Source organism: Vibrio rumoiensis (assembly GCF_002218045.2).
In the GTDB taxonomy this organism is placed as follows: domain Bacteria; phylum Pseudomonadota; class Gammaproteobacteria; order Enterobacterales; family Vibrionaceae; genus Vibrio; species Vibrio rumoiensis.
Genome location: NZ_AP018685.1, coordinates 2186422 through 2244092 on the forward strand (window position 1 = coordinate 2186422; position 57671 = coordinate 2244092).

Annotated in this window: 46 protein-coding genes, 2 pseudogenes and 1 other annotated feature (2 of these 49 only partly in view); of the genes and pseudogenes, 15 read left to right on the plus strand and 33 right to left on the minus strand. The window is 41.8% G+C overall.

Annotation, left to right across the window (positions count from 1 at the left end; genetic code table 11):
• A pseudogene (locus VRUMOI_RS10030) lies at window positions 1-1131 on the plus strand (IS3 family transposase); it begins 403 nt to the left of the window's first position.
• A 798-nt stretch (window positions 1132-1929) separates the two neighbouring features.
• Here the strand turns inward: VRUMOI_RS10030 and ispH are convergent.
• The 6 genes from ispH to murJ form a co-directional block, all read right to left on the minus strand.
• Complete coding sequence (gene ispH / locus VRUMOI_RS10035; RefSeq protein WP_162598362.1) at window positions 1930-2886, minus strand: 4-hydroxy-3-methylbut-2-enyl diphosphate reductase; 957 nt, start codon at window positions 2884-2886, stop codon at window positions 1930-1932.
• A gap of 72 nt (window positions 2887-2958) precedes the next feature.
• Window positions 2959-3387, minus strand: coding sequence for an FKBP-type peptidyl-prolyl cis-trans isomerase (gene fkpB, locus VRUMOI_RS10040; protein ID WP_089138924.1), 429 nt, complete (start codon window positions 3385-3387; stop codon window positions 2959-2961).
• A gap of 133 nt (window positions 3388-3520) precedes the next feature.
• Entirely contained in the window at window positions 3521-4057 is a 537-nt protein-coding gene (gene lspA, locus VRUMOI_RS10045) for a signal peptidase II (RefSeq protein ID WP_394607251.1), read from the minus strand.
• Window positions 4026-6884: an isoleucine--tRNA ligase gene (ileS, locus tag VRUMOI_RS10050; protein WP_089138926.1), complete on the minus strand. Its 2859-nt coding sequence runs from the start codon at window positions 6882-6884 to the stop codon at window positions 4026-4028. Before ileS ends, lspA begins: the two co-directional genes overlap by 32 nt.
• Window positions 6885-6945: 61 nt before the next feature.
• Window positions 6946-7929 carry a bifunctional riboflavin kinase/FAD synthetase gene (gene ribF / locus VRUMOI_RS10055; protein WP_089138927.1) on the minus strand — a complete coding sequence of 328 codons (984 nt, stop codon included), beginning with the start codon at window positions 7927-7929 and terminating at the stop codon, window positions 6946-6948.
• 102 nt (window positions 7930-8031) lie between these two features.
• Window positions 8032-9588: a murein biosynthesis integral membrane protein MurJ gene (gene murJ / locus VRUMOI_RS10060; RefSeq protein WP_089138928.1), complete on the minus strand. Its 1557-nt coding sequence runs from the start codon at window positions 9586-9588 to the stop codon at window positions 8032-8034.
• A 295-nt stretch (window positions 9589-9883) separates the two neighbouring features.
• Between murJ and rpsT the strand changes: the two genes are divergently transcribed.
• Complete coding sequence (gene rpsT, locus VRUMOI_RS10065) at window positions 9884-10144, plus strand: 30S ribosomal protein S20 (protein ID WP_004739529.1); 261 nt, start codon at window positions 9884-9886, stop codon at window positions 10142-10144.
• A 74-nt stretch (window positions 10145-10218) separates the two neighbouring features.
• On the opposite strand, the gene VRUMOI_RS10070 is transcribed toward rpsT, so the two are convergent.
• The 6 genes from VRUMOI_RS10070 to rppH form a co-directional block, all read right to left on the minus strand.
• Window positions 10219-10515, minus strand: coding sequence for an ArsR/SmtB family transcription factor (locus tag VRUMOI_RS10070; protein WP_089138929.1), 297 nt, complete (start codon window positions 10513-10515; stop codon window positions 10219-10221).
• Between the two features lie 9 nt (window positions 10516-10524).
• Entirely contained in the window at window positions 10525-11445 is a 921-nt protein-coding gene (gene nhaR, locus VRUMOI_RS10075; RefSeq protein ID WP_089138930.1) for a transcriptional activator NhaR, read from the minus strand.
• 124 nt (window positions 11446-11569) lie between these two features.
• Complete coding sequence (locus VRUMOI_RS10080) at window positions 11570-12421, minus strand: thymidylate synthase (protein WP_089138931.1); 852 nt, start codon at window positions 12419-12421, stop codon at window positions 11570-11572.
• A gap of 3 nt (window positions 12422-12424) precedes the next feature.
• Window positions 12425-13264: a prolipoprotein diacylglyceryl transferase gene (gene lgt, locus VRUMOI_RS10085; protein ID WP_089138941.1), complete on the minus strand. Its 840-nt coding sequence runs from the start codon at window positions 13262-13264 to the stop codon at window positions 12425-12427.
• 140 nt (window positions 13265-13404) lie between these two features.
• Window positions 13405-15654, minus strand: a complete 2250-nt coding sequence (ptsP, locus tag VRUMOI_RS10090) for a phosphoenolpyruvate--protein phosphotransferase (RefSeq protein WP_089138932.1) — start codon at window positions 15652-15654, stop codon at window positions 13405-13407.
• Between the two features lie 48 nt (window positions 15655-15702).
• Entirely contained in the window at window positions 15703-16218 is a 516-nt protein-coding gene (gene rppH / locus VRUMOI_RS10095) for an RNA pyrophosphohydrolase (protein WP_089138933.1), read from the minus strand.
• Between the two features lie 608 nt (window positions 16219-16826).
• Here rppH and mutH point away from each other — a divergent pair.
• Window positions 16827-17510, plus strand: a complete 684-nt coding sequence (mutH, locus tag VRUMOI_RS10100) for a DNA mismatch repair endonuclease MutH (RefSeq protein ID WP_089138934.1) — start codon at window positions 16827-16829, stop codon at window positions 17508-17510.
• Window positions 17511-17512: 2 nt separating this feature from the next.
• Here the strand turns inward: mutH and VRUMOI_RS10105 are convergent, their stop codons facing one another.
• Window positions 17513-17821 (minus strand): DUF6482 family protein, encoded by a 309-nt coding sequence (locus tag VRUMOI_RS10105; RefSeq protein ID WP_089138935.1) that lies wholly within the window; start codon window positions 17819-17821, stop codon window positions 17513-17515.
• A 179-nt stretch (window positions 17822-18000) separates the two neighbouring features.
• Between VRUMOI_RS10105 and VRUMOI_RS10110 the strand changes: the two genes are divergently transcribed.
• Window positions 18001-19035 carry an NADP(H)-dependent aldo-keto reductase gene (locus tag VRUMOI_RS10110; RefSeq protein WP_089138936.1) on the plus strand — a complete coding sequence of 345 codons (1035 nt, stop codon included), beginning with the start codon at window positions 18001-18003 and terminating at the stop codon, window positions 19033-19035.
• An 88-nt stretch (window positions 19036-19123) separates the two neighbouring features.
• Here VRUMOI_RS10110 and VRUMOI_RS10115 read toward each other — a convergent pair whose 3' ends face one another.
• The 10 genes and pseudogenes from VRUMOI_RS10115 to xerD form a co-directional block, all read right to left on the minus strand.
• Window positions 19124-19375 carry a DUF1127 domain-containing protein gene (locus VRUMOI_RS10115; RefSeq protein ID WP_089138937.1) on the minus strand — a complete coding sequence of 84 codons (252 nt, stop codon included), beginning with the start codon at window positions 19373-19375 and terminating at the stop codon, window positions 19124-19126.
• A gap of 467 nt (window positions 19376-19842) precedes the next feature.
• Window positions 19843-20091, minus strand: a pseudogene (locus tag VRUMOI_RS10120) (helix-turn-helix domain-containing protein); the annotation flags it as partial.
• Between the two features lie 36 nt (window positions 20092-20127).
• Window positions 20128-21075 carry an IS30 family transposase gene (locus VRUMOI_RS10125; protein WP_110410612.1) on the minus strand — a complete coding sequence of 316 codons (948 nt, stop codon included), beginning with the start codon at window positions 21073-21075 and terminating at the stop codon, window positions 20128-20130.
• 62 nt (window positions 21076-21137) lie between these two features.
• The gene (locus VRUMOI_RS10130) at window positions 21138-22265 is read right to left on the minus strand and encodes a sigma-54-dependent transcriptional regulator (protein ID WP_089139151.1); all 1128 of its coding nucleotides are present in this window, start codon (window positions 22263-22265) and stop codon (window positions 21138-21140) included.
• A 205-nt stretch (window positions 22266-22470) separates the two neighbouring features.
• On the minus strand, window positions 22471-23994 hold the full coding sequence (gene lysS / locus VRUMOI_RS10135) for a lysine--tRNA ligase (RefSeq protein ID WP_089139152.1): 1524 nt from the start codon (window positions 23992-23994) through the stop codon (window positions 22471-22473).
• A 73-nt stretch (window positions 23995-24067) separates the two neighbouring features.
• A protein-coding gene (gene prfB, locus VRUMOI_RS10140; protein ID WP_107922915.1) for a peptide chain release factor 2 occupies window positions 24068-25166 on the minus strand; the annotation gives its coding sequence in 2 pieces (ribosomal slippage) (window positions 24068-25090 and window positions 25092-25166; 1098 coding nt in all).
• 136 nt (window positions 25167-25302) lie between these two features.
• On the minus strand, window positions 25303-27072 hold the full coding sequence (gene recJ / locus VRUMOI_RS10145) for a single-stranded-DNA-specific exonuclease RecJ (RefSeq protein WP_089139153.1): 1770 nt from the start codon (window positions 27070-27072) through the stop codon (window positions 25303-25305).
• A 7-nt stretch (window positions 27073-27079) separates the two neighbouring features.
• Window positions 27080-27418, minus strand: a complete 339-nt coding sequence (gene yqfB, locus VRUMOI_RS10150) for a N(4)-acetylcytidine aminohydrolase (protein WP_089139182.1) — start codon at window positions 27416-27418, stop codon at window positions 27080-27082.
• Window positions 27419-27429: 11 nt separating this feature from the next.
• Window positions 27430-28140, minus strand: a complete 711-nt coding sequence (gene dsbC / locus VRUMOI_RS10155; RefSeq protein WP_089139183.1) for a bifunctional protein-disulfide isomerase/oxidoreductase DsbC — start codon at window positions 28138-28140, stop codon at window positions 27430-27432.
• A 124-nt stretch (window positions 28141-28264) separates the two neighbouring features.
• The gene (gene xerD / locus VRUMOI_RS10160) at window positions 28265-29161 is read right to left on the minus strand and encodes a site-specific tyrosine recombinase XerD (RefSeq protein WP_089139154.1); all 897 of its coding nucleotides are present in this window, start codon (window positions 29159-29161) and stop codon (window positions 28265-28267) included.
• Window positions 29162-29312: 151 nt separating this feature from the next.
• Between xerD and fldB the strand changes: the two genes are divergently transcribed.
• On the plus strand, window positions 29313-29831 hold the full coding sequence (gene fldB / locus VRUMOI_RS10165) for a flavodoxin FldB (RefSeq protein WP_089139155.1): 519 nt from the start codon (window positions 29313-29315) through the stop codon (window positions 29829-29831).
• An 85-nt stretch (window positions 29832-29916) separates the two neighbouring features.
• Here fldB and brnQ read toward each other — a convergent pair whose 3' ends face one another.
• Complete coding sequence (gene brnQ, locus VRUMOI_RS10170) at window positions 29917-31245, minus strand: branched-chain amino acid transport system II carrier protein (RefSeq protein ID WP_089139156.1); 1329 nt, start codon at window positions 31243-31245, stop codon at window positions 29917-29919.
• A gap of 291 nt (window positions 31246-31536) precedes the next feature.
• Between brnQ and VRUMOI_RS10175 the strand changes: the two genes are divergently transcribed.
• Together VRUMOI_RS10175 and srmB are read left to right on the plus strand one after the other, a co-directional pair.
• A complete protein-coding gene (locus VRUMOI_RS10175) occupies window positions 31537-32244 on the plus strand; it encodes a tRNA1(Val) (adenine(37)-N6)-methyltransferase (RefSeq protein ID WP_089139157.1) in 708 nt (235 codons plus the stop codon).
• A gap of 123 nt (window positions 32245-32367) precedes the next feature.
• Window positions 32368-33591: an ATP-dependent RNA helicase SrmB gene (gene srmB, locus VRUMOI_RS10180; protein ID WP_089139158.1), complete on the plus strand. Its 1224-nt coding sequence runs from the start codon at window positions 32368-32370 to the stop codon at window positions 33589-33591.
• A gap of 92 nt (window positions 33592-33683) precedes the next feature.
• Here the strand turns inward: srmB and yaaA are convergent, their stop codons facing one another.
• On the minus strand, window positions 33684-34457 hold the full coding sequence (gene yaaA / locus VRUMOI_RS10185) for a peroxide stress protein YaaA (RefSeq protein WP_089139159.1): 774 nt from the start codon (window positions 34455-34457) through the stop codon (window positions 33684-33686).
• Between the two features lie 97 nt (window positions 34458-34554).
• On the minus strand, window positions 34555-35982 hold the full coding sequence (locus VRUMOI_RS10190; RefSeq protein ID WP_089139184.1) for an alanine/glycine:cation symporter family protein: 1428 nt from the start codon (window positions 35980-35982) through the stop codon (window positions 34555-34557).
• Window positions 35983-36696: 714 nt separating this feature from the next.
• On the opposite strand from VRUMOI_RS10190, the gene VRUMOI_RS10195 reads away from it, so the two are divergent.
• Window positions 36697-36882 carry a DUF3545 family protein gene (locus tag VRUMOI_RS10195; RefSeq protein WP_089139160.1) on the plus strand — a complete coding sequence of 62 codons (186 nt, stop codon included), beginning with the start codon at window positions 36697-36699 and terminating at the stop codon, window positions 36880-36882.
• A gap of 106 nt (window positions 36883-36988) precedes the next feature.
• On the opposite strand, the gene VRUMOI_RS10200 is transcribed toward VRUMOI_RS10195, so the two are convergent.
• Both VRUMOI_RS10200 and ung read right to left on the minus strand, forming a co-directional pair.
• Entirely contained in the window at window positions 36989-37525 is a 537-nt protein-coding gene (locus VRUMOI_RS10200; protein ID WP_089139161.1) for a hemerythrin domain-containing protein, read from the minus strand.
• Between the two features lie 118 nt (window positions 37526-37643).
• Window positions 37644-38339: a uracil-DNA glycosylase gene (gene ung, locus VRUMOI_RS10205; protein WP_089139162.1), complete on the minus strand. Its 696-nt coding sequence runs from the start codon at window positions 38337-38339 to the stop codon at window positions 37644-37646.
• A gap of 335 nt (window positions 38340-38674) precedes the next feature.
• Here ung and grcA point away from each other — a divergent pair, with 335 nt between their 5' ends.
• On the plus strand, window positions 38675-39052 hold the full coding sequence (gene grcA / locus VRUMOI_RS10210; protein WP_089139163.1) for an autonomous glycyl radical cofactor GrcA: 378 nt from the start codon (window positions 38675-38677) through the stop codon (window positions 39050-39052).
• Between the two features lie 117 nt (window positions 39053-39169).
• Here grcA and thrC read toward each other — a convergent pair whose 3' ends face one another.
• The 3 genes from thrC to thrA are packed head-to-tail and all read right to left on the minus strand — an operon-like array spanning window position 39170 to window position 43892.
• A complete protein-coding gene (gene thrC / locus VRUMOI_RS10215; RefSeq protein ID WP_089139164.1) occupies window positions 39170-40459 on the minus strand; it encodes a threonine synthase in 1290 nt (429 codons plus the stop codon).
• Window positions 40456-41430, minus strand: coding sequence for a homoserine kinase (gene thrB / locus VRUMOI_RS10220; protein ID WP_089139165.1), 975 nt, complete (start codon window positions 41428-41430; stop codon window positions 40456-40458). Before thrB ends, thrC begins: the two co-directional genes overlap by 4 nt.
• Window positions 41431-41432: 2 nt before the next feature.
• Complete coding sequence (thrA, locus tag VRUMOI_RS10225; protein ID WP_089139166.1) at window positions 41433-43892, minus strand: bifunctional aspartate kinase/homoserine dehydrogenase I; 2460 nt, start codon at window positions 43890-43892, stop codon at window positions 41433-41435.
• A 32-nt stretch (window positions 43893-43924) separates the two neighbouring features.
• Window positions 43925-44048: a sequence feature (Thr leader region), on the minus strand.
• Window positions 44049-44613: 565 nt separating this feature from the next.
• Here thrA and arcA point away from each other — a divergent pair.
• A complete protein-coding gene (gene arcA / locus VRUMOI_RS10230; RefSeq protein WP_089139167.1) occupies window positions 44614-45330 on the plus strand; it encodes a two-component system response regulator ArcA in 717 nt (238 codons plus the stop codon).
• A gap of 58 nt (window positions 45331-45388) precedes the next feature.
• Here the strand turns inward: arcA and arcB are convergent, their stop codons facing one another.
• Both arcB and VRUMOI_RS10240 read right to left on the minus strand, forming a co-directional pair.
• Window positions 45389-47749, minus strand: a complete 2361-nt coding sequence (arcB, locus tag VRUMOI_RS10235) for an aerobic respiration two-component sensor histidine kinase ArcB (RefSeq protein WP_089139168.1) — start codon at window positions 47747-47749, stop codon at window positions 45389-45391.
• Window positions 47746-49446, minus strand: coding sequence for a diguanylate cyclase domain-containing protein (locus VRUMOI_RS10240; protein WP_162598363.1), 1701 nt, complete (start codon window positions 49444-49446; stop codon window positions 47746-47748). The genes arcB and VRUMOI_RS10240 overlap by 4 nt, the downstream gene beginning before the upstream one ends.
• Before the next feature lie 672 nt (window positions 49447-50118).
• Here VRUMOI_RS10240 and gltB point away from each other — a divergent pair.
• The 5 genes from gltB to VRUMOI_RS10265 all read left to right on the plus strand — a co-directional run.
• Window positions 50119-54663, plus strand: a complete 4545-nt coding sequence (gltB, locus tag VRUMOI_RS10245) for a glutamate synthase large subunit (RefSeq protein WP_089139170.1) — start codon at window positions 50119-50121, stop codon at window positions 54661-54663.
• Window positions 54656-56125 (plus strand): glutamate synthase subunit beta, encoded by a 1470-nt coding sequence (locus VRUMOI_RS10250; RefSeq protein WP_089139171.1) that lies wholly within the window; start codon window positions 54656-54658, stop codon window positions 56123-56125. Before gltB ends, VRUMOI_RS10250 begins: the two co-directional genes overlap by 8 nt.
• Before the next feature lie 98 nt (window positions 56126-56223).
• Complete coding sequence (locus tag VRUMOI_RS10255; protein ID WP_089139172.1) at window positions 56224-56661, plus strand: DUF1499 domain-containing protein; 438 nt, start codon at window positions 56224-56226, stop codon at window positions 56659-56661.
• 156 nt (window positions 56662-56817) lie between these two features.
• Window positions 56818-57513, plus strand: coding sequence for a 5'-methylthioadenosine/S-adenosylhomocysteine nucleosidase (gene mtnN / locus VRUMOI_RS10260; protein WP_089139173.1), 696 nt, complete (start codon window positions 56818-56820; stop codon window positions 57511-57513).
• A 72-nt stretch (window positions 57514-57585) separates the two neighbouring features.
• Window positions 57586-57671, plus strand: the 5' end (the start) of a protein-coding gene (locus VRUMOI_RS10265; protein ID WP_089139174.1) for a helical backbone metal receptor. The gene runs 766 nt beyond the window's last position; 86 of the gene's 852 nt are visible here — the first part of the coding sequence; its start codon is at window positions 57586-57588; the stop codon falls past the right edge of the window.

Consider the following 57671-nt stretch of genomic DNA (forward strand, 5'->3'; position numbering starts at 1 on the left):
TCCGTTACAAAGAAAAAGCGCTGGCAGAAACCACTGCTCTTCTGGTGCTGAGAAAAAAGCTCAGAGCCTTTTACGGGGAAGAACCCGAGGACGATTAACCTCAACCGATGAAAGGCAAAGTTTGGTTGCACTCATCCATGAGGCTCGTCAAAACGGCTGTCGCTTAGAGAATGCCTGTCATGAAGCTGAGATCGATTTACGGACTTACCGTCGCTGGTATCAGAGCGGTGAAATACAGGAAGATCAAAGGCCGATAGCGACACGACCAGAGCCAGTAAACAAGCTCTCGAAGCAAGAAAGGCAGTTGATCGTTGAAGTCAGTAACGCACCTGAATACGCGAGTTTACCACCGAGTCAAATCGTCCCAACCTTGCTGGATAAAGGTGAATATATCGCATCAGAATCGAGTTTTTATCGGGTTTTGAAAGCAGAAGGTCAACTCAACCATCGAGGTCGCCAACGTAGTCGGAAAAAATCATCGAGACCAACAAGTTACACCGCTACAGGGCCGAATCAGGTTTTCACTTGGGATATTACGTACATGCCGTCAGGGGTTCGTGGTCAGCATTATTATCTGTACATGATCGAAGATATTTATAGCCGAAAAATCGTTGGGTATGACGTCTATGACCGAGAGTGCGGAGAGTTGGCAGCTCAGTTACTGCAACGAACCTTGATGCGAGAGCAATGCTTCAATCAGTCTCTGGTTCTGCATTCCGATAATGGCGCTCCAATGAAATCATTGAGTTCAAAGCTAAGATGGAAGAACTGGGCATTATCTCGTCCTACAGTCGCCCACGAGTCAGCGATGACAATCCGTATGTGGAATCCTTATTCCGCACATTGAAATATGTGCCGAATTGGCCATCAAAAGGTTTTATTGATCTAGACGTATGTCGAGCTTGGGTAGCTGAATTCGTTGTCTGGTATAACACCGAACACAAACATAGTCGCTTAAACTTTGTCACACCATCAGAGCGCCATAGTGGAAAAGACAAGCAAATCTTGGAACGTCGAGCAAAGGTGTTGATGGAACATCGCCAGAAAAGACCAGAACGCTGGTCAGGGAAAATCAGGAACAGTGAGCCGATCGGAGAAGTTCATCTGAACCCAGAAAAAGAAGCTGCTTGATAATTAAGCAAGTAGTGACAACTACCTTGAAAAACACCGATAATGTCTTGTTTTTAATAAAAATTCAATACGGTTTTGACATCGTGGGCAAACCCATTAAACAGAGTTAATGGAATACACCAGCCCCGTCCAACACAACCGAAGACGTTGCAGAAAATTGCGTAGCAAGGCATAGCTTGGTAACTAAAACCGCCACCCCACCACATAGCCTTGCGGATTAGGTTTTATAAGGCAAAACCCCACTAAATAATAACAATGGAGCATTTGCGCTAAACGATATTGGGGCAAAAGTGAGTTAAACTTACCTACTAGGGGATGAAGATAAACTCTCATTTTACGTTAATTTCATTAGTGCAAGAGAACATTGAGCAGTGCGGTGGATTCGCTACTCAATCAATGTTCAAATAAAATCATTGCAAAAATTTAGCTCTCAACAAGCTGTAGGAGATCCTGAACTACGCTCGTTCCTCACTATTCAGGATGACGATATATCTATGTAGTTTAAGCTTTGAAGTACAACGTGAATTCAGGGATAGAGCAATTCCCAACCTCGCCATCCCGCACATGATCCTAAGCGAAGAAGATGCGGGATCTCGCTTTCACGTAAGTTTCATTGGTGTGAAAGATTCCGGATAATTTGTCCCTCATTTCCGGAATGACAGGTTTTAGCATAGTCAAAGCCTAGAGTATGACTTGGGTAAAAAACAAAAAGGTCGCTAGACTTTCATCTAACGACCTTATTAGATTTTTCTCGAACCATCTCTTCCGAGCAGCGAGAAACGTCTTTTCCGAGTCCCGTTATTCTACATTTTTGATTTGCAGCTCTTTTGGCACTTCAAAAAACATGTTTTCTTCACGCCCTAATACTTCCTCGACATCACGCCCGCCAAGCTCTTTGATGCGATCAATAATTTGATTGACCAACTCTTCAGGAGCCGATGCGCCAGCCGTCACGCCAACTTTGGTTTTACCATCAAACCAAGCAGGATTGATATCTTCAGGACAATCGGTGAGATAACCCGGCGTACCCAGCTTTTCTGATAATTCTTTTAAGCGAGTTGAGTTTGACGAGTTTTTCGAGCCAACCACAACCATCACATCAACACTACCAGCTAAAATACGAACTGCGTCTTGGCGGTTTTGTGTCGCGTAACAAATATCATCTTTGCGCGGCCCTTGAATTTCTGGGAAGGTTTTACGTAACGCGTCAATCACATCAGAGGTTTCATCTACCGATAACGTTGTCTGGCTAACATAATGTAAGTGAGTAGGATCTTTTACCACTAGCTTAGCGACATCTTCAGGACGCTCAACCAAGTACATTCCACCGGTTTCACTGGCGTATTGCCCCATAGTACCTTCGACTTCTGGGTGGCCAGCGTGACCGATTAACACCACTTCCATATTACGGCGACTCGCACGAGCCACTTCCATATGAACTTTAGTTACCAGAGGGCAAGTGGCATCAAATACGGTTAATTGACGTTCTTTCGCTTCTTGACGAACCGCTTGTGATACACCGTGAGCAGAAAAAATCACAATATTATCGTCAGGCACTTCCGATAATTCTTCAACAAATACCGCGCCACGTTGCTTTAAGCCTTCAACCACAAAACGATTGTGTACCACTTCATGACGAACATAAATCGGTGGCTGATACATTTCTAACGCACGTTCAACAATGCTAATCGCTCGATCAACACCAGCACAAAAACCACGCGGGTTGGCTAACAAAATTTTCATGTCTTGGCTCATCTTTTTCGGTCACTTAAGTGGCAATGAATGGCGCTATTCTACCTATTCGTTAGTCACTGGCAACCACTAGTATTAAGCAACCTCTAAAATTTCCACCTCAAAAATGACATCTTGGCCGACAAGTGGATGATTAAAATCAACCTTAACTGATTCGCCTGTCACATCTGAAATGATCCCCGGGATTTCCATTCCATCCGCACCATTGAAAGCCATGATGGTGCCAACTTCTAGCTCTTGACCATTAAACCGGCTTTTATCCATATATTGAATAAAATCTGGATTAGGCTCACCAAACGCATCTTTGGCTTCAAGCTCTATCGCTTTGCTTTCTCCAGTGGTTAAACCGATAAGACATGTTTCAAAGTTTGGACTCAAGCTCCCGTCGCCCATCGTAAATTTAGCCGCTTTACCCATGTTGTGGGTACTATCCGCCACCGAGCCATCTTTTAGCTTAATAGTGAAATGCAAAGTTACCGTACTATTTTCTGTAATTATCGACACGAAAAATCCTTATTCTTTAAAATCATCTTTACCCGAGAAACGAGATTCGAGCCACGAGAAACGTTAACGAATTATATAAAAAAACGCCACTGGAAAACCAATGGCGCTTTTAAACTGAGGCTTGAGTAACGAATTAGCTTTCTGGTTGCTCTTTTTTAGAACGAAAACCATCAATCACAATCATAACCGCACCAATACAAATGGCAGAATCTGCCAAGTTAAAGGCTGGCCAGTGATAATCACCCCAGAAGAAATCCAGATAATCGACCACAAAACCATGAACAATTCGGTCAAATACGTTGCCAAGTGCGCCGCCGATGACCAAAGCATAAGCAATATTATTCCAACGCTCAGTAGCAGGTAGCTTACGCATCCAAAACAACAACATCGCAGTCACAGCAAAGGCAATGCCAGAAAACAACCAACGTTGCCAACCTTCTTGATCGCTTAAGAAGCTAAATGCTGCACCTAGGTTATGCACATAAAGTAGATTAAAGAACGGCAACACTTCAATACGGTTGGCCCAACCGTATCCCATGTTATCCATCACCACTAACTTAATGCCAATGTCTAAGCAAAACACCAGAGCCGCTAGCCATAGCCAGCGAAGCCCTGTTTGTTTAATAAGCTTACTCATATTATGCGAACTTACGGACTTCGCCGTCGCCATCTACGTTTGAAACACAACGGCCACAGATCGTTTCATGACCTGCAATCGTGCCCACATCCGCCACATGGTGCCAACAACGGTCACACTTCTCAGCTTCTGAAGCGGCAACTTCAACAAACAAACCTTCAAGTTCAGTTTCTTTGGCTGAGTCGTTTTTCTCGCTAAGCGGCTTAACTTGTGCTTTTGAGGTTAGTAGTACGAAACGTAACTCATCTTCAAGCTTGTTAATCATTGCCGCTAGTGCATCATCTGCATACAAAGTCACTTCGGCTTGCAGTGAACCACCAATGGTTTTGTCGTTACGTGCCGCTTCTAAGAACTTGTTCACTGAAGCACGCACCGTTTGGATTTGAGACCAGAACTCATTGTTAAGTTCTTCTCCTTCCGCTAGACCGAATAAACCGTCGAACCACTCACCAGTAAATACGAACTTATCGCGCGCTTCACCATTTGGTAGTTTGGCTGGCATTTCATTCCAGATTTCATCGGCGGTGAATGACATGATAGGCGCCATCCAACGAACTAATGCTTCTACGATGTAGTAAAGCGCCGTCTGACAGCTACGTTGTGCGTGGCCACCTTGTTTCGCGGTGTATTGACGGTCTTTAATCACGTCTAAGTAGAATGAGCCCATTTCAATTGAACAGAACTGCATTAAACGCTGCGTTACACCGTGAGTATTGTACTCTTCGTAGGCTTTAACAATTTCCGTTTGCGCCGCTTGAGCACGAGCAACCGCCCAACGATCCAGTGCCACCATATCTTCAGGGGCGACCATATCGGTTGCTGGGTTGAAACCATTTAAGTTCGCTAAGAAGAAGCGCGCTGTGTTACGAATACGACGATACGCATCGGCGCTACGCTTTAGGATTTCATCCGAAACCGCCACTTCACCAGTGTAATCGGTAGAAGCCACCCATAGACGTAAAATGTCAGCACCAAGCTTGTTAGTCACATCTTTTGGCGCAACCACGTTACCGATAGATTTTGACATCTTACGGCCATTGCCATCAACCACGAAACCGTGAGTTAGCACTTGTTTGTACGGCGCTTCATCCTTCATTGCGATCGATGTGATCAATGATGATTGGAACCAACCACGGTGTTGATCCGAACCTTCAAGGTACAGATCAGCGCTGTTGCCGTTGAACTCATCACGATTATCTACAACAGCGTAGTGAGTCACACCAGAGTCAAACCATACATCTAAGGTATCAAGTACTTTCTCGTAATTAGCAGCGTCCGCTTCGCCCATCAATTCAGCGGCATCGACATCCCACCAAGCTTGAATACCTTTTTCTTCTACTAGCTTAGCGACTTTCTCGATAAGCTCAGGAGAGTTAGGGTGCAATTCAGCGGTTTCTTTGTGTACGAATAAAGCAATTGGCACGCCCCAAGTACGCTGACGAGAGATACACCACTCAGGGCGACCTTCGATCATACCTTCAATACGGCTTTGACCCCACTCAGGCATCCACTCAACATTTTTGATAGCACCTAATGCTTTAGAACGTAAACCCGCTTGATCCATCGATACGAACCATTGTGGCGTCGCACGGAAAATGATCGGAGTCTTGTGACGCCAGCAATGTGGGTAGCTGTGTTCATAAGCGTGATGATGTAAAAGCGCGCCTTTTTCTTTCAATACTTCAAGTACAGAATCGTTAGCTTTAAAGACGTGTTGACCCGCAAATAACTCAGTATCTGGCAAGTAAACGCCGTTAGAACCAACAGGGTTAGCCACTTCTAGATCGTATTGTTTACCTACCACAAAGTCTTCTTGACCATGGCCAGGAGCGGTATGCACCACACCAGTACCAGAATCGGTCGTAACGTGATCGCCCAATACCGCAGGAACACTGAAATCGTAGAATGGGTGAGCAAATTGCGTTAACTCAAGATCTTTACCAGTGGCAAAACCTAGGTTGTGGAAATGCTCGATACCAGCGCGATCCATCACAGATTTAGCAAGTTCTGATGCCACGATAATACGTTCTGCTTTATGCTCGCCGTGCGCTTCAACTTGGATTAATACGTATTCCAAATCGTCACGTAAACATACTGCGCGGTTTGCGGGTAGTGTCCAAGGGGTAGTTGTCCAGATAACAATCGATACATCACCTTCACCTTGATGACCTTCTTTGCAATCAAACTTAGCGATGGTTGCAGCTTGATCAGCGGCTTTAAAACGCACATCGATCGAAGGTGATACTTTATCTTTATATTCTACTTCCGCTTCTGCGAGTGCTGAACCACAATCTGTACACCAGTGAACAGGTTTGAAACCTTTCAATAAATGGCCTTGGTCAGCAATTTTTCCTAGCGCGCGGATGATGTTGGCTTCAGTGCCAAAATCCATAGTGCGGTATGGTTTATCCCACTCGCCCATGATACCCAAACGCTTAAAGCTTTCTTTTTGCCCCTCAACTTGGCCAGCCGCGTATTTACGACATTCTTCACGGAATTCTGCTGCCGAGATTTTTTGGCCTGGTTTGCCTTTTTTCTTCTCAACCATTAACTCAATTGGAAGACCGTGGCAGTCCCAACCTGGAACATACGGCGCATCAAAGCCTGAAAGGGTCTTTGATTTAATAATAATATCTTTAAGAATCTTGTTTAGCGCATGACCAATATGAATATCACCGTTGGCGTATGGAGGGCCATCGTGTAATACGAAGGATTTTTTACCTTTCTTTGCAGCACGGATTGCGCCGTAAAGATCTTCTTTGTACCAACGCTTAAGCATTTCTGGCTCACGATTGGCCAGATTTCCACGCATTGGAAACCCTGTTTCAGGTAGATTCAGAGTATCTTTATAGTCAGTCATCGATTCTTAATTCCGTTACATTGGGCGATATTAAATAAGGATTTTCTTAGAGATTTAACGCTTACTTAGCTATCTCTGAAAATATGTTATGTTCAAGTAACCACACCCTTGCTACTTGAGCATCTAATTCTATTTGTTGCTTCAGCAAATCGAATGAATCAAATTTTTGTTCATCACGAATTTTATGGAGCAGTATAACTTCAAGTTGCTTGCCGTATAAATTCTGCTTGAAGTCAAACAAGTGCACTTCAAGTTGTTGGCGAATACCATTGACCGTTGGCCTATTACCAACATTCGCCACACCACCAATAACCGCGTTGTCATCGGCTCCAACCACCTTCACTACATAGACACCTGAAACCGGTGACACGTTACGCTTCAGTGGAATGTTTGCCGTTGGAAAACCAATCGTTCGGCCTAATTTTCGACCATGCGATACACGACCATTGATACTGTAGTCACGGCCTAGCATTGTCGCGGCAGCCGCCAAGTCATCACAAGCGAGAGCCTGACGAATCGCGGTACTACTCACTCGTACAGGTGAATCGACTTGCTCGGCAATATTGGCTGGCATACAAAAGCTTTGGGTATTCACGACATTAAATCCGTACTTATCCGCCGCCTTTTGCAAGTCAGAAAAACCACCTTGGCGATTTTTACCAAAACAAAAATCATCACCAACGACTAGAAACTTAACCCCAAGCTTGTTAACGAGCAATTCACTAATAAAGTCTTCAGGGCTTAGGTTGGCAAACTTTTGATTAAAATTAACACACAATAAACGGTCAATTTTACATTTGGATAATTGAGCAAATTTATCACGTAGTCGAGTTAGTCTTGCTGGCGCAGCTTGCTTCGCAAAAAACTCCATTGGCTGAGGCTCAAATGTCATCACAACCGAAGGTAATCCTAAAGTCTCAGCTTGTTCACAAAGTTGCTTTAATACTTGTTGATGCCCTAAATGGACCCCATCAAAATTACCAATGCTGAGAACACATCCTGAGTGATGTGTCTTAATATTGTGAATGCCTCGAATCAATTCCATACGGTTTTTATTTACCAAATTTTTGCTTCGCGTTAAACCGGCGAATTATATACGTAATGCCCTTAAGATGCGAGCATCACGCGCCTTTGATCTTGTTCTCAATTAATCCGCTTTTAAATGCTTCATACGGATACCTAATAACAATGCTGAAATTAGATATACAACGGCACCAAGGCCAATCAATCCCACTAGCCACATAGCTCGATAAGCTGTCGACCATTCAAGCCAAACCGAAAAATCGGCCATTTGCCAGTCAATAATGGCAACCATCAACCCACCAGAAAGAGCTACTTTGCAAGCAAAAACGATGGTTTCTTTTGATAGTCGATAAACATTCGCAATATGTAAACCGCGATACAGCAATCCCATATTGACCAACGCAGACAAAGACGTTGCCATGGCAAGGCCAATATAACCAAAGAAATACGCAAAAATTGCGTTAAATACCATATTAGTCACCATGGCTATAATGCCGTAGCGCACAGGGGTTTTAGTATCTTGTCGTGAGTAATACCCCGGTGCAAGTACTTTGATTAACATGAAATTTAATAAACCAGACGCGTATGCCCATAAAGACAAAGAAGCATTATGCACATCAGTAGGTGCAAACTCACCTCTCATAAACAAGACCATTAACATGGGTTTTGCAAGCACGATTAAGCCACACATAGCCGGCACGCCAAGCAGTAATACCATGCGAACCCCCCAGTCCATTGTTTTAGAAAAACCTTCACTTTCCGCATCAACATGCTTACGAGATAAGGCCGGCAATATCACTGTCGCAATCGCAATACCAAACAAACCAAGTGGAAACTCTAATAACCGGTCAGAATAATACAACCAACTTATAGAGCCTGTAGCAAGAAAACTCGCTACTGCGGTATCAAATAATAAATTGATTTGACTAACGGATACGCCAAACAACGCTGGAATCATTAATGTGCGAATCTTAACGACACCGGGATCATTCCAGCCCCATTGCGGGCGAACCAACATGCCACTTTTTAATAAAAAAGGAATTTGGAATAAAAACTGCACTAAGCCACCAAGTAAAACACCAATGGCTAAACCAACCTCGGGTTGTTCCATATTTGGAGCAATGTAAAGCGCAGCCAAAATCATCATCACATTTAAAAAGACAGGGGTGAATGACGAAACGGCAAATTTACCAATAGTATTTAAAATCGCGCCAGATAACGCAACAAAAGTAATAAACCACAGGTAGGGAAAAGTGATCTTTAAAAGAAAACTCGCCAAGATAAACTTATGAGCATCCGGACCATCATGTACCCAAGACATGAACCACCCAGCGCCAAAGATAGCAGTAACAACGCCGGATCCTAATATTCCGAATAAAGTGACTATCGTAACAAGAACGCCAAGCGTTCCCGATGCCTTAGCAATTAGTTGTCGTGTTTTATCGATATCTCCTGAAGCGTGGTATTCGGTTAACACAGGTACAAAAGCTTGAGAAAAAGCGCCTTCAGCGAATAATCGTCGTAAAAAGTTTGGAATGCGGTTGGCAAAAAAGAAGACATCTGCAGCCGCCCCTGCCCCCATCAAATTCGCCACAACAACATCACGTACTAGGCCTAATACCCTAGAAACAAATGTCATCGCGCTAACAATTAACCCTGATCGTAATAGTTTTCGACTCACGAGTGCCTCAATAAAAAAATAGCCATAAACGACAAAAAGCCCTCAGCAACCAATTCATCACGATTTTCGAATAAATGGTGTACCAGGGAATGGTTTTGTAATGCGATAATTAATAGCATTGGAATTCAAATGCTGATAGAATCCACGCCATCTTAACCGCGATAGCCATACTTCACCAAAATTTTGTTTGGTAAAGATTGGTTTTCGCACAAATCTGTTGACATTTTTTTTGGAAAAAGGCATAGTCCTCGCCCTTAAATTGTCACCGAACTAAAGTTTTTTGGGAGTTAGACCCTTGGCAAACAGTAAATCTGCTAAGAAGCGCGCTATCCAAGCTGAGAAACGTCGCCAGCACAATGCTAGCCGTCGTTCTATGATGCGCACTTACATGAAAAAAACTATCGCTGCTATTGCTGCTGGCGATAAAGAAGCTGCAACTGCTGCACTAGTTGAAGTTACACCATTACTAGACCGCATGGCGACTAAAGGCCTTATTCATAAGAATAAAGCTGCACGTCATAAGTCTCGTTTTGCTGCAGCAATCAAAGCACTTTAATTTTAAAGTTGTTTAATTGCTAAAAACCGGCCTAGGCCGGTTTTTTTATATCTGATATTTGTATCTCGAAAAAATTATTTATCACAATACAGATGATGCAACTGCTCAATCAGTGCTTTTACCTCATCACTTTGCAATGAGTAATACACGGTTTGTGACTCTTTACGTGTACTGACTAATCCATCTCGGCGTAACCATGCCAAATGTTGAGACAATGCCGATTGGCTTAGCGGTAACTTTTCACACAACTGCCCTACCGATAATTCATCTTGATGTAAAATACATAAGATTTGTAATCGTTTTTCATTCGCCATCGCTTTCAACAGAACCACGGCTTGAGAAAGATTATTTTCCATCTCATTAAAATCCATCTTGTCGCCTCATTGTTTAATCTGGATATCGTGATTTAGCGGTTGAAATAACCGGCTAAAATCAGCATCGCATACATTTTTCACTGAAGGGTGTTGAATCATCCGTTCAGCAAAAATAACATAATATTCTTCTTTTAAATCTTCGACTTCTGCAATCAAGTGCAAAGGCAGCTCATCTTCCACTTCTGATAAGTATAAATTAGGAGCAAGAAAAATGGCATCACTATGGTAACGAGCAAATGCTTTCATCAATGCCGAATCATCAAACTCACCAAGAATGTTCGGTGTAATTCCTAATCTTTCAAACCAATGCATAACATTACGTCCCATTGATGTTCTTCTGCCTGGAATTAAAAGTTTTCTTTGCTTAAGAATAGCGGGGAAGTCATCTTGAGCAATAGGTTGGGAAGAGTAAAAACTCATTTTACACTCACCTAATTTTTTACTATATAAACCGGGACTTTGGCTTGAGTCTACAGGGCAGTCAGATAAAATCATATCCAGCTTATGCTGGGAAAGTTGTTCTAATAGTAATTCGTGAGTCGACTCAAAACAGCGTAAATGAATGCTGTTATCTTCTGGTACTGTGTTTAATAAAATCTTACTGACCAATCTCTTTGATAATGCATCCGCCACCCCAACATCAAATAACACATTTTCTTGTTGTGAGTAATTAACGATATCTAGCATTTCATAGCTAAGGCCAAACATTTTATCTGCATACTTAAATACCAATTGACCAAGCTCCGTAGGCTCAACACTGCGCCCACTTCTCTTCATCAACTTACCATTCATCCGCTCTTCAAACGCTTTAATTTGGCCTGTCACTGTTTGAGGTGTTAAAAACAAAGCTTCCGCAGCTTTTGCCACTGAGCCTTGCTTGCAGACCATCCAAAAATAATACAGATGGTTATAATTCAAATGTGACATTGTTTCCTCGAAAAAACGATAACTTATAGATGTATAATATGTTTTTTCCGAGTTATTAAAAAGCCCCTAATTGACTAAGTAATGTCAAATAGGGGCTTAAATTTCACTGCAGGCTATTTAAATTTTAAACCGAAAATGGATACTTAATCGGATCATGACATTGGTAATCGGTCACGTCAAAATCATCTAATGTTACCCATGTTTCTAAATCTTCCAGGGTTTTAATCTTAGGGTTAATATGAAACTTAGGCGCATCAAATGGTGTGCGTTTTAATTGGATATCGCGCATGGGGGCGAGTTGATCTTCGTAGATATGGCCATTAACGATTTTATGATAAGCAACGCCAGCTTTTTTGCCGGTAATTTGCGCCATAATCGCTAAGAACGCATACACTTGAACCATATTAAAATTAAGCCCAAGAGGCACATCACAAGAGCGCTGAGTACTATTTAAGTACAAAGTATCGCCCAATAATGAGAAGTGATGGCTATACATGCATGGTCGCAGGCAGCCCATATGAAACTCACCAGGATTATAAAAATTTAAAATTTCACCACGGTCATCCACACCACGTGTTAAATCATCAACAATTTTACGCAATTGATCGATATGCCCGCCATCGGGTTTGGCCCAACGACGACCTTGAACCCCATAAACACGCCCCATATCATCTTCACCTTTACGATAAGGATTATCGAGCCAAGCTTGGTTTAAATTAGCATTCGCATCCCAAGTTTTGGTGCCTAGTTGACGAAAATCTTCCGCATTATCATAACCACGAATATAGCCTAGTAACTCAGCAACTGCCGATTTCCAAAAGCTCTTACGTGTCGTGACTAAAGGGAATTGATTGTTGCCAACATCATAGGTTAGATCGGCATTAATAATCGTCAGGCAACGCTTACCAGTTCGTTCATTTTCAACCCATTGGCCTTCATCAATAATACGCTGGCAAAGATCTAAATACTGTTTCACAACTTACTTCCCTTTGGCTGCTTTAGTCACTTTTTCATTCGGGTATGATGTTGGCTTTTGGGTTTTATATGACCAAACCATAATCAAGGCACCAATGATGATCATCGGTGTCGATAAAATTTGTCCCATTGAAATGAAATTATCAAATAATCCTAATTGAGCATCAGGTTGACGAACAAATTCCACTGAGAATCGGAACACGCCATAACCAATCAAGAATAAACCTGATACCGCACCAGCAGGTCTTGGCTTACGGATAAACCAATTTAAAATCAAAAACAGCACGACACCTTCTAAAAAGAACTCATACAATTGAGATGGATGACGAGGGTAAGGCCCACCCGTTGGGAAAATCATCGCCCATGGCACATCGGTCACCCGTCCCCACAACTCACCATTAATAAAGTTACCGATGCGGCCTGCACCTAATCCAAATGGTACTAACGGAGCAATAAAGTCAGCCACACCAAAGAAAGTGCGTTGATTTTTACGAGCGTACCATATCATCGCTGTGATGACGCCCAATAAGCCACCATGGAACGACATTCCCCCCGTCCAGACTTTGAAAATATATAATGGGTCAGCCATCCAATAATCAAAGCCATAAAATAAGACATAACCAATGCGGCCACCTAGTACAACCCCAAGAAAACCGGCAAACAGCAAATCAGAGACCTGCTCACGAGTCCAACCACTTCCAGGTTTATCTGCTCGTTTATTCGCAACATACATTGCAAAAGCAAATCCAAGTAAATACATCAATCCATACCAACGAACCCCTATCGGGCCGATAGAGAAAATGACTGGATCAATCTGTGGGAAGACAAAAAATCCCTGACTCATAAAAGTCTCTCTGCTTAAAATTAAAAGAATAGATAGTATCTGACCAAGATTGGTGGCTTTAGTGCCATCAAACATAAAAAAGTCAATTCATTGGGGGGTATAATAAAGTAAAGCCTACACAGATGCAGTATCGAAAACCGTTATTTCTTACCTGCACGGATAAATCCAGCTAAATCTTTTTGTTCTAAATAATCAAAGACCAAATTATATATATCGCTTCCGTAGCATTGCTTTATTGCTTTATTCAGTAAATCCTGCAGTTCTGACGAATCGGATTTACGTAAGATGTATTTAATACGCGCAACATTCGAGGTGTTCATACTTAATGAACGATATCCCATGCCAATAAGTAGCAATGCCCCGATAGGATCCCCCGCTAGCTCACCACAAATACATACCGGCAATTTATATTGTTGGCACATGTCATAGATATGCTTTAATGCCATCACTACCGAAGGATGAACATGTTCATAAACTTCAGACACTCGGGAGTTATTACGATCCACCGCCAATAAGTATTGGGTTAAATCATTAGTACCAACCGACACAAAATCGACTTTATCTGCCACCATTGGTAACAAATACAACATGGAGGGCACTTCTAACATAATGCCAATTTGAGGGCGCTGAATATTAGGGTCGATAAAAGAAACTTCTTGATATGCTCTCTCTATCAACATCAGGGATTCATCTATTTCTTGGCATCCAGATATCATTGGCAACATGATATTGAGATTGCCCAACCCTGTACTTGCTTTTAGCATTGATCGTAATTGGATCAGAAATATATCAGGGTGATCGAGTGTAAAACGAATACCTCGCCAGCCAAGAAAAGGGTTATCTTCCTCGATAGGAAAATAAGGGAGTGCCTTATCCCCACCAATATCCAAGGTTCGCATCACCACCCGCTTATCGGGATAAGTCGCCAATATGGTTCTATATTGTTGAGTTTGTTCTTCTTCAGAAGGAAAGCGATTGTGCAGCAGAAAAGAAATTTCCGTACGATATAAGCCAACGCCATCAACCCCTTGGTTAACCGCAATATTCGTGTCCGCACTAAGGCCAGCATTGAGCATCAATTCAACACGTTGACCATCTTTGGTCGCTGCCGGTTGCGATAATTCCTGAGCAACCAAATCGGAAAGCTCTTCTTCTTCATTGGCTAACGATTGATACTCAGCCAATAGTTGCGCAGCAGGCTCAACAAAAATGTCTCCACTGTAGCCATCCACAATACCAAGCTTATTCGATACCGACTCTGGTTTAAGTTGTGCTCCCATAATCGCGGGGATACCAAGCGCACGAGATAAAATCGCCGCATGAGAGTTAGCCGCCCCTTCTAAAGAAATGACAGCAAGCAACTTATCTTTAGGAATCGCCGCGAGTATTGAAGCGGTCAGCTCCCTAACGACTAAAATGACCGGATTTTTAAAACTAGGGGCACGGACTTCACTATTGTGTAAAAAATACAATAATCTTTGCCCAAGCTCTTTAATGTCGTTGGCTCGTTCCCGCAAATAAGAATCACTCATACTGGCAAAACGCTCAGCATAAAGCTCTACAACTTGTCTCAAGGCCCAATCTGCTCGATCGCCTTTCTCAATCTGTTTATTAAGATCGGCACGCAGCATAGGATCATGTAGCAAGTGAATAAATAACTCGAAGATCGCCAAGGTATCTTTATTTAATTCACTATCAAAGCGTTTACGCATCCGGCGGAAGTCAGCAATCGCACTCTCTACGGCTAATGCAAGCCACTCTTGTTCTTTACTCGTATCTAAACATGAAGCAGGGGCGATTTGAGAAAGATCGGGGTGAGTGTCATCCCACCAAATTTGACCAATCGCAATACCAGACGAAGCCGCAATTCCTTTATAAGAATGGACTTGGTTTTCATTCAGTTGCCATTGGCCTTGGGCTTGAGAATGAGCAAGAATTACCGCCAACTGAGCAGCAAGTGTCACAAGAAAGGATTCTTCGACTTCACTAAATGATCTTGGCGATCGTTGCTGAATCACCAATACACCCAATATCTGGCGACGATGAATGATCGGGGTTCCGAGGAAAGATTGATAAACATTTTCCCCAAGTTCAGGAAAATATTTAAAGTTAGGGTGTTTTTGTGCATAAGCTAAGTTAAGCGGCTCAGCACTACGGCGTACCAAACCAACTAAACCTTCTGAAAAAGGAATATGAATCGTCTGACCGGAAAACTTTAGCCCTTGAGTCGCCATTAGCTCTAAACGACTTTGCTCGTTATTGGCTAAATAAACCGTGCAACATTCCGTTTGCATCGCTTTACAAGTATCCTTCACCAAAATATCCAAAGCTTGATGAATATCATCGGCTTTAGATACTTGTTCAACGATATCCCTAAGTTGAATCAGCATTCACATCCACCTTTCATGATGCCTTACCAGCTGTTAACTGGATAAGGCTTATCGACGCACTTTTCTTTTACCTTTGATTTTGGGCTCTCTAAAAGGCATGGCGATCGAAGCAAACTCTTTCATTGCTCGTCGGTATACATCTCTTTTAAAAGAAACCACTTGTCTGACTGGGTACCAAAAGCTAACCCAACGCCAACCATCAAATTCAGGGGTTCGACCACGGTTCATATTGATGTTTGATTCATCACATTCTAAACGCAGTAAAAACCATTTCTGTTTTTGGCCAATACACACAGGCTTGGAATCCCATCGAACCAGACGTTTGGGTAATTTATATTTTAACCAATGACGACTGACTCCGATAATTTTCACATCTTGTTTCGTTAGCCCAACCTCTTCGTATAATTCACGAAATAGCGCTTGCTCCGGAGTTTCTCCGTCATCAATACCGCCTTGTGGAAATTGCCAAGAGTGCTGTCCGTATCGCTTTGCCCAGAATACCTGACCATGGTTGTTACATATTACAATTCCCACATTTAAGCGGTAACCATCGCCATCAATCACGGCTAACCTCTAATATAAATCTCTGTTACTAGTGATTTTTTCACATATCCACAAAAGGGGCAAATTTCAAGTGCACTATATCGCGTTTTTTATTACCTAACGCCCACTTTTATAATAAAAATAGCTCAAAGAATAAGTTATCAACACAAATCTTTGCTTAAAGGGGGATTTATTCACTATTTCTGTGAATAAATGTGTGAAGAAAATGAGAAAAGGAATAAATGGGTGAGTAAGTACACAGAGACAACTGTCGATCTTTTATACCAAAAACAAATAAAAACAATCTAAAACAATTAGATAACGATAAAAGTTCAAATTTCAAACACCCAAAGGATCCTTAGGATCTTTTGTAAACACAGATCGGTTAAAGATCCACCACGCTTGATATTATCCACACCAGATCAGCTAAAAGCGCTCAAAAACCCCTCAGACATGTTCTTTTATTACGGTTGATGTGAATAAAATGATCGCAAGTACTTTTATTTTACTCTGTCGTAACAAAACCTGTGGATAACTCACTTCTGGGCTAAAATTAAATAGATGTGACTAAGATCCAAATTAAAAATAATGTACTATAGGACACTTATTTTTTAATCAGATCATTCGTTATGCCACAACCTCCAAAGACAGAACAAGAATTGATGCAACGAGCAGAATGGATCGTTGGTCGCTCTTTTGCGTCTTTAGCCTCTGAAGCCGGTGTTTCAGTTCCAGAAAATCTCAAACGAGAAAAAGGCTGGACTGGACAGTTGATTGAATGGCATTTAGGCGCAGAATCGGGCAGCAAAGCACAACCCGACTTTGAGCATTTAGGCATTGAACTCAAAACGATCCCGATTGGGTTTAGTGGTAAACCTTTAGAGACCACATTTGTTAGCGTTGCCCCACTCACGGGTGTTGATGGACTGACTTGGCAAAATAGCCATGTAAAGCATAAACTCGCCAAAGTACTGTGGATCCCAGTTGAAGGTGAACGTGAGATCCCTCTAGCGCAACGCCGAGTTGGTCGACCTATCTTGTGGTCTCCAAATGAAAAAGAAGAACAGCAACTAAAACAAGACTGGGAGGAGTTGATGGAGTTTATTGTGCTAGGCAAAGTAGAACAAATCACAGCTAAGCATGGTGAAGTAATGCAACTCAGACCGAAAGCCGCCAATAGTAAAGTCTTGACCGAAGCGTATAGTGCAAATGGGCAACCAATTAAAACCCTACCACGAGGCTTTTATTTACGCACTCAGTTCACTGCAAATATTCTATTGCATCATTTACAAAAAGACTCTCAGCAAAAATAACCTCAAGAAGCGAGATGCAACTCTATATCTTGAAATAAGTCTAGCCCTTCAACGCCAAACTCATCATAAGCGTTATGTAAACGCAAATAAGCGCTCGATAAGCCTAACTTTTTCAGCTCCTCTTTTACCGATTCTAAAGAATTAAAATAAGCCAGCTGATCTTTAATCATTATAGGCTCAAGTCGATGTTTATATTCCACTGCCAGTGAATAGTGTGAAAGATCCGCACAACTGACCACAAACACTTTAGGGAGCTCACACTCTTCCTTCTTATTCGCTTGCAGCCAATGAGTTAATTGCTGTTTTTTCATCGTCTCCTCCCACCACCACACATTCAACACGACAAATGGTGATCATCTCTATGATCCAGTCTAGAACAAAAAATCATCCCTAGCTAACAGGCTTACCACTAAAGCTTTTTTGCGATATATTGAACAATCACGCTATACATTCAAATATTGCTCTCTCAACGATCAGCCAAGGATGTGCAATGAAATATCATAAGATCCCGCATTCAACTTTAGAAATTAGCAAAATAGCTTTAGGAACAATGACCTATGGTGAACAGAACTCCCAGATAGAGGCTTTTAATCAACTCGACTACTCACTCGAACGCGGTGTCAATTTCATTGATACCGCTGAAATGTATCCAGTCCCACCGAAGCCTGAAACTCAAGGATCCACCGAAGAATATATTGGTAATTGGCTAGAAAAATCAGGAAAACGAGAAAAAATCATCTTAGCGACTAAAGTGGCAGGCCCAGGTCGTATGTCTCATATTCGTGAAAATATGAGTTTAGATCGCCGTAATATCCATATGGCAATGAACAGTAGTTTGCAGCGTTTAAAAACGGATTATGTCGACCTATATCAAATACATTGGCCACAACGTACTACCAACTGTTTCGGCCAACTCAACTACCCTCACTTAGATGAGCAACAAGAAGTCAGCTTAATTGAAACATTAGAAGCTTTAGCGGAATTGGTTAAAGCAGGAAAAACTCGTTACATCGGTGTATCAAATGAAACGCCGTGGGGTGTAATGACGTTACTGCGTTTGGCTGAAAAGCATGATTTACCAAGAATTGTTTCTATCCAGAATCCATACAATTTACTCAACCGAAGTTTTGAAGTTGGGTTATCCGAAATTAGCCATCATGAAGGGGTTGAGTTACTTGCCTATTCACCTTTGGCATTTGGGACCTTAAGCGGTAAATACCTCAATGGAGCTCGCCCAGCAGATGCTCGCTGCACCTTATTCGAACGATTTGTTCGCTACTTTACACCACAAGGTGAAGCCGCAACCCAGGCTTACATTGATATTGCCAATAAACATGATATTGACCCAGTACAAATGGCATTAGCTTTTGTAAACCAACGGCCATTTGTCGCGTCTAACATTATCGGTGCGACAACAATGGAGCAGCTAAAAGCAAATATTGATAGCATCGACACTCAGCTATCTGATGAGTTATTACAGGATCTTTATCAAGTTGGCGTTCAATTTCCAAATCCTTGCCCATAAGATATCGACGCTGAATTCAAAAAATGAAAAAGGGAAATGATCACTCATTTCCCTTTTTAGCTGGTACTCAAAAAGTACCAGCGGTCGATTATGGACTCAGTCGAGCCTGAAATATTCGACGCATAAGAGTAATACGGCGTTGAACTTTATAAGTTGCCGCTTGTGGCTCACCAAGAGGACGGCCTGTTTTATCTAAGCCTATATCTCGTAGTAAGTGCTCGCTATGAAACGGAATCTCATATTGAGCGCGACGTACTTTACGCAGCCAAGCGTTTTCTTCTCGTTTTAAATCCGCTTTAATTAATAATGTAGCAAGTTGAATATAGATAGAATGACGCATAATTTTCTCCAAACAATGAATGGGGAAAATAGCAGCTCAGCAGGGAATAAAGACAATGATCCTAATGGCTGCTTACTTTCCGCAGCCAAAAGGTTACGGAATAATTAGTTAATTCGTTTATCAGATCGCATGCTAAGAGCCATCGATATAACTCGATGAGCGTTACAAAAACACGCGAAATGGGTAACATTCGGTTTAGCACATGCAAAAATGTCAGAGTATAAATGCTTCATCATGTGCCTCCTAAGTAACTAATTAATCCAGTTGAAATATAAAGTGAAATTCAATTCACGATTAAATTTTAACCACCTCAGCCAATTGTTCAAGCTTTTATTGCGCAACAAAATAAAAACAATTTATTAACCTATTTATATATCAAAAACCAGTCAAACATCGCTCAAAAAACCACCAGCAAGACTATCATTCGATATTATTGATTACAGTGACATTTTTGAATCTAACGTATTCTATTCTGAAATTATTTTATGCTTACCAAGCAATCGATACATCGTCGCCCTTGAAATTTTCAATTCTTTGGCTGCAAGAGATACTTGGCCATCATGTAATTCTAATATTTTTATTAATGCTTCTTTTTCTGAGTCTTCTCTAATCATTTTTAACGAGCGTGTGTTTTGAATTTGAGTCGGTAAATCAAAATGTTCTAATTCGATGACTAACCCATCGCACACTAATACGGCTCTTTTAACTTGGTTAAGCCCGAATTCAACTGCGAAGTGCGACACTCTCCAATATCAAGCAGCCAATGCCATTTCTTTAAAGACAATCGCTGGTTGCTTGAAGTCTAAACACTTTTTCGGGCGATAATTTATCCGTGATACAGCGAATTCAATATCGCTGTCTGTTACCGTTGTTAAGTCGGTTCCTTTCTTCACATATTGCCTTAAAAGCCCGTTAGCATTCTCATTGGCTCCACGCTCCCAAGAGCTATAAGGATGGGCAAAGTACACATCAGCCTCCAACGCCTTTGCGATGGTTTCGTGGCCTGCAAACTCTCTCCCATTATCTGCCGTGATGGTATGGACATGTTCCTTATAAGGCATGAGTAGCTCTATGGTGGCTTGGGTGACATCATCTGCTGACTTCGATGGCACTTTCTTGACCACGTAAAATCGAGTTTTACGCTCTAAAATGGTCACCATAGCACCAGTGCCATGTTTACCTAATACGGTGTCGATTTCCCAATCACCCAATCGCTCCTTACTGTCAACGATGCTTGGCCTATCATCGATAGAAACAGCATTCTTGATCGCTGGCGCTTTCTCTTTTCTACCGCGACGATACCGCTTGTGACCTTGCCTCAAGTGGCGATATAACTTGCCTCCCAAGCGTTTATCCTGCGCAACAAATCGGTAGATCCACTCATGACTGACAGCGGCACCGACTCTATTTAATACACTGGAAATCTGCTCTGGACTCCAATCTGCTTCTAGAAGGAGGCGGATAAAATCAACACGCTCCTTTGGTATTCTGTATTTACGCGCTGATGTGCGTTTTTTGATTGAGAATGCCTGAGCTTCGCTTGGGCAATAATGACTGCCTTTGCGGCCGCGTTTAAGCTCCCGATATACCGTAGAGCGATGGCACTGAACGGTTTTGGCTATTTCAGAAACCGAAATTCCCCGTTCCAAAAGAGCAGAAATCTGGTATCTTCTGCCCTCGGTCAACTGCTGATAATTCATGGTAGTACTGCTTGTTTCTTTGGAGAGAAGAGCGTACCACTTTCAGCAGTTGGCTTCCTCTTCTACACCTTTCCATGAATGTCGCACTTATTATCTGAAATCGGGAGTAACTCTCTCACATTTCCAGGCCAATGATAGTGCGTCAGAGCTTTAATCGCTTGGGAGGAAATGCTACGAGCTTGAGTATTGTATTCACGACTAAATTGTTGGACATAATAATGAGCAATACTCGCCACATCTCCACATCGCTCTTTCAGAGGCGTAACGTGTACTTTTAATATTTTCAATAAGTAAAACAGCTCAGAAGAAAACTCCTTTTCTTGTACTGTCTGCTCAAGATCGTTGTATGTCGAAACGATGATTCTGGTATCAATCGTTCTCTCACCTAACTCGGTTAATACAACGGGATGATTGATAAAATTAAGAAGATGATTTTGCTGACTTTTTGGTAACGCCGTGATGTCTTTTATCAATAAAGTGCCGCCATGGGCTTCTTCAAGTTTACTTTGAAAACCGGGGGGTTGTGTCTCTCTTTCAAATCCAAACACTTCCCGTTCAAAGCGTTTTTCAGACAGAGCACTACAACTCACCACAACAAATGGTTCCTTACTTCTAGAGGAGGAATCATGAATTGATTTCGCCACCAACCTTTTACCAACGCCTCTTTCTCCTGAAATAATAATATTGGCATCGGTATTAGCAATACGCTTAATTTGTTCTCGTAAGCGTTTAGTTGGTAAAGAATTACCGATCAAACAATCTTGGTTGTCACTAAGATTATCAGGCCATACTTTCTTTTCGAGTTTGAGCATCCCCAATTGATGACCGATGCTACTCAATAATAATTTTTCTGGCATCGGAGAGGTAAAGAAGTCGATGCAAAAGTTCACGATGAACTGGCAAATCGAGTCTTGATTCAGCTGACGGTCTTTAATATAAGCCATCCAGCGGACATGTTTATTATTGGTAACGAGGTAAGCAATCGCACTTAAACTGAAGTCATCGTTGGTAAGATCAATCAAACCAATACAGGGGCCAATTCGCTCTATCATTGCTTGACCAAGTCTTAAATCACCACACCGTTCCACTTTCCAACCGGATAGTGCGACTTTTTCATACCAACTATCGCCCCTACCACCAATAACTAAAAGTGAACCTGGTATTGAATCCATTCGGAAATAATTTTCCATATCATATCCTTTCGATTACTTTTCCATCATTACTTAGGGCCATAATACACAGAACGCCATAATTAAGGCTATGAAAGCTATTCCTATATTTGAGACATGCGATTTATTTAATAAAAATAGATGCTTATATCTAGTTTTGCGAATTTTAAACAAAAAAAACCCACCAATGAGATGGTGGGCTCTATTGTTATAACGAGAATTTATATTATTGTTGAGGACGCATTGCTGGGAACAAAATCACATCACGAATAGTATGAGTATTGGTAAATAACATCGCCAGACGATCGATACCAATACCTTGGCCTGCTGTTGGTGGTAAGCCGTGCTCAAGCGCGGTAATGTAATCGGCATCGTAGAACATGGCTTCGTCATCACCGGCATCTTTCGCTTCTACTTGCGCTTTAAAACGCGCATCTTGATCTTCGGCATCATTCAGCTCAGAGAAACCATTCGCCACTTCACGACCGCCGATGAAAAATTCAAAACGGTCAGTAAAGAACGGGTTTGAATCACTACGACGAGCCAGTGGCGAAATATCGGCTGGGTAGCCAGTAATGAACGTTGGTTGAATCAATTGAGGTTCAGCGGTTTCGCCAAAGATCTCTTCGAGCAGCTGACCACAAGTCCAGAAACTTTCTACTTCAACATGAACCGATTTCGCGATCTTAACCATAAAGTCACGATCTTTAACCGTCTCTTCATTTAAATTAGCAATATCAGCATGGTCTGGATTGTATTGTTTGATCGCATCGATCATGCTCATGCGGGCATATTTTCCGCCAAACTCAACACGCTCTTCGCCATACGGCATTGATGTTTCGCCCAGAACTTCAACCGCAACGGAGCTTAGCATCTCTTCGGTAAGATCCATGAGATCATTGTAATCTGCATACGCCATGTAGAATTCCATCATGGTGAATTCTGGGTTATGGCGAGGTGATAAACCTTCGTTACGGAAGTTACGGTTCACTTCAAATACGCGATCAAAACCACCGACAACCAAACGCTTCAAATAAAGCTCAGGTGCAACACGTAGGTACATGTCGATGTCTAATGCGTTGTGGTGTGTGATAAATGGACGTGCCGTTGCACCACCAGGGATCACATGCATCATTGGCGTTTCCACTTCTAAGAAGCCTTTTTTCGCCATGAAATTACGAATCGCCATAACAAGCTTAGAGCGAATAATGAAAGCAGTACGTGAATCTTCGTTGACAATCAGATCAACGTAACGCTGACGGTAACGCATTTCTTGGTCTGTTAGACCGTGGAATTTTTCTGGAAGTGGACGCAGTGCTTTAGTGAGCAACTCGTAAGATTCCATGTTCACGTAAAGATCGCCTTTACCAGACTTATGCAATGCCCCTTTCACACCGATGATGTCACCGATATCCAGACCTTGGTATTTCTCTTTTAATTCTTTTTGTACATCTTTAGCGGCATACGCTTGAATACGGCCAGATGTTTCTTGAATCACTAAGAATGGACCACGTTTCGCCATCACACGACCCGCGATAGCAACAACATGATTAAGCTCTTCTAATTCTTCTTTCGATTTTTCACCAAATTCCGCTTGTAGATCTGCCGCTAAATGCTCACGACGAAAATCGTTTGGGTGGCCGTTCGCTTTACAACTTTGACGGATATGATCCAGTTTTGAACGACGCTCAGCGATCAGTTTATTTTCTTCTGCTACATCGATTTGGTTTTGGCTGTTTGATTCAGTCATCATGTGCCCTTATAAATAAATTAGTTATCTTCTTTAAGAAGAGGAATTCTGTGTGCTTTCCTGATGAACGAGCTTATAGCCCAGACTTCAAGCTAGCTTCAATAAACTTATCGAGATCGCCATCTAATACTGCTTGAGTATTGCGGTTTTCCACACCGGTGCGGAGATCTTTAATACGCGAATCATCTAATACGTAAGAGCGAATTTGACTGCCCCAACCGATATCTGATTTAGAATCTTCATTCGCTTGTTTCTCGGCATTTTGCTTTTGCAATTCAAACTCAAACAATTTTGCACGTAACTGCTTCATCGCTTGATCTTTATTTTTATGCTGAGAACGATCGTTTTGACATTGCACCACAATATTGGTTGGTACGTGGGTAATACGTACCGCAGATTCCGTGGTGTTTACGTGCTGACCACCTGCACCGGATGCGCGGTATACATCAATACGTAAATCCGATGGATTAATATCAATTTCGATATTGTCATCAATCTCAGGGTAGATAAATGCCGATGCAAATGAGGTATGACGACGGCCGCCTGAATCAAATGGCGATTTACGAACCAAGCGGTGTACACCTGTTTCGGTACGCAGCCATCCATAAGCGTATTCACCAGAAATACGGACTGTCGCGCCTTTAAGGCCAGCAACATCGCCTTCTGATACTTCAATCACTTCCGTCTTGAACCCTTTTGCTTCCGCCCAACGTAAATACATGCGCAGCATCATCGAAGTCCAATCTTGCGCTTCTGTACCACCAGAGCCAGATTGCAAATCGATATAACAATCAGAAGCATCGTGATCACCGGAGAACATACGACGGAATTCAAGCTTTTCTAATTTCGCTTCAAGCTCCGCAAGTTCTGGTTCAATCTCATCAAAGGTTTCTTGATCTTGCTCTTCAACTGCAAGCTCTAATAGACCCTCAACATCATCACAACCTTGATCTAATTGATCAATGGTTTCGACCACGGCTTCTAATGCAGAACGTTCTTTACCTAACGCTTGAGCGCGTTCAGGTTCGTTCCATACATCAGGTTGTTCAAGTTCGGCATTAACTTCTTCTAGACGCTCTTTCTTAGCATCGTAGTCAAAGATACCCCCTCAGAACATTCGTGCGCTCGGCAACGTCCTGAAGGCGGTTTTTAATAGGATTGATTTCAAACATGTTGGCTTATCACTTACTTTAAGAAATTGGCTATTTCTGTGCGTATATATCTATAGGCATATTGGCGCGAAATTCTACATAAATTAAGCCCGAATATACAGGAATTTTATGATAATAAGGCTATCTTACTTTAACTTTATTTGGCTTCTAAATGCTCGACCATCAATTGCAATGATTGATTACCACGAAATTCATTAATATCGAGCTTATACGCTAAATGCACGGTTTTTACAGAGGCATCCGGCCAGCGACGTAAATCGACGTTAAACGCGATTGCATCGATCATAATTCCAGTTGGGTGTCCTTTAAATAGAGGCTCTAACATCATTTTGAGATGCTTTTCACCCACCAGCTTTTGATGCAGTAATTTGAATTCACCATCAAACATAGGCTCAGGAAACGCTTGTCCCCAAGGACCACCTGCGCGAAGTTCTTCCGCAGTATGCATCGAGAACTCTTCTGGCTTTAATTCCCCATCCGATAAAATCACGCCCTCTAGCGCCGACTCATCGAGCTCTTCACGCACCGCTAAATCAAACAAGCGAGAAAATTGTTCAAACTTATCTTGATAGATAGTCAAACCGGCCGCCATCGCATGGCCACCAAATTTAACAATGATCCCAGGGTTTTGGGTATCGATCTTATCTAAAACATCGCGCATGTGGAGTCCTGGAATCGAACGACATGAACCTTTTAACGAAGGTGCTCCATTCGACAACTCACCACCATCGGCAAATGCGATCACTGGACGATGAAATTCATCTTTAATCCGTGAAGCTAAAATCCCTATCACCCCTTGATGCCAATCGGCTTGGAACAAGGTTAACCCATACGGTAAATTGGATTTATCTTCGAGGCCACCTTTCGCGTTCAATAAGCGTTCACAAAATGCCATCGCTTCTTGCTTCATGCCTTGCTCAATTTCGCGGCGCATGTGGTTTAAACCATCCAGTTCACTGGCCATGCGACGCGCGGCATGGATATTGTTGCTTAAGAGCAGCTCTACCCCAAAGGACATATCTTCAAGACGTCCAGCCGCGTTAATTCTTGGGCCTAGCGCAAAACCAAAATCCGCGGCCACTAATCGTTTTGCATCACGCTTAGCCACTTCAATCAAAGCTTGAATGCCCGGCCTTGCTTTCCCAGCTCGGATTCGTTGTAGTCCTTGATGAACTAAAATTCGGTTATTTTCATCCAAGGGTACGACATCAGCAACCGTTCCTAATGCCACTAAGTCGAGCAGTTCAGCTAAATTGGGCTCTGGGATATTGTTGTGAGCAAACCAGTGTTGGCTTCGCATTTCGGCGCGTAGTGCCAGCATTAAGTAGAATGCCACTCCGACACCGGCTAATGCTTTAGAAGGGAAAGCACACTGCTGTAGATTAGGATTGACCATGGCATCGGCATTCGGCAGTTGGTGGCCGGGTAAATGGTGGTCAGTCACGATAACCGTTAACCCCTGTTCTTTGGCGAAACGCACACCATCTATCGACGATACGCCATTATCGACCGTCATGATGACTTGCGCGCCACGTTCTATCGCCTGCTCAACCACTTCTGGACTGAGGCCGTAACCATCTTCAAAGCGGTTAGGTACCAAGTAATCCACATTATTACTGCCCAGCATGCGAATCGCGAGCACTGAAAGCGCGGAACTGGTTGCCCCATCCGCATCAAAGTCACCAACCACGATAATACGTTGTTGCTGTTTAATGGCGTCAAATAACAGTGACACCGCTAATTCAATACCATGTAATGCTTGATATGAATGTAATCCTTTGGCGCCCTTTTCTAATTGCGTAACATCTTGAATTTGTCTATTAATATAAATACGACGTAGTAACGGTGAAATTGATTCAGGCAAGATAGAAAGATCAACATCAGGGCGGCGAGTAATGGTAGTCATAATTCTCTTAATCTGTCGTGTTTGGTTTCTCTGAATAAAGCTGATAATCAATCACAAACAACTGCTCTAAACCGGGATAAATGTCTTGGATAACGCCTTTCAATTGCGGCAATGTCATATTCTCTTGTTCAGCATGAAATTCCGTTAATTGTGATAGCAATACCGGTGTTACGGACAAGATTTTAAGTTGGCAAAATTGTCGCCCTTGTTCTAAGGTCGAAACGGTCACGATACTACCGGGAACATAGTAACTTTCCGCTTCATCACGAATAGTAATGGTCTTCTTACCCGAAAGAATATCGGCTTCAAAGCGGGCAAAAAATGTCATTTCAGTTGGTTTAAAAATAGACTTCGTCATTATAGATTTTCCGCCTCAAGCGATTCGAGTAAGTCGCCTGCAGGTAAGTAACCGCCAACAATACGACCATTAGATAATAAGATCGCTGGTGTACCACTAATCCCGAGTTGAGCGCCGAAGGCATATTGCTCTGAAATCATCTTCTGGCATTTAGGCAAATTTTGACTATCAAAGTCAAAACGACGATTGAGCTTCACATCATCTAACGCTTTTTTGCGATCATCGGCGCACCATACCTTGGCCATCGCCTGTGCTACTTCGCCCGTCGGACCTTGACGAGGATAAGCCATATAACGAACTGTGATACCTAGGTCGTTATATTTTTGTATTTCTTTATGCAGTTTCACACAATAACCACAGGTAATATCAGTAAATACCGTCACGACATATTTTTGATCTTTCGCTTTATAAACGATCATGTCATTGGCAAACTTTTCGACTTGCTTAGCATACTTTTTCGCGAGTAAATCGCTAAAGTTACCTTGTTTATCTAGGCTGTACATTTTTCCTTGAATAAAAAAATCACCGGTTGCACTAGAAAAAAAGATACCTTGGTTAGTGGTCACTTCATATAGTCCGTTAATCGGGGAAGTCGCAACATCGGTCACCTTAATACCAAGATTCACAAAACGAGCACTAATTTCAACTTGATTAGCCCCACTTGCTGTCACTTCCGTTGCCGCGTGGCCCGGTAAACTCAATAACATCATAAAGAAACTGGATAATGACAAGGCAAGCGTCCATCGAGAACGTACTGGCTTAAATAACCTTGACTCAAATAAAGAAACGAAACGCATAAAACACCTTAAATTCACAGATAAAATAATGCCTTTATTAGGCTCTCGGATGATGCTCTTGATGGATTTGTTTTAATCTTTCTGTTGCCACATGAGTATAAATTTGTGTGGTCGATAAGTCACTATGCCCAAGCAGCATTTGCACGACCCGAAGATCCGCACCATGATTCAATAGATGTGTAGCAAATGCATGGCGTAACACATGAGGTGATAACGCTTCAGAATCAATGCCAGCATGTTGAGCATAGAATTTAATGCGGTGCCAAAACGTTTGACGCGTCATTTGTCGAGCACGTTTACTGGGAAAAACCACATCCGAGCTCTTCTCCCCCAATAATGCTGGGCGACCTTGCTCTAGATAGATTTCAATCCACTCAATCGCATTTTCACCCATCGGCACCAGGCGCTCTTTGCCACCTTTGCCCATCACGCGTACGACCCCTTGTCGTAAACTCATATTTTCCATTGTCAAGCTCACCAATTCAGTGACACGCAACCCCGTTGCATAGAGCAACTCTAACATCGCTTTATCACGTAATTCTAATGGGTCTTCCACTATCGGCGCTTCCAGCAAAGCTTCAATTTGCTCTTCCGATAAATCTTTAGGTAATCGCTTAGGCAGTTTAGGCGCAATCAATAATGCACTAGGATCATCACTACGTAATTTTTCACGCGTTAAATATTGAAATAAACGACGAATAGCAGAAAGCATACGAGCACGTGACGTCTGTTTAAAGTCTTTTTCTAATAACCACGCTTGATACGCTTGAAGATCAAAACTGGTCACATTAATTAACGACAGGGATCTTCCCTGTAGCCAAGTGACCAATTTTTCTAAATCGTGACGATAAGATTGCAAAGTATTTTCAGATAAACCACGCTCCATCCATGCTGCATCTAAGAAACGTTCAACCAGAGCTAATTCAGATTGCATAGCCTTCACACCTTCACCTTTTCAGCATTAAAACCTTGCTGAGAGTACGGTAGCTCATAAACAATTACCACTAATTTCCCTGAAAGCATGTAAAGCTTCGTCTATTACCGTTAGAATTAATCACAAATTAATCAAACGATCAAAACAGCATATGAAGATTGGTTTATTCTACGGTTCAAGCACCTGTTACACCGAAATGGCTTCGGAAAAAATCCGTGCAATTATTGGCGAAGATCTGGTCGATATCTACAATATCAAAGATACCCCAGTCTCAACACTTCAAGAGTACGACTTCCTTATTTTAGGAATTTCCACTTGGGATTTTGGTGAGATACAAGAAGATTGGAGCGCGGTATGGCAGCAACTCGATGGGCTATCTCTAAACGGCAAGTACGTAGCATTATTCGGTCTAGGCGATCAAGAAGGCTATGGCGAATGGTTTCTCGATGCGATGGGAATGCTACACGACGAGTTAATACCAACGGGAGTTAACTTTCTAGGGTATTGGCCAAATAAGGGCTATCAATTCGAACAATCGAAAGCCCTTACCGACGATAAAAGCCACTTTGTCGGTTTGGCATTAGATGAAGATTCCCAATATGAACTCAGTGATGAACGTATTGAACAATGGTGTGAGCAAATTTTAGTCGAATACCATGACAGCTTATAGCCCTGTGACCTCCTCAAAATAAAAAAGGCTTAGTGAGCAATTCACTAAGCCTTTTTATCGAATGATCTCTTAAATCAAACTGACATTACGCCATGTCTTCGCTTAACTCACCAACTTCATTATCTTGTTGCTGGCACTTTGGGATAAACATCATCACAACAATCGTTGCCAATGTGGGTAGCATCCAAGCCATACCATAATCAAATAATGGTAAGAAATTGAGTGCTGACATATCAATATTCATCGCTTTTGCAGCATCAATCAAAGCAAAGATTAGTGATAAGCACACAACAATGCGGTAGGCCAAAGCACGGTTTGGTAAACGTGAACGAACCAATGTTAATAATACTATCGCAATCGCCACTGGATACAGCGCAAATAGCACCGGTACAGACAATGCAATCAGTTGAGTCAAACCAACATTTGCTACTAATGCACACACACTGCCAACGACGACAACCCATGCTTTATAGCTAACAGGAGTTAATGAGCTAAAGTAATCAGCACAGGCAGAAATCAAGCCAATTGACGTCGTTAAACAAGCCAGCAATACAATAGTGGTAAGAACAAGCTGGCCTTCAGTACCAAATAATGCTTGCACGTACACACTTAAAATCGCGCCACCGTTATCCAAACCGGCCGCAATACTGTTACTGGTCGCGCCAAGGTAGAATAATGAGATATATACTAGCGCCAAACCACCCGCAGCAATAAAGGCTGCGTAGGTAACATAACGAGTCACCGCACGTTTCTCTGTAATCTTCTTGCTACGTAACGCTTCAATAATCAAGGTGCCGAACATCAAAGAAGCAAACGTATCCATAGTGTTATAACCATCTAGAAAACCAGTACTAAACGGTTGAGAGGCATAATTCGCTTGAGCCGCAATAATATCACCTTGAGGATCAATGAAGACCATGACGGATAGCACTACTAGTCCAAGAAAAAGTACCGGGGTTAACACCTTACCTATTACATCTAATAATTTGCCTTGAGACCAAGCAAACATCATTGCTACCGCAAAAAATAGAATAGAAAAGACAGTCAAATGCAGTTGCGAAGGATCAGTGATAAATGGTTTTAATCCCATTTCATACGCCACAAGGCCTGTACGAGGCGCAGCAAATGCGGGTCCGATAATGATAAAGAATAAAACAGCAACGATTGTCGCCGCTTTTTTAGGCAAATCTTGGGTCAATTTATCCCAGCCGCCACCAACGATGGCAATCGCAATAATACCGAGTAAAGGTAAGCCAACAGCAGTACTAAGAAAGCCCAACATTGTAGGAAGAACTGCTTCACCAGCCAATTGACCAGCTAAAGGTGGAAAAATAATATTCCCTGCGCCTAAAAAGAACGCAAACAGCATAAAGCCTAATGCCCAAATATCGGTTATTTTTAACTTTTGGTCCAAAATAAACCCTTAATATATTAATAATGAATTGCATTTCAGAGGAAAACAAACAAAGCTCCCCCCAAATAATAAGACGCAGATAATGAACAAATTAGACGCAACACGCAAGCGAACAACAATAAAACACTACAAAATTGTAGGACTAAAACACAAAAGCAGTCATTACCACCAATAAAAAAATAAAAACAAGAATTTATAACTTAACAAATTAAAAACAAAAACATTACAAATTAGTATAAAAAACTAAAAGTAGAACAATAACCAGACACTTAAACTAAAAACATATAAACGATGAATAAAACTAAAGACTTTCATTTAAAACAATTTTCAATCCATGGCGGCCATTCAGGTATGGCGGTCAGTACAGACGGAATTTTATTGGGTGCTTGGGCAAAAGTTTCTGATCATAGTTCGATCTTAGATATCGGTACCGGTACAGGATTACTGTCACTCATGTGCGCACAACGGACTCAAGCGAGCTTAATCACCGCGATTGATATTGATGAAGAGGCGATAAAAGCCGCGCAATATAATGTCGATAGTAGCCCTTGGAGCCAAAGAATTCGGGTTATCAAGACGGCGGCCCAGCAGTTAGACCCAAAGCAGCGATTTGAGCATATTATTTGCAACCCGCCCTATTTCAATTCGGGTGTAACTTCTCGCTGGCAATCCAGAGCAACGGCACGACATACACACACTTTGCCGCACGATGAATTACTGATCGCTTGTGCCCGCTTACTGTCGCCAAGCGGTAGTGCTAGCTTTATCTTGCCAAAAGAGGAAGGAGAGCAGTTTATTCATATTGCCTTAATCCAAGGTTGGTATCTTGAGCATCTATGTCAGGTCAATACCACAAAACACAAAGCAAGCTATCGACTCTTATTCACTTTAATCCGCGATAAAATAACATGTCAGCACAGCCAACTGACGATCCATCAAGAAACGGGTTACAGTGATGAATTTATTCAGCTCACTCGGGATTTTTATCTCAAAATGTAATGCGGGTAATAAAAGCAGAGATCTCTCGCTGAAATTAGGATCTTGCAGTTACTTGGGTGTATAATGCGCGACCGTTTTAATAACCCCTGAACCTAAAGCCGTATAGCTTGTTGGAGATATAACGTGATCAGAACGTTTGCTGAACTCGATTTAGACCAAAACCTTATTGAAGCCATTGAAGAAATGGGCTTTGAGCGCCCGACTCAAATTCAGGCGGATGCCATTCCACAAGCGCTTGATGGCAAGGATGTCTTAGCGTCAGCTCCTACTGGTACAGGGAAAACCGCTGCATTTGCTCTTCCAGCGCTACAGTATTTACAAGATTTCCCACGTAAAAAAGCCGGCCCGGCTCGTGTGTTAATCCTGACGCCAACTCGTGAATTAGCAATGCAAGTGGCCGATCAAACTCGTGCACTGGCTAAAAATACTAACTTAAATATCTTCACCATTACCGGTGGTGTGATGTATCAAGAACACGCAGATATCCTAAGTACTACTCAAGATATCGTGGTTGCCACACCTGGTCGCTTAATGGAATACATTGAAGCGGAACGTTTTGATTGCCGCGCTATTGAATGGTTAATCTTAGATGAAGCCGATCGTATGCTCGATATGGGTTTTGGGCCTGTTGTTGACCGCCTATCGGCAGAATGTCGCTGGCGTAAACAAACACTGCTTTTCTCTGCAACATTAGAAGGCCGTGGTGTTGAGGGTTTCACAGAAGATCTTTTAAAGAACCCAGTAAAACTAGAAGCGGATCCTTCGCGTCGTGAACGTAAAAAAATCACACAATGGTATCACCGCGCTGATCACGCAGAGCACAAACTGGCTTTACTGAAAAGTATCCTTACAGAGCAAGCGGAACGCAGCATTATCTTCGTCAAAACTCGTGAGCGTCTTGCGGAGCTGCGTGGTCAATTAGAAAGCGCTCAAATCGTGTGTTCATGGATTCAAGGTGAAATGCCACAAGATCGTCGTAATAACGCGATTCAACGCTTCCGTGATGGTGAAGTGAATGTGCTAATTGCTACCGATGTCGCAGCGCGTGGTATCGACTTACCGGATGTGAGCCATGTGATTAACTACGACATGCCGAGAACGGCAGACGTTTATTTACACCGTATCGGCCGAACGGCGCGTGCTGGTAAAAAAGGCAATGCGATTTCTTTAATTGAAGCTCATGACCAACCGATGATTGATCGCGTAATGCGCTATACTCAAGATGAAATTAAAGAGCGCTACATTAAAGACTTACGTCCTCAAAGCAAAAAAGCGACCTTCAAAAAGAAGAAAAAGAAATCGCCTATTGCGAAAAAGAAAACAGCAGTCAAAAAGAAGAAAAAGTAATACTGATTACTTAATTACACTTATATTCAATTAAAAAGGAGCGAATTATCGCTCCTTTTTTACATTTTAGATAACCGTAAAATGATTAAGATTTACTGCTCTTCGCGCTTAAACACCAACTCAGTTCCCGTCGATTCAGCAGCCACAAAGTAGTATCCAGCAGTATCAAAAGCTTTCAATGCATCCAAATCTTCCACTTTATTTTCGATGATATAACGCGCCATCATACCTCGTGCTTTCTTGGCGTAAAAACTGATCACCTTATACGTGCCATTTTTGCAGTCTTTAAATACTGGAGTAATGATTTTACCTTTCACACCTTTAGGCTTCACCGCTTTAAAATACTCATTAGAAGCCAAGTTAATTAACCAGTCATCGCCTTGTGCTTGTAAGGCCTCATTGACCTTATCAGTGATGATATCCCCCCAGAACTGATACAAATTATTACCACGAGGATTGGTTAGCCTTGTCCCCATTTCTAAGCGGTATGGCTGCATCAGATCAAGCGGTTTTAATAAACCATATAAACCAGACAGCATTCTTAAATGAGACTGCGCATAGTCAATATCGGCCTCAGAAAGACTCGTCGCATCAAGCCCGGTATACACATCGCCTTTAAACGCAAACAGTGCCTGACGTGCATTATCAAAACTAAATTCAGGACTCCATTGAGCAAAGCGAGCCACATTAAGCCCAGCAATTTTATCACTGACTTTCATCAAACTCGCAACATCCGCTGGCGTAAGCTGACGGCATACTTCAATTAATTCAGCAGAGTGGTCAGTTAAATCTGGTTGAGTGTGCTTTTGGGTCGGAAGTGAAGATTCATAATCGAGTGTTTTTGCAGGAGAAACCAATATCAGCATATTCAATCCATTCATCTGAGTAAGTGTTTGCTCATTATAACAAAAAAGCCACGCATCGCTGTATGGCTTTTCCTATTAGTGGGATAAGTCAAAGTTATTATTTCGACTCTTTGCCCCATACGCCTTCTTCAATTTGAGAATGCAGTTCAGGGAAATCTTTAGCATCAAATGTCGGTAATTTACCTTCATCCAATTGCTTGTTGTAGTCTTTGGCTAGCTTAATCACAATACCAGACAACAAGATGATAGCCACTAAGTTAACAATCGCCATCAAGCCCATTGAAGCATCCGCTAACGACCAAACCGTTGGCAGTGTCGCAAGTGAGCCAAACATCACCATGCCAAGTACAATCACACGGAAGATGTTTTTAGCATAACGAGACTTCTTAAAGATAAACAAGATATTGCCTTCTGCATAAGAGTAGTTAGCAATGATCGATGTAAATGCAAAGAAGAAAATCGCAATTGCCACGAAGGTTTTACCCCATTCGCCAACTTGAGAGCTCAATGCATTTTGCGTCAAGATGATACCAGTCACTTCACCGTGCGGAACATACTCACCAGATAAAAGAATAATTGATACTGTTGCAGTACAAATCACAATCGTATCAACAAACACACCTAACATTTGCACGTAACCTTGCGATGCAGGGTGTGGTGGATACGGAGTTGCCGCAGCAGCTGCATTGGGTGCAGAGCCCATACCGGCTTCGTTCGAGAACAAGCCACGAGCTACACCTGTCTTAATCGCATTCATAATGGCGTAACCTACACCACCAGCCGCTGCTTCTTGCAAACCGAACGCACTCTTGAAAATAAGCGCAAGTGCACCCGGTACTTTATCAAGATTCATGGCAATCACAATCACAGCTAAGATTAAGTAGAAGATAGCCATAATTGGCACAAGGATTTCTGCAGTACGAGCGATCTTACGAATACCACCGAAAATAACAAAGCCTGAAAGCACAACCAGAATCCCACCGACCATTGCTTTATTCCAAGCAAAAGCAGTGTGCATTGCATCAGCAATCGAGTTTGATTGAACCGCGTTAAATACCAAGCCAAAAGCAATGATAAGGAAGATTGAGAATAGGATCCCCATCCAGCGCATACCTAAGCCTTTTTCCATATAGTAAGCCGGACCACCAATGTAGTTACCATCAGAACCTTTGGTTTTGTATAACTGAGCAAGAGTACTTTCTGCAAATGCCGTTGCCATGCCAACCATGGCAATCAACCACATCCAGAAAATAGCACCAGGACCACCAACGGTTAACGCTACCGCTACACCCGCCATATTACCCGTACCAACACGAGCTGCGAGACTAGTACAAAAAGCTTGGAAAGAAGAAATACCAGATGCATCCGCTTTACGGCTATTTTTTAGCACTGAAAACATATGCGTAAAGTGGCGAAACTGAATAAGGCCTAGACGTACCGTAAAGTAAATACCTACGCCAACCAGTAAGTAGACCAGAATCGATCCCCAAAGAAGATCGTTTAATAAAGCTATTAGATCCGTCACGCAAACCTCACCTAAATTAATGATTAATTTACCCTCACCATGAGAGTGAGCTCCCTCAACACTCAAGTCATTTGAGTGCCTACCTTATCTCGTTATCGATTGTTTCTTTTATTATGTTTTAAGAGAAAAAGGCGTATCAAAATGCAATTTTAATACTTAAAATCAGTACTAGATTGATCATGACCGGCAGGATAATGCAGCCCTACGCCTCAAAAATCAATATGAAATTTAATTCATAGTTATGCATTATTACACTAGAAGATAGTAAGTTTTCGGTATATTTAAGCTATTTATTAACATTTAAAGCAAACTTTTGACTATTGGATTTAAGAAATAAAATCTCAAACTTGAGCAATTGTTAAAAACTCGTAAACAATAAACAAGCAAGTACCTACAAGGTCTGCACTCTAACCACTGATCCCATATTATTTGATCCGAAAATCTTGAAGCTAACCCAAAAGTCAGAAAAAACACCAGCGCAACATTTGCTACATAAAAGCAACATTTGTCTTTCAAAATCTTGGATTTCCACTCCATAAAATATTTATCAAACGGTTATTTTTTACTCAAAAAAACCATAAAGCAAGCAGAAGAATGACACAAAAGATTCACCTTTTAGAAACAAATGAGAAATACATCAAAGTTAACCTCTTTAAATCTGTGGTATCAATAAAGTCCTGAATAGGATTCAGTATTAATAGAGAGGGATAACATATGCAAAGCTTCCAATTAGAAGACATCATGGCAATGGAACCTAACCCTTATCGCGCGCACAAAACCAAGCCAACCAAAAGGAAATGGCGAGAGATTGAAGCGATTCAAGATAGACGCCAACTACAGAAGGAATTGAAAGAACTGGATTACTTTGGCGAATACAAATTAGAAGATATTGATATTTAACCTTAACACTCAAACTTTCAGTATATCGGAACCATTTACATATAAAGCAGACACATTTACAAAGTGTCTGCTTTATTATTGCTCATAAATGAGAATGAGAGACTCATCACTCCGCTTTCATATATTCAGAAAGGCGTTGGTATTCTTTATCAATACTTTGGCCAAATAGAGGGTCATTATCTTCATCCCCCCACAAAGCCTCAACTTGCTCCCAATCCTGCTGAGTAAAATGTCGCTTTAGAAGAGGTAGAATTTCTCGTTCTTCAAAATCAAGATGTTTTTTCTGTTGATGTATAAACTCGCCTAGGTGTTCACGAAAAACATCATGGGGCACAACAGCATCTTGTAATACCATTTCCAACAGGCTAGCGAACTCTTGGGTAACCTCAGATAAACATTGATGTTCATATGCTAAATTAGCAATACTCTGATTTTCGCCATAGTGTTCAAGAAAATAGTGATATATAAGATCTTCTTTTGGGTGGTGAGCCTGCTCTGAATGTCTATGTAAGTAAGTAACAATATCATTAATAATCAAATAATTAATTGATTTATCTTGCTTTAACAAATTGAGCTTCTGATCCAAAATGACCAACAATCGCACCATGTAACTGTGCTCACGGCTTATAATATCTCCTAGCATGGCTCCCTCCTATACAAGTTTAGATATTCCAATATAGGTAACATCCTTCCCTGCACTATTGTCCATGGTCAAATATTACTCTATTAGTATAGTTCATCGTCTATTTCTGTGAACAAACTCAAATCAATTCAAACTGTTCACTTTGATTAGAGCAAACTGAAGACCAATTGATCTTATCTTTACCTTGTTGAACTAAAAGGGAATTTGCTTGAGAAAAGTGCTGGCAACCAAAGAAGCCGCGGTGAGCGGAAAGCGGTGAAGGATGAGGGGATGTGAGAATGTGATGTTTAGCGGAATCAATAGAAGCGCCTTTCTTTTGTGCATGCGCACCCCACAGTAAAAACACTAATCCAGTATGCTTTCGATTGAGTTCTTCGATCACATGAGCGGTGAACGTTTCCCAACCTGATGTTGCATGAGAGTGAGCCTTTCCTTGCTCGACCGTCAATACGGTATTCAATAGCAATACTCCTTGCTCAGCCCAAGACACCAGGTTGCCATGACTAGGAATAGAGAAACCATCAATATCTTGTGCCAATTCTTTATACATATTCGCTAACGATGGCGGTGTTTTAATCCCCGGTTGAACAGAAAAAGCCAAACCATGTGCTTGATTCGGTCCATGATAAGGGTCTTGTCCCAGTATCACGACTTTCACGTTATCAAATGGAGTGTGCTCAAATGCCGAAAAGATTAAATTATCATCTGGATATATGTTTTTATTTTGCGCTCGTTCATTCGCAACAAAGCTTTCAAGTTGCTTAAAGTAGCTTTGCTGTTTTTCACTTTTGATCAAATCAGTCCATGTTGACATCTTTTAGCCTCTTTCCATTGATTCGGTTTATTGACTTATTGTATCGCGAGGGGGGATAGATTCGAACCAAAAGCACACAGTTATTTTCGTAGTAAATTAACGACAAATAAAGCCATAAAATTTTGTTGATGGATTAAAATAACTTTATAAAGCCTTATTTCTTTTACTTTTGTTGATTTATAACAAGAAATCACACCAATAATGAAAACTAATTTTAATGTTTCATTGATTTAAATCAATATTAATTATGTGGTTATTGAGTATATAATGGCGCCATCGACTCGTTCGAAAACAACACCATATTAAATTCCACTCAGGTGGCAAAGGAGATAGACATGATCCAAGGTATCCAAATTACTAAAGCAGCAAACGATGACTTACTTAACTCTATCTGGTTACTAGACAGCGAAAAAAATGAAGCACGTTGTGTTGCTGCAGAAGCCGGTTTTGAAGCGGATCAAGTTGTTGCTGCTGATTCTCTAGGTGACATCGAGTACCGTGAAGTAAAAATCGAAACTGCACCTCGCATTGAAGGTGGTCAACACCTAAACGTAAACGTTCTTTCTCGTGAAACACTAGAAGATGCTGTTGCGCACCCAGAAAACTACCCACAGCTAACTATCCGTGTTTCTGGCTACGCAGTACGTTTTAACTCACTAACGGCAGAGCAACAACGCGACGTTATCGCTCGTACATTTACAGAGTCTATGTAATAACGATTTTCGGGTTTACGTTTCTCGTAACTCGAAATTCATATAAATAAAAAAGCTCAAAAGAATTTAACCTCTTTTGAGCTTTTCTTTTTCGAGTAACGAGCTTTCGAGCTACGGTTAACCCTGAACTCTTCTCAACACGTCTTTCAGCAAATCAAAATCTGCGGCAAGATCTTCAGAAAGCAGCTCCATCGCACCGTGTTTTGCTAGTGGTCCCGGAACGTCAATATCAGTATCCAGTATCTCATCGACCACTTCTTTAAACTTAGCCGGATGTGCGGTACATAAGAATAAACCCGTTTCACCCTCTTGAAGCTGCTGAGTCAGCACTCGATAAGCAATGGCTCCATGAGGTTCGCACAAATAGCCAAGGCCATTCAGCTCAACCACGGATTCCGCGCTTTGCTCATCCGTCACCATACCTTTACCCAACGTATCTAAGCCCCAGCCTTTAATACGGCATAGTTCTTCAATGCGCGGCCAGTTATTCGGTTGACTTACGTCCATGGCATTTGACGTGGTCGCAATCGTTGGTTTCGGATCCCATTTACCCGTTTCTAAATAACGAGGCACAGTATCATTGGCATTGGTTGCGGCAATAAAGCGTTTTATCGGAAGACCCAATGCTTTCGCTAATAAACCAGCGGTTAAGTTGCCGAAGTTACCACTTGGTACTGAAATAACTAAATTATCGCGTTCCGATTTGCTCATTTGAGCCGCAGCTTCGAAGTAATAGCAAATTTGTGCCATTAAGCGGCTGATATTGATTGAATTAGCCGAGTTTAAACCAATCTCTTCACGTAACGCTTGATCATCAAAAGCTTGTTTCACTAATGATTGGCAGGCATCAAAATCACCATCAATCGCTACGGTATGAATGTTGCCACCTAGGGTACAAAATAGTTTTTCTTGTAATGGGCTGATCTTTCCTTTTGGATACAAGATCACCACATTGATATTTTCCATGCCATAGAATGCATGAGCAACGGCTGCGCCAGTGTCACCAGATGTTGCGGTTAATATAGTAATCTTTTGGCCTTTATCAGCAGTGACCGCAGCCAAAGATTGCGCCATAAAACGGCCACCGAAATCTTTAAAAGCCAGTGTTGGACCATGGAAAAGCTCTAATGCGTAAACACCGTCCTTGACTGGTTTAATCGGTGCTGGAAATTGAAACGCCTCCGACACTAATTGATTTACCTGATCAGAACTTAATTCATCGCCAATTAGCGCAGATAAAATTTTGCTACTACGGCTGATAAAATCTTCCGCTAATAGTGACTCAATATCATCAAACTTAGGTAACTCCGATGGGAAAAACAACCCTTGATTACGGCCTAAACCTTGACGTACAGCTTGGCCAAAAGAGACCTGTTCTTCATTTTCTTTTATATTATACAGCTTCATAACTCACTTCCCGTTACTCTCGAACCTTCCTTGTCTAAACGACAAATATGCACGAAACCTTCTTCATTTTGTATGTAATTTTCATTTAACCAATGTGCGACTCGCTCTGCCACATCTTTCTTACTACAAATAGTAAACAACGTTGGGCCGGAACCTGAAATACCACAAGCTAACGCCCCTGCAGACATTGCGTATTGACGCGCATCCGCAAAACCAGGCAACAACTTAGCTCGATAAGGTTCTGCGATCACATCTTTAATCAGTTTGGCTGCTAGCTCTGGTTGCCCAGAATGACACGCATGAATAAAACCACCGAGGTGACGACCATGGGCAATAATGTCTTGGCGACGGTATTGAGAAGGCAGAATTGCTCGCGCTTCTGCCGTCGACACTTTAATGCCAGGATACGCCATCACCCAATACCAATCATCAAAACAAGGCACCTCTTGGCTAATAATACCAAGTTCCTCTAGCATTAACTGCAAGCCGCCAAGATAACAAGGCGCCACATTATCATAATGAATACCGCCTGAAATCTGCCCTTCCATTTCCCCCATTAACGCCAATAATTCCATTTCATTTAATGGTTGCTGATGAAAACGGTTGAGCGCATCTAATGCTGCCACGATAGAACAAGCGCTAGAACCTAAACCTGAACCAATAGGCATATTTTTTTCTAGAGTCATTTCAAGTGGTAATAAAGGAATACCTTTCTTTTCCAATTCACGGGCAAACACCTGCCAGCAGTGGTAGACAATATTCTCTTTTGGATCACTTGGAAGCTTCGCAACAAAGCTTCCAGCTGTTTTCAAATCAAATGGAGTCTCAGATGAAGCGACCAATACTCGATCGCCAAGTAAAGTGCCATCAATCGGTGATACAGCAGCGCCTAATACATCAAAGCCTACGCTAACATTACCAATAGACGCTGGAGCATACACTGCGACACTTTGAGGTTGAGATATAGACATAATTAAACTCCTAATTTCCAACCTAAAGTACGCATCACATCAGAGAATACCCCTGCGGCGGTCACTTGAGTACCCGCACCGTAACCACGTAAAACCAGTGGAATCGGTTGATAGTAGCGACTATAGAAGGCTAGCGCATTCTCACCATCTTTAATCTTGTACATTGGATCATTTTCATCCACTGCAACCATTTTTACTTTACATTGGCCATTATCAATCGTACCAACATAACGCAATACTTTACCTTCTTGAGCCGCCTTCGCCGATAGCTCAGCAAAGTAAGCATCCGCTTGTGGAAGGCGTTCCATAAACTCAGCCACACTACCGGAATCATCAAAGCCCGGTGGCAACGCTTGCTCAACGATCACATCTTCAAGCTCAAGCTCCATACCGGCTTCACGAGCCAGGATCAATAATTTACGAGCAACATCCATACCGGATAAGTCATCACGAGGATCGGGCTCAGTAAAACCATTATCATTGGCGATATTAGTGGCTTGGCTTAAGGTCATACCTTCATCCAACTTACCGAAAATATAAGAAAGTGAACCTGATAAAATTCCGTTAAACTTCTCAAGTTCATCGCCTGCTGAAATCAAATTTTGCAAGTTTTCAATAACGGGCAAACCTGCACCCACCGTTGTTTCATACATCAGCTTACGACGTGTACTTCTCGCTGTTTCACGTAATTGATGGTAGTAGCTCATACTCGCAGTATTCGCTTTCTTATTAGGGGTCACGACATGGAAGCCGGCCGCTAAGAAATCGATGTATTGATTCGCAATCACATCACTCGAAGTACAATCGACTAATACTGGGTTAATGATATGGTTGCGCTGAACCAAAGCAATCATACGAGCAAGGCTAAATTCCTCACTCGCGTGAGCGATACGATCGCGCCAGTTATCTAGAGGCAAACCATCACTATCAAGTAATAGACCTTTCGAGTTGGCCAGACCGCATACTCGGATCACTATGCCTTTTTCCGCCAATTTAGCTTGTTGACGTTGGAATTGGTCCACCAACTCTCCGCCAACCCCTCCCACACCAACGACGAACACATCGAGGAAATGCTTAGAGTTAAATAGGTTCTCATGACAAGCTTTGATTGCTACTGAAATTTTATCTTCAGGGATCACAGCAGAGATCGCGCGTTCGGAAGACCCTTGAGCAATCGCGACCACATTCACATTCACCTCAGCCAAAGAGGCAAAAAATTGCGAAGCAACACCACGTGCGGTACGCATTTTGTCACCAACTAAGGTTACAATCGCCACATCGTCGCTAAACTCAATCGGATCAAGCAGGCTATCTTTCAGCTCTAATTCAAAAGCCTCTTGTAATGCTTGTTCCGCTTTATCTTTATCTTGTGCCTCGATACAAAAGCTAATGCTGTATTCGGATGACGATTGAGTAATCAAAACAATAGACACTCCGGAAGTCGACATAGCGCCAAATACTCGGCTCGCCATACCAACCATGCCTTTCATTCCTGGACCAGACACATTCACCATGGTTAAGTGACTTAACGTAGTGATGCCTTTAATGGCAAGGTTATCTTCACCTGTATCTTGACCAATTAATGTCCCTGCACCTTGAGGATTAAAGCTATTTTTAATTAGACAAGGAATTTGGAATTGGGCAATTGGGGCGATGGTTTTAGGATGAAGAACCGAAGCGCCAAAATAAGATAGTTCCATTGCTTCTTGGTAGCTAAGAGATTTGAGTAACCGTGCATCTTCCACTAAACGAGGGTCACAATTATAAACCCCATCGACATCAGTCCATATTTCACAGCAATCCGCGCGCAAACACGCGGCAAGTACCGCCGCCGAGTAGTCAGAACCATTGCGGCCTAACGTTACCAGTTCACCTTTAGCATTACCTGCGGTAAAGCCCGGCATGATATTAATATGCCCTTGTGGTAATGGCTTACGTTGAAAGTTTCCTGTCGAAATATCTACGTCGACCATCGCTTCTAAATAATCGCCTTTCGCAAATAGATACTCAACTGGATCAATTAAACTCGCTAATTTGCCTTTGGCTTCAATGACCGCCTTCATCAACTGGATAGAAATACGCTCGCCTTTACTAATAATACGAGCATTGACATGATCGGGACACATTCCCAATAGCGCCATACCATGTACATATTGGCGTAGTTGTGTGATTGACGTTTTAACTTGAGTATCAAACGCTAAATACTCCAATCTTTCTACTTGCTGTTTGATTTGTTCAAAAAGGTCATAAAATGATTGCTCTAACTCATTAATGAGTAATTCAGCTTCGCCATTTTTTAATGTGTGTTCAATAACTGCCACTAACTTATTGGTGGTTTTCCCTGGTGCAGAAAGCACTACCGCCACATCTTCTTGTTGTGCATTATTAATAATGATATCAGCTGCCCTTAAAAACCGGTCAGCATCGGCCAGTGAAGACCCTCCAAATTTAAGTACTCGCATCCCTTCCTCCAAATCTCACTTTTAAATTTGCATAAAAAAAGGCCTGTATCTGGTGGGATACAGGCCTTTTTTTGAAAACTTTCGCTTACCAGCCTGCCCCAACATTAATGGTGTCGGTCATAATTGAGGTCATAATAGTGGTGCTGGTTAAAAACGTCATAGTGTCTTTCTTATTGGTTATCAACTATCTCTACATTTACCGACTAAAAGACAAAGAGTCAACGAAAAATTATTTTTAATCGAACTTAAGAGCAATATACAGACAATAAAAATAAAATAATTATCTACTCAATACTATCAGGCAAACTTATCACTCCATAAAAGCATCGTCATTCCATATAAACATTCAATCTAAAAGCTATCTACGCTATATCTCCTTTAAATTAGAATTCAGCTCAAGCTTCAATGAAATATGCATAAACCGTCAACGTATTTGACAACGCAATACATGAATTTAACATTTCTCTTTCAAACTGATTGATGCAAATCAACAAACAGAGCATTAGGTTATATTCACTTATTGTTAGCAAGCTGTTAAGACTGTAGACTCATAAACATAGTCGACAATCCGGTAGCTATTCTCTTTTATAGATATTGTTAAGCTCCGTTTGTAACCAAATTTTATTGCTAGCCATCATCATGATGTAAATAAAGTTGCTAGCAAAATGTTATTTTTATCTAGAATTAATAAACCATTTAAAGTCATGATTTAGGTACTCCTATGCATACCCCACAAATTCTTATCGTTGAAGATGAACAAGTCACACGCAATACGCTGAAGACTATTTTTGAAGCAGAAGGATATACTGTTTTTGAAGCCATTGATGGCGATAACATGCACCAAATTTTGGCGGAAAACCCAATTAACTTGGTGATAATGGATATCAACTTACCAGGTAAAAACGGCTTATTGCTGGCTCGTGAGCTTAGAGAACAAGCTAACGTTGCACTTATGTTTTTGACTGGTCGAGACAATGAAGTGGATAAAATTTTAGGGCTAGAAATTGGTGCTGATGATTACATCACTAAACCATTCAACCCTCGTGAGTTGACAATCCGTGCTCGCAACCTACTTCAACGCTCTATGCACAACGGCGACGCACAAGAAGAAAAACGTACCGTTGAGAAGTATGAATTCAATAGCTGGGTACTTGATATTAATAGCCGTTCACTCGTTAATCCTATGGGTGAAAGCTATAAGCTACCTCGTTCTGAATTCCGCGCATTACTGCATTTCTGTGAAAATCCAGGAAAAATTCAAACTCGTGCCGATCTATTGAAGAAAATGACTGGTCGTGAATTGAAACCACATGATCGTACTGTTGATGTAACGATCCGCCGAATTCGTAAACACTTTGAATCGTTTGCCGATACACCAGAAATCATCGCCACTATCCATGGCGAAGGTTACCGTTTTTGTGGTGATCTAAGCGAGTAAGATGACTCGTACTTGCATGATTGACAGAAAGGCCTCGTGTATTACGAGGCCTTTTTTATTATGACTGCTGTTCAATCCATTGTTTTAAATAATCAATATCTTGTTGAAAATACTGATTCATCTTTTTAACCCAAGTTGACACATTGTCACGCCAATCCGAAGCTTCTGGAGTTTGAGCGAGTTGTGCGAGTTCTTGGATTCTTCGTAATCCCACCGAGCCAGCCGCCCCTTTTATTTTATGGGCCTCAGAAACCAAGTTTTCATCATCTTGATTATTAAGATATTGATTCAACTGCTGCATATAATCAGGAATAGTTTGTTCAAACATCAACAAGCTGTCTAAAACGGATTGCTTACCAACAATCTCAAGATAAGAAAGTAACATTTCAGTATCTATCACGGCTTCAAGATCTTCACTTTCACTCTTATTCTGCTCGGGATTTGAAACCGGTTTTGTAGATATATTAAGAGGTTGTTCACGACGATGAGACGAAGAAAACTTCGCGATAACCTGATGAATATCTTTAATCGATAACGGTTTGCTTATCGCGTCATCCATACCTTTTTCAATATATGTAGATTTACTTTTCATCACATTAGCTGTCAAGGCGACTAATGGTGGTAACTGAGAATACGTTCGTCTTAATTGCTGAGCAATATCAAAACCTGTCATATCCGGCAGTTGAATATCGAGAAAAACCAAATCGTATTGTTCAGGAATAAAGTTCGTTAATGCTTCTTCTCCTGTCATCGCAACGTCAACAGTATGACCCAAGTTTTCTAATACTGAACGTGCAACCGTAATATTTAGCTCAATATCTTCGACCATAAAAATACGCAAACTTGGTTGCATATCGACATTGTTTAATGAGTCTTGCATTTGGGTAACGGGAACCCTAATCGACACAACGAAAGTACTGCCAAATCCTAACTCACTGGATACGGTAATTTGGCCTCCCATGCGATGAGTAAATTCCTGTGATACCGCTAAACCAATTCCCGTACCAACAGCATGAAGGTTATCCTTACCTGATTTCACTTGATAATACATACCAAAAATATTATCGATTTCACTGTCAGGAATACCGATGCCCGTATCTTCAATTTCAAATTCAATATTGGCAAATTCACCGTCAATATCGGCACTGACATTAACGGTTACCCCACCTTGTTTCGTGAATTTCATTGCGTTATTTAGCAGATTCCACAGAACTTGACGAAGGCGGGTCGCATCCACCAAAATGGCTGACGGCAATTCAGTTAAGCGATCAAGCTCGAATGTTAACCCTTTTTGCTCTGCCATCAGACCGGAAATACTTTCTATATCGGTGATGAAACTTTGAAAATCTGTCGCAACCGGGAGCAGCTCTAGCTCACTTCGGTCAAACTTATCCAGATCAATCACATCGTTAAATATATGCCCTAACGTAATCGCACTGACATTGATAGTCTGCATATACTGACGTTGCTCTTGATCTAACTTAGAATCGAGTAACATTCGGCTTAAGCCGACAATGCCATTGAGTGGGGTTCTTAGCTCATGGCTTATGGTTGAAATAAATTTAGTCTTATCCTGGCTCGCCTTTAACAACGCATCTTGATACGCTTTTCTCTCGGTAATATCACGACCAAAGCCAACGAGACCGATTAATTGCTTAGATTTGTTATAGAAAGGCAACTTACGAAACTCAAAGTACGCTTCTTTTCCATCGGGATATTGAAGGCATAAATCATAAGCCAATTCTCTATTTTCTGAAAAAACAATTTTATCGGTTTCTTTTACTTGTTGATGCGTAGAGTCATCTTTATAAACATCATAGATCGATAGACCGACCAATTCAGATTCAGACAAACCAACCAGCTCTTCGAACGCTTTATTACAACCAGAGAATATTCCCTCGGTATTTCGATAATAAATCAAATCGGGAGAAGCATCTAAAAATGAACGCATCAATGCCGTACGTTCTGCTAATTCCATTTGAGTTCTTTCGCGCTGGTAAACTTCCCCTTCTAAATCTTGAATCGCCTCTAAACGGGCCTCTTCTGCTTTTTTTCTCTCGGCAATCTCTTGATTTAACTGTTGAATATTCGCTTGTAATTCAAGGTTCAATTGATGGTCTCGCTGACGCATATCTTTGAGTTTTTCGACCATTTTACTTAAACGTTGACGTGATTCTTCCAGCTGCTCCACCACAACCGTCAAAAAATACACTGCCCAAGGGGTAATTAATAAACCAAAAAAAACCGAACGAATAATAACAATATTCTCTATTTGACCTCGCAAAGCTAAGCTTACGACCGCTTGCAATAGTACAGAAAAGCAAACTAATGCTAGAGCCAACAACATAGAGAATCGAACCATTCCCAATTTAACCAACAAGTCGACATAATATTGAGCGAGGTTTTTTAATAGTTTCATAATGGGTTATTCGCTCCTGATGATCCATTTAAAGACAAATATTGATAGTTCACTTGCGTCTGGTTTCGGCCATTTTTTTCAGCAAGTTCAAGCGCTTCATAAGCTGCATCAACAATTGATGTAGGAGTAATACCTTTTTTCGGTATACCGCTTGCGACCCCAATGCTGACCGTTAAATATTTAGAGTTCAGGGGAGGATCACACTCAATTGCAAGCGCTTTCATCGTTTGATGAATTTTATTCGCTAGGAATAAACATGCTGGCGCTTCGGTTTCAGGTAAAAGAAACATAAATTCGTCATCTCCATTGCTCGCGACTAAATCCGCCCCGCGTTGAATAACGCTCTCAAAGGCAGCCGCGATCTGAGTTAACCCATCACTACACACTTGAGTACCATAGTGCTCCTGATACGAATTTAAAAAATCGATTTTACAAACCATCACGGTTAACGGCGATTGTTGACGTAAATGCAATCGCCAAACAGCATGAAGCTGATCATCAAAATAACGTCTATTTGAAATTTTAAGCTTTTGGTCAAAATAACTTAATCGTTCTAACTCCGCATTCGCTTCTGCTAGTTTTTGCTTAATTAAAAAATGTTCAGTGACATCTCGAGCAATTAAGAGACACCCCGTATTTCCTGTATATGGTTCAATATAAGGTGCTTTTAATACGTCATACCAAGTAGGATTCTCACCCACACTTGATATCCGATCGATAAAACGTATTGTTTGTTTTTTCTCCAGTACCTCTAAATCAGTTTCAATAAACCGACTTACGGTATCTTCCGGTAAAATTTCATCTAATCGGTGTCCAATAATATCTTCCGTTTTCACAATACCTAACGAATCAGCATAAGCTTGGTTGCAGGCTTCATGAATGCGGTTTTGGTTAAACATCGCAATAGGATCGGGAGACGCATGTAATATAGATTGCAGCAAGGTTTCACTTCTTGCTAAATCAAGCTCCATGGTATGACGTTTATCAACTTCATCAGAATAAGACTGCTGCGTATAGTACCAATCCGACACATCATGACTGATTCCTACCACTGCCGTAACTTTTCCATCTTGAGCAATTAGCGATGTAAAATGAGTTTCCAGTAAGCAACTCTCTCCATCAGGTGTTGAGGTCCATCGTTGTTGAGATTTTCGACCATCGGTAATAACAACCGTTTCCATACCAATCCCTTCCTGCTCTCGTTGATACCAAAAACGGTCATAGGCACGGTTAGTCGCTAATACATTACCATCAAGGTCTTTAATGAAGACCTGCTCAGATAAAGAATTTAAAGCCTGAAAAGCAAGAGAAGTGTTTTTGTTGTGATCCATATTCCCTGAATAAGGGCTCACATAAACCACCCACACTTTCTGTCCGTTTGATATCGTTGAAATAAATGAAAAATGCAATGGTTGTTGATTGTGCTCAGAAATATTCCAATACTGGAAAGGGTCGTGTTGTGCGTCTTCGAGAATAGTCAGGAATTTTTTTGGGGACATTAATGATGGCAGTAAAAAGCGCTTTCCCACTCGCCGCAGTGACAATAATTGAATCGCCTTACGGCTTGCATCTAAAATTTCACCGTTTTGGCAATCTACGATAAAAACAGCGATCGGTGCACCTTTAATGAGCGAAAGAAAGCGCTCTCGATAAGTACGATGTAAATAAAAAATAATCAGTAGGCCTATTAAAGTCATCAATAATACATCTACTGAGAGGCTATCCCCCTCGAACGAAAACCACTCCATGCCCCACCCATACCATCTTGTTTTAAATTTAACTGACCTTAGGCGTATATATTACAAGTAAATGCATTATTTGTGAGGAGATAATTCCACTATTCATTTATAAACATCGGACAAAAGGCTCGCCAATCCCAAAATTTGTGTTGTTGAAGCAAATGATTCGACTTAATACTAAGTAGAAGAGCAACATATAAATTCAAAGAAAACGCATATTATCAACACTCAAAGCATATTTAGCTCTTTTAATATGCAAAAGGTGTGAAAAATTTAATCACTTTTGTTCAACTTTCGTTGGAATTACATAGTACAAAAATGTAGGATGGTTAAACGATGCTGTGTTTTTCGTGATAGACGTCACGTCAATATTCAGAGATAAATCGCTAGCGTTTCCGTTAGGTAAAGCATAAAAAACTGGATGTTTTCAATGCTACCTCCTAAAGGAACTAAGGAACCACTTTTTTCGCAAATAGTTTTCTGCGAATGGTTGAAAGGAATCGCGCTTACTAGACCGAGCAATGTCATAGTAAGTTGAAGATTATAAGTACATAAAAGGACAAAGCAGTTTTCTCGATAAGCATAGACGCTAACTCGTAAAGCTGCCATTTAACTTGGAAGGATGTATCTATGGTAAGTAGAGAGCAAAGTACACAAGGATTGTACACTCCTGAGCTGGAGCATGATGCCTGTGGGATCGGTTTTGTTGCTCACTTAAAAAACCGTAAATCTCACGCTGTGGTAACACAAGCGCTGGATATGCTAGCCCGCATGGAACACCGTGGCGGTCAAGGTTGTGACCCTTGTAGTGGTGATGGTGCAGGTATCTTACTGCAAAAACCTCATGAATTTCTTTTAGAAGAAGCCGTCAAACTCGGTATCAAACTCCCATCATTTGAAAAATATGGTGTTGGGGTTGTCTTATTTCCTAAGGATGAACACAAACGTCAGCAATGCCGTGATATTTTAGAGCGCAATGCCCAGCGCCTTGATCTTGAAATCCTAGGCTACCGTGTCTTACCTGTCGATAACTCAATGATCGGCGAAGACCCACTTAGCACCGAACCTCAATTCGAACATGTTTTCATTTCTGGTGGTCCAAGTATGGATCCTGCAGAACTTGAACGTAAACTTTACGTTTTGCGTAACTATACAGTTCGAGTGTGTTTAGAGTCAGTTTCAAATATTGGCGATGACTTCTATATTAACTCATTGTCATACAAAACCTTGGTTTATAAAGGTCAACTTACAACCGATCAAGTACCGCAATATTTCTTAGATCTTCAAAACCCAAGCATGGTGACCGCGTTAGCGTTAGTTCACTCACGCTTCTCCACCAACACATTCCCAAGATGGCGTCTTGCACAGCCGTTTCGTTACATTGCCCATAATGGTGAAATTAATACCGTACGCGGCAATTTAAACTGGATGAAAGCTCGTGAAGCCATTTTAGAGTCAGACCTATTCTCAAAAGCGGAAATCGACATGCTATTGCCGATTTGCTCAGAGAATGGTTCAGATTCATCAAACTTTGATATGGCGTTAGAACTACTGGTTCTTTCTGGCCGCAGCTTGCCACACGCTTTAATGATGTTGATTCCTGAAGCATGGCAAGAAAATAAAAACATGGACCCGGCACGTCGCGCTTTCTATCAATACCATGCCAACATCATGGAACCTTGGGATGGCCCGGCTTCTGTGTGTTTCACCGATGGCGTTCAAGTAGGGGCAACCCTTGACCGTAATGGTTTACGTCCTTCTCGCTATACGGTAACCAAAGATGATTTCTTAGTTATGGCATCAGAATCTGGCGCAGTAGAAATTGCCCCAGAGAATATTGAATACCGTGGTCGCCTACAGCCTGGTCGTATCTTTGTTGCCGATCTAGAGCAAGGTCGTATTATTTCTGATGAAGAAGTAAAAGATAGCATTGCTACCGCTAAGCCTTATGAACAATGGGTTCAAGACAATCTATTAACCTTAAAAACACTGCCTGATGCGGACAATATGCATCACCAACCTTCACCGGCTAAATTGCTTCAGCATCAACAAGCATTCGGTATTACTAGCGAAGAAGTAAACGATATTATTCATGTGTTGGCAGAAACCGGTTATGAGCCACTTATGTCAATGGGTGCAGACTGGCCGCTCGCCATTTTGTCACACCAATCACAACATCTATCTCATTACTTCAAGCAGCTTTTTGCTCAGGTAACTAACCCACCAATCGATCCGATTCGTGAACGCATGGTAATGTCACTGAACACCTACCTAGGTCGTGATCATAACTTGCTGACAGAAACCCCTGAACACTGCCGAAAAGTAGAACTTGAGTCACCGGTATTATCAAACGATGAACTTGAAAAGTTACGTGCAATTGATAACGAACACTTACAAGCTAAGACGTTAGATATTGTTTTCCGAGCTACTGAAGAGCCAGGTAAACTAGAGCGTGCGCTAAAACGTATTTGCCAATACGCAGAAGATGCTGTGGTTGACGGATACTCGATCATTCTATTAACCGATCGTGCAACTAACTCTAACCACGCGGCAATTCCAGCGATGCTAGCGGTTGGTGCTGTACATCACCACTTAATTCGCAAAGGTCTACGTGCTAAATGTGACATCGTGATTGAAACCGGTGACGCTCGTGAAACTCATCACTTTGCGACATTAATCGGTTATGGTGCTAATGCGGTTAACCCATATTTGGTAACCGAAACGATCGTTGATCTTCAGAAGAAGAAAAAACTCGATTCAGAGATCCCAACTGAGGATTACTTCAACAATTACCGCAAAGGCATCAATGCTGGTTTATTGAAGATCTTCTCTAAAATGGGTATTTCAACGCTACAGTCATACCATGGCGCGCAAATTTTTGAAGCGCTAGGTATCAGTAAATCAGTGGTCGATAAATACTTCACTGGTACCGTTTCTCGTATCCAAGGACTGACCATTGATGATATCGCACGTGAAGTGCTAATCCGTCATCGTGTTGGCTATCCTACTCGCGAAATTCCAATCCAAATGTTGGATGTTGGTGGGGTTTATCAATGGAAACAACGTGGTGAAAAACACCTATTTAACCCTGAAACTATCTCATTATTGCAACAATCGACTCGTAACAAAGATTACAGCCAATTCAAGCAATATGCGAAAACCGTTGATGATCAAGGCGATAACGCAGCAACCCTACGTAGCCAATTAGATTTCATCAAAAACCCAGCAGGTTCCATATCTCTAGATGAAGTGGAACCAATTGAAAAAATCTTAAAACGCTTCGCAACAGGGGCGATGAGCTTTGGTTCTATTTCTTACGAAGCTCACTCAACGCTCGCCGTTGCGATGAACCGTATTGGCGCTAAGTCAAACTCTGGTGAAGGCGGTGAAGACCCAATTCGTTTTGAGAAAAAAGACAATGGTGACTGGGAACGTTCGGCGATCAAACAGGTTGCTTCAGGTCGTTTCGGCGTCACCTCTTACTACCTAACTAACGCTGATGAGCTACAAATCAAAATGGCTCAAGGCGCAAAACCGGGTGAAGGCGGTCAGCTACCAGGTGATAAAGTCGATGATTGGATCGGGGCGACTCGTCACTCAACTCCAGGCGTTGGCTTAATTTCACCACCACCGCATCACGATATTTACTCTATCGAAGATTTAGCTCAGCTTATCTACGATCTGAAAAATGCTAACCGCGATGGTCGCGTTAACGTGAAGCTGGTATCGGAAGCGGGTGTTGGTACCATTGCATCAGGTGTTGCAAAAGCAAAAGCTGACGTAGTTCTGATTGCTGGTTTTGATGGTGGTACAGGTGCATCTCCGATGTCTTCAATCCGTCACACGGGTTTACCATGGGAATTAGGCCTAGCCGAAACTCACCAAACACTACTGAAAAACGGCCTACGTAACCGTATCGTTGTTCAGTCTGATGGTCAGATGAAAACACCTCGCGATCTTGCTATTGCTACCTTACTTGGTGCAGAAGAGTGGGGCGTAGCAACTGCGGCTCTCGTGGTTGAAGGTTGTATCATGATGCGTAAGTGTCACAAAAACACTTGCCCAGTTGGTATCGCGACTCAGAATAAAACTCTGCGTGAACGTTTTGATGGCCGCGTAGAAGATGTCGTGACTTTCTTCCAATACATGGCTGAAGGTTTACGTGAAGTGATGGCTGAACTTGGTTTCCGAACTATCGATGAAATGGTTGGTCAATCACACAAACTAAAAGTGCGTGATGATATCCAGCACTGGAAGTACAAAAACCTCGATCTTAGCCCTGTTCTACACATTCAACCGCCTCGTGCTGAAGATGGTATCTATAACCAGAAGCAACAAAATCATGGTTTAGAGGCCGTCTTAGATCGTAAGTTGATTGAAGTCGCCCAACCTGCTTTAACCAAAGGTGAAGCCGTTGAAGCTTTATTCCCAATCATCAATACCGATCGTAGTACTGGCACCATGCTATCGAATGAAATTTCGAAAGTTTATAAAGATGAGGGTTTACCTAAACCAATGAACGTTAAGTTCACCGGTTCTGCTGGCCAATCTTTTGGTGCTTTCCTTGCAAAAGGCGTTAAGTTTGAAGTGGAAGGCGATGCCAATGACTACTGGGGTAAAGGTCTATCAGGCGGTACATTAGTACTCTACCCTGATCGCCGTTCGACAGTGGTTGCTGAAGACAACATCGTAGTTGGTAACGTATGTTTTTACGGTGCAACGTCAGGTCAATCCTTTATACGTGGTATGGCGGGTGAACGTTTCTGCGTTCGTAACTCTGGCGCACACGTAGTCGTTGAAGGCGTTGGTGACCATGGTTGTGAGTACATGACAGGTGGCTCAGCAATTATCCTTGGCTCAACAGGCCGTAACTTTGCTGCTGGTATGAGTGGCGGTGTCGCTTATGTTTGGGATAAAGACGGTGACTTCAATAAGAAGCTCAACCCTGAATTAGTGGATCTTGATCCAATTGAAGCAGAAGATAAAGCCTTCATTAAAGATATGCTGACTAAGCATGTTGAGTACACTGGAAGTACTGTTGCGCAAAACTTCTTAGCTGATTTTGAAAATAACCTAGCAAGCTTGGCAAAAGTTATGCCTCGTGATTACAAAGCTGTATTGCAAAAGCGCAAACAAGCCGCAAACAAGGAAGAGTTGGAGGCCGTCAATGGGTAAGCCTACTGGATTTTTAGAGCACGGACGTGAACTACCGAAAAAAATCGATCCGAGTGTTCGTATACAAGACAATAAAGAGTTCGTACTCGATGAGGAGTTTGGTGAAAAAATCAATACTCAAGCTTCTCGTTGTATGGACTGTGGTGTGCCGTTTTGTCATAGCGGCTGCCCAATTGGGAACATCATTCCTGAATTTAACGATGCGGTATACCGTGATAGCTGGGAAGAAGCTTGGAATATTCTAAGCAGCACCAATAACTTTCCAGAATTTACCGGTCGAGTGTGTCCTGCACCATGTGAAACCGCTTGTGTACTGGGTATTAACCAAGACCCTATTACCATTTGTAATATTGAGAAAAATATTGCAGAGCGCGCCTATAAAGAAGGCTTTGCGAAAGCACGTAAACCTCGTAGCCGTACAGGGAAAACCATTGCAATTGTCGGCTCTGGACCTGCTGGGTTATCGGCAGCAGAACAGCTCAATGCCGCAGGTCACTCAGTGACCGTATTCGAGCGTGATGAGAAAATTGGAGGTCTACTGCGTTTTGGTATCCCTGATTTTAAACTCAGTATGGAAGTCATTGACCGTAAACTTGATCTCATGCGTGATGCTGGTGTGAAATTTGAAGTTAACGCTCACATCGGTGTTAACATCAATGCACAGCAACTACGCCAAGAGTTTGATGTCATTCTCCTTACAGGTGGTTCAACGGTACCTCGAGATTTACCGATTCCTGGTCGTGAGCTAAAAGGGGTTCATTTTGCGATGGAATTCCTAGGTCAAAACAACCGCCGCGCCAATAATATGGATCTGAAAGGTGAAGAAATTCACGCGAAAAATGATCACGTTGTGGTGATTGGTGGTGGTGACACGGGCTCTGACTGTGTAGGTACTTCTAACCGCCATGGTGCCGCGAGCATTACTCAGGTGGAGATCATGCCGATCCCACCAGAGAAACGTCCAGCGAACCAACCTTGGCCTCAATACCCAATGATCATGAAAACCACCACTTCTCACGAAGAAGGGTGTGAGCGTCATTGGAATATTCTGACCAAAGAATTCATCGGCGATGAAAATGGTAATGTGAAAGAATTACGCATTGCGGACATTGTTTGGGATGATGCCAAGCCGGGTGAGCGCCCTGGATTTAAAGAAGTGGAAGGCTCTGAACGAGTCATTCCTTGTACCAAAGCTTTCTTAGCAATGGGCTTCTTATATCCAGAGCCAACTGGTGTACTGGCTCAACTTGACATTAAACTCGATGACCGAGGCAATGTTGCGACCGATGGTTATGCGACCAATCAAAAAGGTGTCTTTGCTGCCGGTGATATGCGTACAGGCCAATCCCTCGTTGTTCGTTGTATCAATGAAGGGCGTGAATGTGCTCGCGCTGTGGATGCATATCTAATGGGTAACTCACACTTAGAAGCAAGAGCAGATTCTCTCATGAAATCGGCTTAATAGCTGAGTAATACTTAAACCTAAAGCCCCGTTGATTCGGGGCTTTTTTGTATATGGTTAGTCACTTCAAAAAACTAACACTAAAAAGGTAATTAAAAATGCGAAAGTTCAATACGTTAGCTATGGTTATATTACTTACTGGTTGTACTCAGAGTCATGCTATGAAAGATAATAATCCCGATTTACTATGTAGCTCGAAGCCTAACTGTGTTTCCACTCAAGAGCTAAGAAGTGATTACCAAGTCGCACCATTTGAACTCATTTCAGAAGCCACTACTATCGATGAAATAGAGCAAGTGGCACTGACCTTAAAAAGAACCAAAACAGTCAAAAAAACCGATGACCGACTACATTTAGAATCCACCAGCCTAGTTTTTCGCTTTGTTGATGACCTTGAGATTGTCAAACAAGGCCTACAGCTTCAGGTTCGCTCAAAATCTCGTGTTGGTTATTCTGATTTTGGTGTAAATAAAAGCCGTGTAGAAACATTACGTCAAAAATTAATTGCGGCAAACTTGCTCAAACCAATGCCTTAAAATTAAATCGATTATTGGGCTTAGAATATAGCAACATTATCACTGCTATCCTTCTTGCTTAAAGGCTAGGACGCTTGCTATTAACTCTGAACCTTGAGGTCACTTAAGTATATGCTACAATCGCGCCATCTTTGGCACATATAGAGAATACAGATTATGAAAGTTGGCATTATTGGCGCGATGGAACAAGAGGTTGCGATTCTAAAAGAATCACTAGTGGGTTGTGAAATGACAACTAAAGGTGGTTGCACCTTTTATACAGGCAGCATTAATAATGTAAAAATAATCCTTCTTCAATCTGGTATTGGCAAAGTATCGGCCAGTATAGGTACAACCCTTCTCATCGAATGTTTTCAACCAGACGTCATTATCAATACAGGTTCTGCTGGCGGATTCGATTCAAGCTTAAATCTAGGTGATGTGGTTATTTCGACTGAAGTTCGTCACCATGATGCTGATGTCACTGCTTTTGGTTATGAAATGGGACAGATGGCAGGTCAACCAGCCGCCTTTAGCGCAGACCCAACCTTAATTGATATCACCGAAAAAGCACTCCAAGATATGAAAGACACTCACGCAGTACGCGGGTTAATTTGTACGGGTGACGCTTTTATTTGTACTCCGGAAAAGCAAACATTTATTCGCCAGCATTTCCCTAGCGTCATTGCCGTCGAAATGGAAGCATCAGCGGTTGCGCAGACTTGTCATCAGTTCCGCAAACCATTCGTGGTTGTGCGTGCCATTTCAGATGTCGCCGATAAAGAGTCACCAATGAGCTTTGATGAGTTTTTGCCTCTTGCGGCAAAACGTTCATCAGAAATGGTGATCAACATGCTATCTCAAATGAAATAAGCGAAACGGAGTCTACACAGCCATGAACTCTATCATGGCTATATCTGCTCAAGGATGAGGTAATAATTAAATATGTACTCCCGTGCTTTAGCGCTTTTTATTTTGCTAGCGACTTTTTTCGTCCCTAGCACATTTGCTGAAAATCTATCACCTCACAT

Bases quoted from the DNA above. Each gene is read 5' to 3' on its own strand.
- ispH (WP_162598362.1), bottom strand. From the start codon at position 2,886: ATGAGCCAAGACATGAAAATTTTGTTAGCCAACCCGCGTGGTTTTTGT.
- recJ (WP_089139153.1), bottom strand. From the start codon at position 27,072: ATGACTACCATTACTCGCCGCCCTGATGTTGATCTTTCTATCTTGCCT.
- mtnN (WP_089139173.1), top strand. From the start codon at position 56,818: ATGAAAGTTGGCATTATTGGCGCGATGGAACAAGAGGTTGCGATTCTA.
- grcA (WP_089139163.1), top strand. From the start codon at position 38,675: ATGATCCAAGGTATCCAAATTACTAAAGCAGCAAACGATGACTTACTT.
- nhaR (WP_089138930.1), bottom strand. From the start codon at position 11,445: ATGTCACATTTGAATTATAACCATCTGTATTATTTTTGGATGGTCTGC.
- arcA (WP_089139167.1), top strand. From the start codon at position 44,614: ATGCATACCCCACAAATTCTTATCGTTGAAGATGAACAAGTCACACGC.
- ung (WP_089139162.1), bottom strand. From the start codon at position 38,339: ATGTCAACATGGACTGATTTGATCAAAAGTGAAAAACAGCAAAGCTAC.
- arcB (WP_089139168.1), bottom strand. From the start codon at position 47,749: ATGAAACTATTAAAAAACCTCGCTCAATATTATGTCGACTTGTTGGTT.
- VRUMOI_RS10240 (WP_162598363.1), bottom strand. From the start codon at position 49,446: ATGACTTTAATAGGCCTACTGATTATTTTTTATTTACATCGTACTTAT.
- VRUMOI_RS10070 (WP_089138929.1), bottom strand. From the start codon at position 10,515: ATGGATTTTAATGAGATGGAAAATAATCTTTCTCAAGCCGTGGTTCTG.
- thrC (WP_089139164.1), bottom strand. From the start codon at position 40,459: ATGAAGCTGTATAATATAAAAGAAAATGAAGAACAGGTCTCTTTTGGC.
- gltB (WP_089139170.1), top strand. From the start codon at position 50,119: ATGGTAAGTAGAGAGCAAAGTACACAAGGATTGTACACTCCTGAGCTG.
- fldB (WP_089139155.1), top strand. From the start codon at position 29,313: ATGAAGATTGGTTTATTCTACGGTTCAAGCACCTGTTACACCGAAATG.
- VRUMOI_RS10110 (WP_089138936.1), top strand. From the start codon at position 18,001: ATGAAATATCATAAGATCCCGCATTCAACTTTAGAAATTAGCAAAATA.
- dsbC (WP_089139183.1), bottom strand. From the start codon at position 28,140: ATGATGTTATTGAGTTTACCGGGCCACGCGGCAACGGAAGTGACAGCA.
- VRUMOI_RS10250 (WP_089139171.1), top strand. From the start codon at position 54,656: ATGGGTAAGCCTACTGGATTTTTAGAGCACGGACGTGAACTACCGAAA.
- ribF (WP_089138927.1), bottom strand. From the start codon at position 7,929: ATGGAATTGATTCGAGGCATTCACAATATTAAGACACATCACTCAGGA.
- VRUMOI_RS10130 (WP_089139151.1), bottom strand. From the start codon at position 22,265: ATGGAAAATTATTTCCGAATGGATTCAATACCAGGTTCACTTTTAGTT.
- VRUMOI_RS10115 (WP_089138937.1), bottom strand. From the start codon at position 19,375: ATGCGTCATTCTATCTATATTCAACTTGCTACATTATTAATTAAAGCG.
- VRUMOI_RS10255 (WP_089139172.1), top strand. From the start codon at position 56,224: ATGCGAAAGTTCAATACGTTAGCTATGGTTATATTACTTACTGGTTGT.
- thrB (WP_089139165.1), bottom strand. From the start codon at position 41,430: ATGTCTATATCTCAACCTCAAAGTGTCGCAGTGTATGCTCCAGCGTCT.
- VRUMOI_RS10200 (WP_089139161.1), bottom strand. From the start codon at position 37,525: ATGCTAGGAGATATTATAAGCCGTGAGCACAGTTACATGGTGCGATTG.
- VRUMOI_RS10105 (WP_089138935.1), bottom strand. From the start codon at position 17,821: ATGAAAAAACAGCAATTAACTCATTGGCTGCAAGCGAATAAGAAGGAA.
- VRUMOI_RS10195 (WP_089139160.1), top strand. From the start codon at position 36,697: ATGCAAAGCTTCCAATTAGAAGACATCATGGCAATGGAACCTAACCCT.
- VRUMOI_RS10125 (WP_110410612.1), bottom strand. From the start codon at position 21,075: ATGAATTATCAGCAGTTGACCGAGGGCAGAAGATACCAGATTTCTGCT.
- yaaA (WP_089139159.1), bottom strand. From the start codon at position 34,457: ATGCTGATATTGGTTTCTCCTGCAAAAACACTCGATTATGAATCTTCA.
- xerD (WP_089139154.1), bottom strand. From the start codon at position 29,161: ATGCAATCTGAATTAGCTCTGGTTGAACGTTTCTTAGATGCAGCATGG.
- lspA (WP_394607251.1), bottom strand. From the start codon at position 4,057: ATGGCGACGGCGAAGTCCGTAAGTTCGCATAATATGAGTAAGCTTATT.
- thrA (WP_089139166.1), bottom strand. From the start codon at position 43,892: ATGCGAGTACTTAAATTTGGAGGGTCTTCACTGGCCGATGCTGACCGG.
- lgt (WP_089138941.1), bottom strand. From the start codon at position 13,264: ATGAGTCAGGGATTTTTTGTCTTCCCACAGATTGATCCAGTCATTTTC.
- mutH (WP_089138934.1), top strand. From the start codon at position 16,827: ATGCCACAACCTCCAAAGACAGAACAAGAATTGATGCAACGAGCAGAA.
- lysS (WP_089139152.1), bottom strand. From the start codon at position 23,994: ATGACTGAATCAAACAGCCAAAACCAAATCGATGTAGCAGAAGAAAAT.
- ileS (WP_089138926.1), bottom strand. From the start codon at position 6,884: ATGACTGACTATAAAGATACTCTGAATCTACCTGAAACAGGGTTTCCA.
- ptsP (WP_089138932.1), bottom strand. From the start codon at position 15,654: ATGCTGATTCAACTTAGGGATATCGTTGAACAAGTATCTAAAGCCGAT.
- VRUMOI_RS10175 (WP_089139157.1), top strand. From the start codon at position 31,537: ATGAATAAAACTAAAGACTTTCATTTAAAACAATTTTCAATCCATGGC.